The organism is Nostoc paludosum FACHB-159 (genome assembly GCF_014698835.1).
Lineage (GTDB): Bacteria > Cyanobacteriota > Cyanobacteriia > Cyanobacteriales > Nostocaceae > Nostoc > Nostoc paludosum.
The window spans coordinates 1-42,580 of sequence record NZ_JACJTU010000058.1; the positions used below are offsets into that span (position 1 = coordinate 1).

Below are 42,580 nucleotides of genomic sequence, written 5' to 3' on the forward strand. Positions count from 1 at the left end.
CTCATAATTCCTTACTTCTTTAAATAACTCTTTATACTCTGCACAATATTCATCTACGATCGCAACTGTTGGGTGGGCGTCTCTAGCCAAATGTTTCAGGATTTGTACTTCTACATCCATTGTCCTGCTTACCTGAAGAGAGTTTTTTCTTTTAGAGCTGATTCGTAAAGAAAATCTAAAGAGAACAGAGCCTCAGTATATTCAGGTTATAGGCTAAATTAATAACATTAATGTTGTTGTCGATGAGCCGTCTACCAGTAATTGAAAATCCGCAGCGCAAACCCTATCCAAGTGATTTAAGCGATAGCGAATGGTTAATTATCAAGCCTCTTCTGCCAAACCCTAAAGGATTTGGGCATCCTATAGAAGTAGATTTGCGAGAAATTCTCAATGCAATTTTCTACGTGCAACGCACTGGCTGTCAGTGGGAGATGTTACCTCATGACCTTCCTCCTTACACAACAGTGTACGGCTACTTTCAAAAATGGCAACGCAAAGGCATCTGGCAGAAAATCCACGATCAAGTACGTCATCAACTGCGACAAGATTTAGGAAAAGATGAAGATTCTACCGTGGCGATAGCAGATTCTCAGTCAGTGAAGACAACGGAAAAAAAGGGGAGGTCTACGGCTTTGACGGTGGTAAGAAGGTTAAAGGGCGTAAGCGGCATATCGTTGTAGATTCCCAAGGATTGTTAATTGGCGTTTTAGTGACTGAAGCCAATGCGTCGATTGCGAAGATTACACGATATTGCCACCACCTGGAAATTAGCCCAGCAAACGTATTAGAGAAATGAACAAAACTTTCGGATAGGCAAACAGGAGTCCATTCTTTACATACTTTTCTTGATTTGTCAATCCAAGTTAGGCATTATCACCGCGAAATTACTTCTATAAATAGCTTTCAGCTTTGTTAAGAAAGATGTGACTAATGGATAGAGGGGGAAAATTCAAAGTCTCTCTCCTAAAAGGAGAGAGATTTTGAGAGAGGTTTTCCAGATACTCTGAAAAGTCAGAGTGCTATAAGGGACATCCAAGAATTAAATTACTCAATTCCTACATCAAAAACCGTCAACTTCGACGATGGCCTTTGCAAACTCCTGGGGCGCTTCTTGCGGCAGGTTGTGCCCGACCCCGCCCCTAACGATTTGATGTGCGTATTTGCCCGAGAACTTTCTTGCATAGGAATTGGCATCTGGGTGCGGCGCACCGTTGGCGTCACCTTCAAGGGTGATAGTGGGCACGGCGATCGCGGGGGCTGCGGCGAGTCGCTTCTCAATCTCGTCATACTTCGACTCGCCTTCAGCCAGACCGAGCCGCCAGCGGTAGTTATGGATGACGATACCGACGTGATCCGGATTGTTAAAGGATGCGGCGCTACGCTCAAACGTCGCGTCATCGAAGTGCCATTGCGGCGAAGCAAGTTTCCAGATGAGCTTGTTAAAGTCATGCCAGTATTTTTCGTAGCCGGCGCGGCCCCGCTCCGTCGCGAAATAAAATTGATACCACCATTGGAGTTCGGCCTGCGGCGGTAGCGGTGTCTTGTTGGCTTCAGGGCTGCCGATCAAATAACCACTCACGGAGACGAGCGCCTTGCAGCGCTCCGGCCAGAGTGCCGCGATGATGTTGGCTGTTCGCGCGCCCCAATCATAACCAGCGAGAATCGCCTTCTCGATCTTGAGTGTATCCATCAGCGCGATAATATCGACAGCGATTGCCGACTGTTGCCCATTGCGGAACGTCTCGCTCGAAAGAAAGCGCGTCGTGCCATAGCCGCGCAGATATGGAACAATCGCCCTGTACCCTGCCGACGCCAACAAAGGAGCGACATCGACATAGCTGTGAATGTCGTAGGGCCATCCATGCAGGAGGATTACCGGACGACCATTGGCGGGGCCAACCTCAGCGTATCCAACATTTAGAACACCAGCATCGATCTGCCTCAGTGAGCCGAACGAGGTGTTTGTCCCCGACTTCATCATGGATAAAACTGCTGGTTTTGTTTTGCTTGATTGTGCGATCGCAGAACCGAATATGCCTAGTTGTGTAGTAGCAATGGTCATAGCCGCAGCGCCCAAAAAGCGGCGGCGTTGATGATTGATTTTCTCGGACATTTCTCTTTTTCCAATTGGATTTAACTCAACTTGCTTTAATTGAATCGGCTATCTGTTTATTTGAGTTGTAAAGAAGCAGTTACGGCAAGAAATTCTTGTATCATTTTTTCGATCAGTTCACCTGCCGGGAGAGCTTCGGTTAATGCTGCTCCCTGTCCTGCCCACATACTGGCAAAATCTGGACTTGATTGTTGAGCAGAAGTCTGATATAAAACCCGCCCTATAGACATCTGAGCCGGGAATGGCAGCACTTTATCACTGTTATTTTCCATTTCACGTATAAATCGATTTCGTATTGCTCTGGCGGGTTTGCCGGAAAATACTTCAGTAATAACCGTGTCTTCGTCCTTACACTTGAGTACAGCCTGCCTATAGACTTCTGGGATATTGTTCTCAGGACAGGCGAGAAAAGCGGTTCCCATCTGTACCCCGCTCGCCCCAAGTGCAAATGCAGCAACGATTCCACGAGCATCCATGATTCCGCCCGCCGCAACGACCGGAACCGATACTGCATCAGCTATTTGCGGCACTAACGCTGCTGTTCCAATCAATCCATGTTCATAAGGTACCGCAAAGGTTCCGCGATGACCTCCAGCTTCAAAGCCCTGGGCTATGATGACATCGACTCCTCCAACGACTAGAGCTTTTGCTTCACGGACGGTCGTGGCGGTTGCTAATACAATTGAGCCTATAGCGTGTATCTCACGAATTGCCTCAATTGGCGCAGGTCCAAAGTGGAAACTAAATACAGGTATTTTCTCTTCAAGCAGGACAGTAAATTGTTCTAGGAATGGCCCTAGTATCGGTATTGGTTCGGGAACAGGCCCCGCCTCAAGTTCGTTGTGCCATTTTGTTAATAATTCAGACATCGGTGTTTGCTGCTCAGGTGTAAGTTGATACGCTTCAACTGCTGGGGCAAACAAATTAACTCCAAAGGGTTGGTCTGTCAGCTCTCGAATTTGCCTGATAATGGAGCGAAGTTTGGCTGGTGCGGTGGCCGCACCACCATAGGAGCCAAGACCTCCTGCATTAGAAACAGCCGCAACCAACTCAGGTGTGGAAGCGCCAGCCATCGGAGCCTGAATTATTGGATGCGCGATTTTGAGCAAATCTATCAGTTCTGTTTTAGGCCACATAAGTATCTACCACGCTTGCTAAACGATGATTTCGGGGAAGGTAGCGAACTGGACGCCTTGTTTGCCCAGCTCGCGGATCTTCTTCAGGACCTTCTCGACGGTACCCTGCCGACTGTACAGCACGGGACTAATCTGCACGGCGGCGGCTTTAACAATCGTACTGGCAAGGATATTTTTAGTCTTTTTCATTGTTTTATAATTTAATTTACTGTTCATCCCAGGTGATAAAATGATCTCCGGTAACAGCCGATCTCCTCATCTGATACGGGGTAATACGGGGCAAAGGAACGCTGCCGACACATCTGGGCAAGTTTTGAAGTGAGGACGCGGACTCAGCCCAGCGACCTGAACGCCGCCCTGAGTTCCTGAGCAAAAATCATTGGCTTTGTAAGCCTCTGCTGCTACCTAGTCGCCGACGTACTCGGCGGGTGTGGCAACTCTGGCCGTATCATCTGGAAAGAGCATGAAAAACCTCCTCCATGTAACGGTCAGCGGCGGCGGCGGACTCTTCTGGACTGCTGCCATTCTGACGCGCACTCAGGTAGGGCGCGTACCAGTCCCACCAATGATGCTCGGCGTGAGTTTTCTCGTAGCGATCGTGGGACTCTGCCGTCTCGCCAAGAAGGTTTGCAAGGGTTGCAATGTCCATGTCTCGTGCTTGCGTAGAGTTCCAAACGCGACCGGGAAGCCGCGTTTGGATTTCCTGGAGCAGCCAGAGGTTCCCATCTGGGTCCTCGAACGAGGCAAATGAGAAGTAGGAACGACCTTGCGGGTCGCGCCCCAGGATGCGTGGGTTGTCCACGGCGTTGTTGAAGGGGCCGCCGGCGTAGTAGAAGACCTCGCTCACGTTGACACCGCGAGCGATTAAGTCTTCGCGAGCGGCGTCGAGGTCGTCCACGGCGAGGACTAGGCTGTGCGCCGAGCCAGAATTGTTCGGAGTGACTCCCTTGCCGAAGATGATGGAGGCTTCCGAGTTGTGCGGCGTCATCTGCACACCACGGAAGTCGCCCTCCACCACGTCGATGTCGAGCCGCCAGCCGAGATTCTCGTAGAATGTTTTCGCGCGGTCAACGTCGGAAACGCTGAACACTACGACTTCAAGTTTCATGTTTGGACTGTTTACGCGATCGCTACTCATCTTGTTCTCCTTTAGGTTGATGGGTTTGATGTTCAGATTGGTTAGTTTTCATTCTTGGGCGATCGCATGATTGCGGGTTGGGCTGCCTCCAATCGAAGATTGAAGGAACTCACGAAGCGAGTAGAGCGTAATCTGACCATCGCTCAATTTAGACAGCTCAAGTTCTTTGAGTTAACACGCGACTTAGATGTGCGTCCGCCAATGAAAAGTGCGGTGGTTTTATTGCACGCTTGAGTCTGTTTTTACGGTGGTTTGCAGCTGGTGTTCGAGATGTAAAATTTCCGCTGCCCGCTCCCCGACTATTACGCAGGGAGCCATCGTGTTACCGGTCGTTACTCGTGGCAGAATCGATCCATCAGCAATCCGGAGATTGTCGATTCCATAAACTCTCAGGTCGCTATCCACCACTGACATGGCATCCTGTCCCATCTTTGCGGTACAGGTTTCGTGCCAGAAACTCGTCGCAGCATCTCGAATAAAACGTTCGAGTTCGGCCCCTTTCAAATTACCTGGCATTACTTCTCGCTTGACAAACGGACGAAGTGGAGCGGAGTTACCGACTTCGCGGCAGAGTTCTATGCAGGCGATCGCGGTTTTGAGATCATCTGGGTCAGACAGAGTGTTTGCATCAATCACAATCGGGTCGGATGGATTAGCTCCCGTTAGGCGCAGGCGGCCTCGGCTTTTGGGATGGGCGATCGCCCCAAATAACGTCCAGCCTGCATCAGGCAGCCCAAACCAGACGGCATTCTCAGCACTGGATTTTGGCACCTCGGCTTGACAGACAAATAAATCTGGACTGTCAAGCCCGGACTGGCTGGTTGAGAAAAAGATTGCCTCGGACAAGTTGTTTCTTGGTTGGAGAGCGGTTTTATATTCCCAGACACAATCGAATGCAACATGGTCTTGAAAATTTTGCCCCACACCGGGAAGGTGCTGCACGACCGGAATTCCCAAACGCTGCAACTCAGCTTCATCGCCAATGCCAGATTGCATCAGCACCTTCGGCGTATGGATCGCACCGAGCGACAGTACAACTTCGACTGCCGCACCAATGCGATAGAGTGTGCCACGGTAAGAAATTTCCACGCCAGTGGCACGCTTACCCTGGAACGTCAGCCGCGTCACCAGTGCATGAGTGAGAACCGTCAGATTGGGTCGATCCAGATAAGGGAAGACGTAGGAGCGGAAGATAGATTCGCGCTTGCCATTGCGGACTCGCACATCGCTGATAGCGGCGCCCTTCACTGCTTCCATCATGCGACCGTTCGGATTCTCGAAAGTAGGAATACCGACCGATCGCGCTCCTGCGATCGTTGCGGGTGCGATCGGGTTTGGATCTGGCGCGGGCTGCACAAAGACGGGTCCTCCCGTTCCCCGGTACATCGGGTCTGGCGCACCATACCAATCTTCCAGACGGCGATAGAGATTCAAGACCGATTCATAGCCCCAGGCTGGATCATTCACTTCAGCGGCGAAGAGATCCCAATCGTGCTGGTGTCCGCGTGCCCAAACCATGACGTTGATGCTTGATCCACCGCCGAGTACTTTGCCCATCGAGAACGGAATTGAACGATCGTTGACATGGGGATTCGGCTGTCCCTGGAAGCTCCAGTCGCGATCACTTCCAAGATTCATAAACCATTGATTCGCGGTGACAACACTGGGTACATCATCGGTGCCGCCAGCTTCAAGCAGTAAAACGCTAACATCCGGGTTCTCAGCCAGTCTGCGGGCAACTACTGAGCCAGAAGATCCAGATCCGCAAACAATAAAATCGTACTGGTGTCTTAGTTCAGAGGTGAGCTTATGCTGGTTGCTGCGGACGCGATCAGTGAAATTGTCATCATTACTGGTGCTACCCGGATCGTTGTTCCGTTCATGCTCAAAATTCGTTTTCATTGGGTCTACCTTGCTTTCAAAATTGAAATGATTCCGTTATATCTGTCACTCGGCTCAAAATCGCTAGAGATGCTTAAGTTCCGCCACTTTCGGTTAGCTTCAAACTGTGCGATGTCACTCTGCTCCACCGCATGAGCAGCATCACTTCCGAGCAGAAGCCGCAGTTGTTAAAGAGTAGCGACGATTATGATTAATTTCTTGGGACACGTGCCGACCTCTTTGTAGTTACGTTCTTTCTAAAGCAGTCATTTTGACGCGCGCAGCGATCTGAACGCTGCCCTGAGTTCTTGAGTAAAAATCGTTGGCTGCTCCCACGCCGCGAAGTGTCCGCCCTTTTCCACTCGGTTATAGTGGATGAGTTTGGGATACGCCCGCTCTGTCCAACTTCGCGGGGCTGCATAGATCTCATCAGGAAAGACGCTCACGGCAACCGGAATGGCGACGTGTTTAGGGTCGAAAAAGACAAACTTATTCTCCCAATACAGACGAGCCGAAGAGACAGCCGTGTTCGTCAACCAGTAAAGCGTGATGTTGTCGAGGATGTCGTCTCGCGTCAATCCCTCAGACTGTCCGTCAAAGACACGTGCGATGAGCGCATAGCTGCGTGCGTCGTGGTCGAGTATCCAGGCAGCCAGACCGATCGGTGAATCCGCAATGCCGTACAGCGTTTGCGGGCGGTTCGCCATCTCCTGAGCATAGCCAAGTCCGTGCTTATAGAAAAAGTCGAGCTGATCCCACGCGTTCTTCTCTTCGGCTGAGAAACCGGATGGCGGTGGGTCGCCGAACTTGAGTGCTTTTGCAACATCGGCTGGAACAGTGGCAGGCATGTTGGTATGAATGCCGAGTAGTCCCGGAGGTGTCAGCAGGGCCATTTGCTCTGTGACTGCATTCCCCCAATCACCCCCTTGCGCCACAAATCGCGAGTAGCCAAGGCGCTGCATCAGCACAACCCAGGCGCGTGCGATACGGGCAGGGTCCCAGCCGATCGTGGTCGGCTTGCCTGAAAAACCATAGCCTGGAAGCGAAGGAATCACGAGGTCAAAAGCGTCGGCTGCATTGCCGCCATGTGCCGTGGGGTTGACCAGTGGCTCGATAATCTTCAGTTGCTCGATGATCGATCCGGGCCAGCCATGCGTGACGATGAGCGGCAAGGCGTTTTCCTGGTTCGATCGAACGTGAATGAAATGAATATCAAGTCCATCGATCGTGGTGATAAATTGCGGTAGAGTTTTCAGTTTCGCCTCAACCTTGCGCCAGTCGTAATCGGTTGCCCAATAGCGCGCGAGTTTCTGAGTCGTTGCGAGCTGCACACCCTGCGACTGATCGGCGACCGTCTCCTTTTCGGGCCATCGCGTTGCTATGATGCGACGGCGGAGGTCGTCGAGTGCCGCTTGCGGAACGTTGATGTGGAAGGGACGGATTGTAGTTGTGTCGGTGTGCAAGGTTTCAAGTTGAGTCATGGTGGTCACCTTTGGTGTTACTTTGCTGGATTGGGCATTGGCAGAACCGAATCGACCTAGCTGTGTAGTCGCAATAGTCATCGCCGCAATGCCCAAAAAGCGGCGGCGTTGTTGGTTGATTTTTTTAGACATTGATCGTTCTCTGATTGGATTTAGCTCATTGAAACTGACGAAACTTTCGTAACCCCAGACATCATCTAGAACTCACCCCATCGCTCACTTCACCGAGGAGAAGGCGGTCGGTTGAAGCAGTTCGTTGCTGATGTTTTGCACGAGTGGGCCGTCCTTCTCACTCTCTTTACTGATCGCGATCCATTCGGGGTCCGCGAGAAATGCACTCCAACGCTCCTGACGCTCAGCCATGCTGTCCCAAGCGAGCAGGTAGGTGAGTTGCTGGTTGCTCTCGCCAATTAGCGTCGTCCAGAATCCAGCTTGGCGGATGCCATGTTTTTCCCATATCTGTATCGTGTGGTTCTGAAAGCGCGAAATCAGTGCTGGCAGTCGTCCAGGCACGGATTGATAAATGCGTAATTCATAGATCATAGCTGTGTTCTTTTTTGGAAATGTCAGAGTTACAACTGTTTCCATTTCACACCCCACACCCAAATTCGTCAGCCGATGGCTTACTAAACTGAAAACTGCTGCATTTTTCTGATCGCAAGGCGGTATCAGTGACCCGCGCTCTGGCCACCATCGACGTGAAGGATTTCGCCCGTCACAAAGTTGGCTGATTCGAGATAGAGGATTGCATCGACGACATCAGATATCTCGCCCATGTGACCGATCGGGTGCAGAGCATCGAGCTGTGCATGGGTTTCGACAGGATGCATTGGTGTCTTGATAGTACCCAGCGCGATCGCGTTCACCCGAATACCGCGCTTAGCATACTCGATCGCCAGCGATTTGGTCACAGCATTTAGTCCGCCTTTTGTCAGCGACGCGAGTACAGACGGTACGCCAGCGATCGCGTGGTCAACCAGGCTCGTCGATATCTGCACAACATGACCGCTGCTCTGCTTCTCCATTTCGGTGATCGCCAGTTGCGTCATGTGAAAGAAGCCAGTGACGTTAGTGCCCAGGTACGCCTCGTAGTCTACCTCGGTGTATTGGGTAAATGGCTTGGCGATGAAGATACCAGCATTGTTGATGAGCGTGTCAATGCGCCCAAATCGGGTCACGCCTTCGATGATCGCACGCTCGGCAGTTTTTCGATCAGCGATGTCACCTGACACCGCCAGGATTGCATCATCATCCGATGGCTGAATTGAGCGTGAGATAGCGACCACTCGATAGTTGCGATCGCGGTACGCCTTGACAAGGGCTGCGCCAATGCCTTGCGATGCGCCGGTAATCACAGCGACTTTCTGTTCGATGCCCATAATAAAACTCCTTGATGTGTTTGAGGGGTTGATGAAACAAAGAATGTCAAAAGATTTATGCACTGCGGAAAGTCGCTCCACCGATTGGAGAACCAACAATGCCACCATCAACAAAAAGTTCAACCGACTGGACATAGGATGAGTCGTCTGAAGCAAGAAAGAGGACAGCTTTGGCAATCTCGTCTGCTTCTCCCAAACGACCTAGTGGAGTTGCTGCTGCCCATTCCGCTGTCAGTTCGTCCGCCTTCTTAGGTGGAGTAGACCCACGGCTCCAGATGGGAGTTTTGATTGCTCCCGGTGCGACGACATTGACTCGAATGTTGCGGGGAGAAAGTTCAGATGCGATCGCTCTCGCCATGCCGCGAACACCCGCTTTGCTTGCTGCGTAGGCTGCCCTGCCGGGACTACCCAGCGAACCGATAACGGAACTGTTCAAGATAATTGAGGAGCCATCATTAAGCAGTGGCAGTGCGGCTTGGACTGTAAAGAAAACGCTGGTAAGATTGACGCGAATGATGTTCTCAAACACCGCTTCATCAGCGCTGCCTATGGGTGTAGCTCCAGCAATACCAGCGTTAGCGAAGATGATATCTAGACTGCCGAAGCGTTGACCAATTTTGCTGAAAAGGTCGGCACGGGCATTGGAGTCCGTCACGTCTGCACGATAGGCAACGGCTTTTAAACCCAGTTCTTTAACAGCAGCATCGAGCGTTTTCTGATCTCGACCCGTGATTGCGACTTCAGCCCCTTCGTGAATGAAGAGTCTAGCGGTGGCAAAGCCAATGCCACTGTTTCCCCCGGTAATCAGTGCCTTCTTACCTTCAAGTTTCATAACATCTCCTTTGGAAAGTGAATGTGTGAATATTGCAAATTACCGTCTGGGAGTGCGTGTCTTCACCTCTCTGCACTCCACCCCGTCACAATACTTGTCGGGTTTTGGGGAAAAAGGGAAGGGGAAAGGGGAAAGAAAAAACCTTTATACCTTTACCCTTTAACCTTTTCCCCAAACCTAATGCCGAGTTAAAAATGCACAAAGCGAGCAGTATTACACCCCGTCACAACAACTTTTGCACCTTCGTCGTCAAACGCTTGAGCCGTTGCCAGTCCACTTTGCAGTTTATGTTTATCGCATCAATCTGTTGTGGAGATCACGCCACAACTTTATCGTTTACAGCAAGTTGATACGCTTCCAGCAGTTTCACATTGTCGATCGATCCGTGATGATGAATCTGTCGCCACCCACCGTCATTTTCTGAGTACTGAAAACAGCGGCTCGTTCTGAATCTAAGTGGAATAATCCGATCTTTAGTTGTAAATTCACCGCGCTCTTCTCCAGCAAAGATGGCTGTCTTTCCACTGAAGTACTCTACAATATCCTCGAACTCAACCCACACGTTTAACGATCCTGTGAAAAGTTTGGAGTAGAGATCGCGAATCGGTTCATAGCCTCGGAGCATTCCTCCCACCGGATTGTTTAGTTGAACTAGTGGACAGTTGAGCCATATCTGAGTAAGTGTCTCAATCGAGTGCTGATTGAAGGCATAATAGAACGTTTCAAGTGCCGCACGCGCCCCTGCTTCTGATGGCTGAGTCGCTTCATTAAGCAAGTTACGAGCCGTTTTGCCATAGCCCGTGGTGAAATGGTTTACTATAAAAGTCATTGATTTTGCTTTCCTGATAATAAGTTCAGTCAACGCTTCTAATGTTGCAGATCAGGCTATGGTCGAAGCCATTATGCGGTGGTCATGGTCGGTGCTGGTAGCAACTGGCAGCCATGCTTGAATTTCCTGTGCCATTTTTGCGGCGTTGCTCTGGTACATGGCGATCGCGTCCTTGCCGATGGGCAAATGCAACGGCGGACGTTCTGTATTGGCGAGTTGAATAATCACAGCCGCAAACTTTTTCGGATCGCCAGGTTGGTTCCCGTGTAGCGCATCGGCTCCGCTACGCATCGATCCTACCGTTTCCTGGTAATCGTCGATAATGGTTTTAGCGGCGGTATATGATTCAGCGCTCAGAAAGTCAGTACTAAAAAGACCGGGAGCTACTGCCGTGACGTGGATGCCGAGCGGTGCTACTTCGAGGGCTAACCCTTTCGAGAGACCTTCGATCGCAAATTTAGTAGACCCGTACAATCCCCAACCCGGAACTGCATCGTAGCCAAATAAAGATGAGATATTGATGACCCGCCCGGATTTTTGCTGTCGCAGGTACGGCAATATCGCACGAGTCACGTTCAGTAACCCAAACACGTTGGTATCATACTGTTTGCGGACTTCGGCATCCGTGGCTTCTTCGATCGCAGTAATCATGCCAAACCCGGCATTATTTACTAAGACATCAACCTGGCCGAAACGGGCAATGCTCTGCTTGACAGCCTCTTGTACCTGATTTTCCTGGGTGACATCCATCTGCACAACGTACAGATCCGGGTGGTTGTGCTCTTTTGCGGCGAGTTGTGCGGGCTGACTGCGAACCGTCGCTACTACTTGGTCGCCTACTGCCAGGGCTGCTCTGGCAATTTCTAACCCAAAGCCTCTGGAGGCTCCGGTAATGAACCATACTTTCTGCGTTTTCATCGTGTATCCTCGTTTTAGGTGTTGTCTAGTGGTTTGCCGCCTACTAGTTTCTTGGCTTTAGCTCTTTCGGTTAGTGCATAATTGCTGCACTGATCGAGAGTATCAAAAGGAGCAAAAAGCCTGATATTTTTGGCTCCTTTTGATCCTTATCGATTGATGTCCCGTTACCGTCCGGGAGCGCGTTCCTTCACTTCTTGGAGCAACCAACCATTGCCGTCTGGATCGCTGAACGAGGCAAATGAGGCATAGTCACGACGTTGTGGATCGGGGCCAGGTACTCGTCCCTCAGTTCCGGCGTGGTGGAAGACGCCGCCCACGTCGTGGAACACCTCACTCACCTCAACACCCCGCTCAACGAGTTCGGCGCGGGCTGCCTCGATGTCGTAAACGATGAGGTATAGACCCTGAACTGAACCGGGCGCAGCTAATGTAACACCACTGCCGAAAATGATTGAAGCCTCCGAGCCAGGAGGGGTCAACTGCACCACTCGGAAGTCCTCATCGGTGACAAAATCGGCATCCAGCCGCCATCCCAACGTTTTATAGAAGTCCTTGGCTTTATCGACATCGGAGACGGGCAATACCACAACTTCGAGTTTCATGTTTTGACTGTTTAGGGAGTTGCTACTCATTTTGTTCTCCTTTAGGTTGATGGGTTTGATGTTCAGATTGGTTAGTTTTCATTCTTGGGCGATCGCAATGCGACCATCGCTCAATTCAGAACACTCAAGTTCTTTGAGCAAAACTGCAACTTAATTGTTTTGCTTTGAATTATGTGATTGAGGATCAAAGCACTTGATTACTTACAGCGATAATGGCTGCCATTAACTGCTCCATGTTCCAGCGATCGCGATACCGAATTCCATTAATAAACAAAGCTGGTGCAGTCACGACTCCACTTTGTTGACCACTCTCGATATCTTGATTGATGCGGTCAACATGGACTTGTTTGGAGATATCCTGCAAAAATTGGCAGATGTCCAGACCTAAATCATTGGCATACTCAACGAGATAGCCGTTTCCCAATGCTTCTTGGTGGGTGAGCAGCATCTCGTGCATCTGCCAAAACTGACCTTGCGCTGCTGCTGCTTCTGCTGCTTCTGCTGCTTTTTGTGCTTGAGGATAGATTGAATGTTCAATAAAGTGACGAAACACTACACAAATTGAATTTTTCTCAGTCAGCCCAGAATTGAAATCTTGCACAATTGCCTGAATCAACTGATGCATTTCCCGGAACTGAAGACATTGGTAATTCCCATATTCCACAAGTATGATCGGGGCATTGAGCATCCCCTGATAGCGATCGCGTTGGGAAGGTGGAACAAAGAGTTGATTAAGATGACTATTTTGATTCATCACACACTCTACCAAGAAGGTTTTTCATAGCATCGAGGGATTGCCATGACTCCTATCTGTCATTCCTCCCGACTCCGTTTTTTCTATGTATTTAGCTTATGAAACTAATTCAGCTTTGTCGCCAACTCAGAGTTGAGTAATTGAAGGGATGAAACAACAGTTGCTTACTATCTCTAAAACTAACCCTCAACCGAACTTAAGTTCAGTTCTCATTGCTTTCACAACTTGGCAAGTCCCCGCTTCAATGCGGTAATCACCGCTTGAGTGCGATCGCTCACGCCTAATTTGCTCAAAATTTTGTTGATGTGAAATTTGACGGTACTTTCAGTAATATTCAAAGCCACAGCAATATCGTGATTACTCAAGCCAAGCACCATCTGACGAACAACCTCTTGTTCTCGATCGCTCAACTCTGGAATGTTCATCCGTTGCACCAGTTTGGCAGCGACTTCGGAAGGAATATATTGTTGCCCACTATGAACAATATGAATCGCATTCAGGAGTGCATCCGGTTCAGCGTCCTTCAGCAGATAGCCTTTGGCTCCGGCGCGTAATGCTCGATAAATATCTTCGTCCCCGTCATAAGTGGTCAGTACAATCATCCGGGCATGGGCGAATTCAGCACAGATGGCAACGATCGCATCAACGCCGCTTACCTGGGGCATCCGTAAGTCGATCAAGGTGACATCAGGCTGTAGTTGTTTATATTGAGCGATCGCTTCCTGGCCATTGCCCGCTTGACCCACCACCGTCATATCTGGCTCATTCTCAATCATCGCGGCCAGTCCTTGCCGGACGATTGAGTGATCGTCAACAATCAAAATGCGGATTGCTGTAGACTGAATCACGCTGATGCCTCCCGATGTACAGATACGATCGTTTCTGTTCCCTGCCCCAGTCGGCTCTCAATTGAGAGTTGTGCCCCAATTCGTTCCGCTCGTTCGGTAATCCCCAGTAAGCCAAACCCCCGATTTAGGGTTGTATGGTTGGCTTCAAATCCTTGTCCATTGTCTCTAATTCGTAAGAAGAATTGCGTTGGTTCATAAACTAATTCAATCCGAATTTCGTTTGCATTTGCATATCTAATTGAATTCGTAAATGCTTCCTGTGCAATTCTCAGCAGATTATTCTCTGTTTCAGGTGGTAACGTATAGGGCGTGCCGATAATATCACAAATCAGGCTGGTTTCGGTTGAAGATTGCATTGTAGCTACAAATCGTTGCAGTGCCGTCCAGAGATTGCCGTCTTCTAGGGATTGGGGACGCAGTGCTGCAACGGAGCGTCGAGCTTCTGTCAGCCCGGTGCGAGCCAAATCTCGCACGGTATTAATATGTGTTTGAATTGCTTGGGGGTTGGTTGCCACTAATCGAGAAACGGTTCCCATGTGAACCAGAATCCCCGTAAAGGCTTGCGCGAGAGTGTCATGGATTTCCCGTGCCATGCGGTTGCGTTCCTCTAAAATTGAGGCTTCTTCGGCACGTTTGCGATCGCTGATATCTGTAATCAGACCATAGTATCCTTTGACTTGACCATTGTCATCGAAATCAGGGATGAGAGAATTACTGATATATTTCTTGCCCAACACACAGGGAATGTCTGCCTCATAAGTTGTGATTTGCCCTGCCAGTACCTGATTGATGTACGGTTGTACAACTTGATAAGCCGCCTCACCCAAGTTTTCGCAAATATGCTTCCCCAGAATCTCACCTCGACTACGGTGAAACCATTCCTCGTATGTACGATTGGCAAACCGATAACGCTGATCGGCATCTATATATGTGATACAAACAGGTAGAGCGTCCGTGATCACTCGTAATTCCTGTTCTCGCTCGCGCAGTTCTGCTTGGCTTTGCTGTAAAGCTGCCGTCCTTTCAGTTACCTGTTGCTCTAAGGTGCGGTTGTAATTGGCTAATAGTTGCTCTGCTTGTTTGCGCTCTGTGATGTCTTGAAAGGTGACGATCGCATAAACCACATTACCCTGTTCGTCAAATACTGGAGTTCCCCATGCCTCAACTGGAATGGTTGCGTTGTTTTGGTGAATTTCTACGTCGTCAACTCTGATGCGTTCGCCGCTCAACGCCCGGATAATTGGCAGTTGCTCAGTTGGATATATCCGATCCGTTCCCGCCACATAAAGTTGATAAACTTCTGCGATTTGCTCCGGTGCTACCAAAGGATCGATCTCTTTGCCCATTAACTGAATTCCCCGTTGATTGGCATAGTAGGGACGACCAGTCGCATCCACTATTCCAATTCCTACCGGAACCGCTTCTAGAAATTGAGCCATCTGACTTTCGCTAGTGCGTAGCTTTGAATAAAGTTTGGCATTTTCGATCGCAATTGCTGCCTGAGTAGATAGTAAACTTAGAAGTTGCGAGCGTTCTGCTGTGAATGCCCCAGTTACTAATCGATTTTCCAGATACAGCACACCAACAAGTTTACTTTGATTCAACAACGGCAAACAAAGAAGTGATTTCGTTTGGTTCTGCTGAATATATGGCTCATTGATGAAATTACCTTCACGAGTTGCATCATTTAAGATCACAGATTCATGAGTCCGAATCACATAATGAATGATGGATTCGGGTAAGCGATTTAGCATTGAAATCGATTGCAATACTTGTGTAGCACAAAGATTCGCACTACCATTGAGTTCACAAGCAGCCTCGATCGCCCATTCTCCTGCGTTTTCTAAAATCAAGCATCCAGTTTGTGCCCCAGCATTCTCAATTAATATCTGCATCAAAGAATTGAGTAACCGATCCAGTTCAATTTCGCGAGAGATGGCTTGGGATGCTCTGATCGCTGTTGCTAAATCGAAAGCAATAGATGAGGTATTAGAAGTAGTTCCGGCAATGGTGTGAACTGGTGTGGGAGACACATTCAGCGATTGAGGAAAAAACTGGGGATAGCGAGTCTCTAAATCTTTGGCTTTTGCGGTTGCTCCCCACCGCTCATAGCAGTAATGGGCTTCCTTCATATAGAGTTGAGCAAACCTTTCTCGACCACGAGCCAAGTAATGTTTGGCAGCTAACTCATAGCTTAAAGCTTCTTCTTGAAGGTACTCGTTTTCTTTAGCACCAAAAATTGCTTGTTCGTAAAACTCCTCTGCCTCAAAAAACTGACCCAAAACTCGTGCTTTCTCTGCCTCAACTAACTGAAATTTATGCAAAAAATTCATGGGGGCATGGTGTGCCCATTTCTGCATTTTTTCCTGGTTGGCGTTAACGCGATTCAACCAAGCTGCTTTTTCAGAGTTTGAAGCATCGGGTAACAAGCTCAGAAATATTAGGGAGTCATAGAAATGAAATAGAGGTACAGAGATTATTGCTGTGGCTGCGCCTAAATACTGTTCTGCCAAAGTAGCCGTTTTTGCAGCTTGCTTATACTCCCCGAATAGATAGCATAAAATCAGCTTATTTAAGTAAAAGTAGTGAAGGCTAGTTCCATCCTTGACAGCGATCGCCCGTGATAGTGCTTGCTCTTCGTCATAGATACAACCCACTAAGCGGCTTGGATTTTCAGATTGACCTCGCAGGTTAAGGATCGTTTGCTGCAACATTGCCAGCCAAGTGGAAGCAGTCTCTCGTCTAATTTGATTGGTGGCTTTACGATAAATCGCTGTTTGTTGTTCCAGTTCTGTCAGTTCTTGTCCTGCAAAAAAGGGGTAATAACATAGGCTGAATGCACAATAACTGGCAAATTCAAACTCTCCACTTTCTATCCCGCTTTGATAAGCCTCAGTTAAACTAGGGAACGTCTCTTTCAGGTGGTCTTTCCAGTGAATGATATGAAAATTCACCATCAGCAATACTTTGCAGTTACCTTTTTTGTTACTTAATCTTTTCGCTAAATTTAAGGATAGTTTGCCAAATCGATAGCCCAGTTCAATATCTTGTACAACTCCACATAGCATCATGCCATAAGCAGCATAACCAAGAAGCGACCAGATAGCGTTTCCATTGGCGATCGATAAATTCACCATCTTGCACACAATCAGCACCATCAGAGCAGGTGACACATTAAAAGCCGCACCCACTGTGCTGACTAAAATGTAGATTGCTGCCAGTAGCACAGGTTCAGTCATTTCTGGCAGATCGATCAAATCTTCGATTTCCCGCCCAGCAAATTGTGAAGCTGTTTCCTCTAATCCTGCTTGAACGTCTAACTGACTTGGAGCTTCTACTAAACTAATTCCCAAGAGTTGCAGCACTTCCAAGCCAGTTTTAAGGGCTTCTTTAGGATCGCCCCGCGACAGCCATGCTTGAATTCTGCTATCGTAAGCTTTCACTTTATCGAGCGCTGTCTTCGCACGGTTAAGGACTTCTTCTACAAGCTGCTCCATTTCGTCAAAGTGACCACTGAGGTATGCTGCCTCTGCTGCCTCTGAATGCAACACCAAAGTTAGGTCATACTCACGCTGCCAACTTTCCACATCAAGGAGTTTAAGCCCTGTATTGAAATACTTGAAAGCTGCTTCATAAGCCATCGCTGCCAACGCTTTTTGACCTGCTTGCAAATTCAGTTTGGCAATCTCATTCCGTTGGGATTGCTCACTAATTAACTCGGTTCCATAATTAAGTTGGTCAACAATTTCAAACAACCGCTCTGCTAGATGCTCCGGCGAAGTCTTTTGGAGTAAATTGCGACCGATTTGCAGATGTACCCCAAGTTTTTGCGACTCATCGATTAAGGTGTATGCTGCTTGTTGTACGCGATCGTGCAAAAACTTATATTTTTGAACTAAGAGATTTTCGTCTAATTCAGATATAGGTTGAATTAATCCAGCTTGAATGGCTACTAGTAAATTTAGAGAAATTGCTTTAGGAGATTGTTCGCAAACGATCGCTAGCGTATTTAAATTAAATTCAGCACCGATACAAGCTGCTAACTGGAGAATTTGCTGTGTGTTTTCTGGTAATTTATTTAACTGGATCAGTAGCAAATCCACCACATTATTAGTAATATCCTGGGCTTGAATATCAGCAATGTTCCATTCCCAGCATAAGTGTTGTACATCAAAAGTCAGTAGATTTTCGCTATGCAGCATTCTTAAAAATTCTCCCACAAAGAAAGGATTGCCCTCGGTTTTACGCAGTACTAACTTGGCTAAGGAACAAACGGTGTCTGCATTCTGATGTAGCATCTCGGCAATCAACTGACTCAGTGGGCCCAGCGTTAATGGTGCCAGGATTATCTCCTGAAGCACTGCCCCTTGTTTTCGCAGTCTTTCTAGCGTTAACATCAACGGATGAGTTGGATTTACCTCATTATCTCGATAGGCTCCAATTAAAAATAGGAATTGGGTTTGTTCATCAAGCAATATCAGCTCGATTAACTTCAGCGTTGCTGAGTCTATCCATTGCAAATCATCTAAAAAGATCACAAGCGGGTGTGACTCTGAACAAAACACCCGCACAAATTTCTGAAAAATTAGATTGAAGCGATTTTGAGCTTCAGTTGCTCCAACTTCTGATACAGGCGGCTGCTTGCCGATAATTAATTCAACTTCCGGGATGATATCAATGATAATTTGTCCGTTGGTTCCCAAAGCCGTTAACAAGCGCGATCGCCATTGTTGAAGTTGCTCGTCTGGTTCACCGAGCAATTGTTGTACTAATTTTTGCAGGGCATTTGCGATCGCACTGTAAGGAATATTGCGCCCAAATTGGTCAAACTTACCAGAGACAAAATAGCCGCGTTTTGCAGTGATGGGCTTGTAGAGTTCTTGTACTAACGCTGATTTACCAACCCCAGCGTAGCCAGATACCAGCATCATCTCAACTTGGAATTGAGAATTTTCTTGATTCTTCACTCTCAATTCTTCATTCCCCATTTCTGCTACTCTGTCAAACGCTGCTAATAATGCTTCAATCTCTGCTTCGCGTCCATACAATTTTTGGGGAATTTGAAACCGATCCGAAACGTCTTGAAGACCCAGTTGAATGCCATCGATTTTATCGGTTTGTGCGAACTGGTGAAGACCGATTTCTAAATCTGCTTTGATACCCCAAGCACTCTGATAGCGATCCTCCGCATTCTTTGCCATTAGTTTCAAAACGATATCTGAAACTGCTTTGGGAATCGTTGCCTTCAGTTCATGCGGCGGAACAGGTGATTTGGCAAGATGACAATGGACAAGTTCAAGAATGTCTGTTGTGGCAAACGGTAACTGTCCAGTGAGCAGTTCATAGAACGTTACGCCAAGGGAGTAAAAATCAGTACGATAATCAAGCAAACGGTTCATACGTCCGGTTTGCTCTGGAGATAAGTATGCAAGAGTGCCTTCTAGAACATGAGGGTTTTTGAAGGTTGGATTGGTGCGGTTAAATCGAGTAGCAATTCCGAAATCAATAAATTTAACGACCCCAGTATCTAGATTGAGGACAATATTGCTAGGGTTGATATCTTTATGAATGACACCAGCAGCATGAATTCTGCCCAGAATACCTGTGAGTTTAATGGCAAGGGATAGAAAAGCTGATAAGGGCATAGGGCAGAAATCTGGACGCTGCTGTATCCATCTCTCCAGAGACTCTCCACCAAAATCTTCTAAAAAAATAACGAGTGTGCGCTGATATTCCTGCTGACTATATGCCTTGATCGCGCCTTCTAAGTTAAGTGATCGCGTAATTTCATATTCCTGCCTGTAGCGGGTGAGTTCCGATGCCGTAGGATAGTCCTGTTTGAGAATTTTGAGAATAACAGGCGTGCGATCTGACAGCTTGATGCCACGATACACCACAGAATTCTTGCTGGAATATATCTGAGCATCAACCGCAACGTCAGGTAGCGTAATCATTCTTATCACCTTGTCAAAGCATAGAAAGAACCGCAAACCCAAATAGAATTAATACTTATTATTCAAGTTCTACTTTGAGAAGTCAATCTACCTATTATCGCCAAAGTAATCAGGTCGAGAGATGTTTCAACCGTTTAAATCAATTTCGTCGCATTGCTACACGGTATGACAAAAAAGCTGATAACTATCTTGCAATGCTAACACCCGCTTCTATCATCCTGCGGCTCTAGTTTTAAAACAGGCCCTAATAATCCCCTCACTCCAGACGAAATCCTGCATCAACTTCTATTTCTGCCTTAGCAATTGGGTCATCCTCATCATCATTAAAGAAACCATCATCTTCAGAATCTTCTGCTTATGGAGTAAAAGCTATTTTTTTAGGACAGCAGGTAATGTTAGTGCTGAAACTATCCAGAAGTACATTGAAGACCCGCACCACTACTAGGCGACTAAAGTTGCACGAGTCACTTTTCCGCCTCGCTCTAAAGAGACGAGGCTACCAAGTTTCCCGGATTTATCGGGTGTAATTTCGCTCAAACTCATACCCACATTGCGGACACTTGCCAGTAAATAAAGGATGCCAGTCTAGTAAGTCTAACTGTTGTTCTTGTGTCCAACGTTGACGAGGCTGTAGAATCTGACTTTTCCCGTTAAGTCTCTTTTGCAAGCTGCCAACCTTCACAAAGGTCATGCAATTTTAACCAGCCTCGCCACAGTACCTGGATACCAATTGGTGTTTTGCTTCGATGTTCTAGGTAGCCGCCAAGACGAGCGATCGCTTCGATAGCCCAATTAACTGTGAGGAGTTTAGGTGGTTTGGGAGACTTAGCTTTTAAAATCTTGAGTTCTAAAGGATTCAGAATTTCAATGGCGGGGGCTGAAGGCTGGGTGCGGTGTAGATAAGTCAACTGCAACAGTTCTACCGCAATCACACTCAAAAAACCAATTAGGGTTTTCATACCCTCAGCAGCAAGCCTGTATTTTTCTACCTGACATCCCGACTTAAAAATTTTATGGTATTCTTCTACACGCCAACGATACGTATACCACCGTAAAATTGTAGAAGCTGTCTGGATATCTGCAACAACTTCTGTGGTGAGCAACATCCATTCTACAGGTGTTTCATCTTCTGGACAATCAACTTCTGTGGCATAAACAGCATACACAAGTAGAGGGTCACGGTTATCAAAACGATAGGGGATGCGGAGATTCACAGGACAAAATCGTACAGATAGCTTGGCTTTCCGGGCAGAACGCTTGCTCGTCTTGGGTAATTCGATTTCCTGTTCCAGACTGACAGGTTGTGCTTCTAGCTTTGACCAAAGACGCTCGCTGTTCAGTTTCTAGGCTGCGGTTATGAGCTGCACGTACCAAAACTCCTGTGTGCTGAAGTTGACGAATTTTATCGAAAACTTCTGTGATATCACCTTCTCGGTCGAAAGTATGAACCACTCGTGTGTGCTTACTTACAAGGTTTTCTACAGTGGTAAGTGCCTCTATCCACCTGTAAGATTCTTTCTCTTCAAAGGGGCGTTTTCGGGCTTCTTTTCGAGCTGCTGCTTGCCGTTTTTTCTTCTGTGTCGGCGTTTCATCTTTCGGTGGTTTCTGTTTTAGCTCACGATTCCAAAGTTTTTGCCACAACAGACCTATGGATTGACCTTTCTCAGGCTCTATCGCTAAGGCACTGTGTAATATTAAACCATTACCTGCCTTGCCAATTGGGCCATAACCTTCTCTTTTAGCCTCAATACTGCCATAATCAAGAAAAGTTGTGTCTCCAACACATAGCACTACATCGTATTCTGTAACCGTTTCTGCCGTCATTTGACAGTGCGGTTCAATCAGCCTTGAAAATTCCACTTTTGGGTTCGCAAAAACTCATAAGCTCTCTTGAGTACTGTTCCACTACTGAAGATTTCCGACAGTGCTTTGCCAAATCCAAGACTGAGAGCATAGCCTATCGACATTGCACGCTCATTTAATCGGCGATCGCCTAACTCACAGGTCGCAAAATTTTTTTCCCACCAGTCCAGCATTGCTTGTCACCTTTAGCACCGAATTTTAATCACTGTACCGTATATGCTGCGCTGTTTCTTGAATCCTTTGCCAGTAAGCATTTCAAGACTTAACGGGAAAAGTCAGAGCGAAGAACACGCCATAGCCAATGCACTAGAGCAGTTAGCCAGCCAATACCGCCAGATTGCCGAGGAGCTTCAAAATACTGATTGGGAAGCAGTAGAGTATTCGGCTGCTGGCGAACCAATTCAAAAGCGTTATCATGTGATTTTGCATTACGAACGTATTAGAAAAGCCGAGTCTAAATTTGATGCTTTACAGGACACGCTGCTAGGGAATACGGTGGTTGAAAACGCCAAAGTTAACTTAATTGAGATTGACGACAATTTACCAATCCAGCCAATAACGTGATAACTCGATCGCTTTCTAGTTAGCTAGGAGAAGCAGCATTAGTACTTACTTAAACGGCTGTCCCCACAAATCCCAGTTCTCCTTATTGAACGGACTACGCCATTTCAATATCAACTCCAACTCCAACTGCTGCCGTGCGCGTCGGTCAACCGGAGCATCCCACCAAAACGCTGCATTCACAGCCGTCGTCAACCCATACCGAGAATGCAAATCCTGGTAACTGGCGATGTAATCTTTGCAATCGTGAATCCCCTTCCATCGCTTATTACTACGGCAAGTTTCCCCAACATAAAGTACTAATTCAACTGCCGAATCGAGGATGAAATACAAACAAGCTTCACCAGAGCCATCAACAGGTCTTCTGTAGAATGACATTGGTACAAGCTGTAGCGTTAGTGGATCGATTGTATCAGGATCGCAGTGCTTGGGTGTGAGGTCAAATAAGCTTGTTTGCTGTAGTGGTTGAGCTTGCCTGAGTTGTTGCTGATGAGCGAGTATTCGGGATTTCCACTTCAGCAGCGCCGCCTCGCTCATCACCAGTTGTTTTGCTCTGGGTGCTAGTGTAGACTTTACATCTGAAAATAGGTTTAGTTGATTGGGTTCGGTGGTCATTTAGTAGAAACATGAGATTTCAGTTTGGCAAGAATATCTCTAGCTCGTGTCCAGAGAATAGATCCCCCTTGTGTTGTGTCTATGATGTGTGTTGCATTTGGTAGACGTAAAGCCAACGTTGCACCAAAATCTGGGGAGTGAACTGTACTAGTATCTAAAGCACCATACCATAGATCTACAGGAACGGTAATTTCCTCCAATTTTACAGTCCATGAGCTGAGTGCATTCACCAGATCTCGTGCGTAAGGATGTCCGCCCTGAGAGAAACCTTCTTTCAAAGCTTGTTGGTATGCTTTTCTCCATGTATCATTCTCATATAAAACTCGGTCGCATTCGGCACTCATCCCAATAATTAACTGCCACATTCCATCTGGGGTAGCCATCTGTGCAAAGTGTTGCTCGAATTTCGCTGGGTCTTGTTGGACGGCAGTAATCATCCTTTCAACATCTGGATGCAACAGCGGCTTCAAACGCTCATGAGCAAGTTCGTCTTGCCCGGATACAATTGCGATCGCTTTGACAAGATTGCATCCAGCAAGAGCAAATGCAAACGGTGCGCCTTGAGAAAATCCAACGCACACAACATTATTCAGATGATTAGCTTGAATGAATTGTTGTGTATCGTCTACCCAAGAAGATAGCGTTTTATTAGGGTGTGGGTCGGATAACCCTATACCAGGGCGATCGATAGCAATCAGTTTCAAGCCGAGATCTGGAAGTTCGTCGATCCCAAAACCAAGTCGTCCACTCACACCTGCTCCAGTACAAAACAAAACTGGCAGCCCATCAATCGGCCCCCATTCAGACCATGCCAGACGACGACCATCTTGCAGTCGCATCTTTGCTTGTCTTTCGGGTGGTTTCACAAGATTATTTATGCTACTCATGAGAACTATTTTAAAATTATATATGCTAGTAAAACGCTGAATTTTAAGGCGATCGCGTCAAAAATCTTATACCTATGACAGCCAAGAATATCAAGCAGCAAATTTTAGAGCATCTTGAGGCGTTACCAGGAGAGCAGGTGAAAAGTCTGCTTAAAACATGGTTGACTGTTTCGGAAGGAAACTTAGAAGATTTTGAGCAGTTACTGAGTCATGAACCTACTCAAAGTACAGAAGAAATCTTTGAGTATGGCGAAATAGATACAGCATTACATTTTCAACCACAAACCCAAGCCCAAATGGTTGAGCAAAGTCGCAAAGCCCTGGAAGCCTATCGTAGTAAAGGCTCAGGAGTGGCACATGAGCATGTGCGTGAATGGGCAGACTCTTTAGGAACAGATGAAGAACGTCCATGCCCCAGATAGTTTGGACGCAAACGGCGATTGATGACTTAAATCGTCATTATGATTTCCTCAAAGTTAATGATACTGAAGCAGCAGCACGGGCAGTACAAGCAATTGTCTCTTCGGGTGAGAGTTTACAGGAGAATGCCCGTCGAGGTGCAATTGTAGATGAAATAGCAGGATTACGAAAGCTTGTAGTTCCTTTTGGAAAATACGGCTTCATAATTCACTACGTTATTCTTGAGGATGATGTTGTGATACTACGCATCTATCATGGGCGAGAAAATCGACCTCGCTAGTAAGCTTTTCCTAAACTCAGGTTTCACCCCATCCACTCAACCCAATCAGGAGCCACAGCTACCAACTCCCCAAACATCACAGGCTCTAGCTCATCAAACGCCAAGATCGCGCCCCAACGCTCGTCAGGAGTAAGAGTAGAGAGAAACTCTTTGACCGCATTTACCCCATCCTTCACCCGTTCCATGACCACCGCAGCATAATATTTAACCTGCTGCCACCATGAATCAGCCGGATTTTCCTGTCCGTCCACACCCTCGCAATTATTACTGCCATCTTCAATAATGGGGGGTGTGGACGGAGTGTTAACACCATACATAGTCTGCATTCTGGCTGCATACGCCGCATTCTGCGCTTGCTTCTCTTGCCGTCTTCGTTCTCTTTGCGCCCTCTGTGCTTGCCGATACATCAACACTTGACACGCAAAAGCAACATCATCAGGGTCAAGCCGGTAGTACCGGACCCGTTGACCATTCTCAGTAGGCCGTCTTGATTGGGTAGTTAATCCCAACTGCAAAAGATACTGACTCAAAATCCACACAGGGGATTCATCCAGTGGAATAGTTAGGTTAAGAATGCCCTTAATATGTGGTGCATTGCGCTTGGAGAAATCAGACAATGCCTTAATCATGGGTTCATCGCCCTTAATTTCTACGCCATCCATCAAATCAGTTAATATTGCCCGTAACCCTAATCGATGACGCATTAACCAGGATGTAGAATGATTACCCCAGTCGGTGCAAATGGGCAAGCGATCTCGTTCAATCCTATCTCGTTCTGCCACAACAAAAGGCGGCGTCACAAACTCCCGTCCGTGTTCGTCGGCGATCGCTTCCCCTGGCGCAGCTAGAATTGCTTCCAACGCCACCAACTTTTTGATTAACCTTCCACCGTCGTCTTTCTCCACCAACTCAGGCGTAACGGTCATACCGTAGGTATCATGGATGCGGAACTTCTCGCACTCTAGAACTTCTTCAGGTTTAAGATAATCTTGGTGTTGCCTAGCATTGTAAGTTTTTCTATCGATGTCCTTGGCATTAGCTACTTTTCGATAATGCTCAGAGTCAATAGTATTTCCCGCCGCTTTCATCAAATGCAGCGCTGCTTCATCCGTGCCATCCCCGGCACATACAATGGTATTCCCCATTTCCACCAATAGCGATCGCAAATCAGCACGCAAATTATTGATAGACCAGTTCCTTTGTGCTTCAATCTGACAATACGTATCCAACGCCCAGTCTTTTTCTGCACCACGCTTACCCGTTTCCTTGTCGATGCGGATGAGAAACGCGGTCATTTCATTTTTCTGAAGAATTTTCTGTTTGATGTGACGGGGATTGGTTTGGGCGTAACCAAAGGGAGGACGAGGAGCCACCCAAACGTGCATCGGCACATTCGGACGATACCGCCACAACTGTTGAGCGCATTCGGTAGCGGATTGGGAAACAGCATGAAACACCCCAAATATCACATCAAAATGATAGGTGGAGATGTCAACCCCAGTGCCAAGACTGGGAGTGGTTAACAGTGCATCAACCGATTGAATGGCAGTGTTAATCTCCCTGATGAAAATAATATTCTCTTCACTACCACTATTCTCCGAGTGAATAGCCCAGACGCGCAACTTCCGGTCATCTTCTGATTCTGGTGCATCTTCTAGCAATTCGCAATTGTCAGTTCGCTGCTTTTCGCAATTTTTCAAACTGCGACTTGCGACTTGTGTTAGCGAAGCGGGGCGAAGCCCATTGCGAATTGATCTCTGCTGTACTACTTCATTCAAGGCACGTTCTAACTTTTTAATAAATCGCTTAGAGTCAGAAACGACTATCGGCCTTTTGCCCAGCATTAGTTGAAGATGGATTTGAGCGACGATGGCACTGCTGTCTTCACCCTCGTACCAGTGGACTTGACGACCACCTGAGCGATACTCGTTTTTGATAATGTATGGTTTTTCGCCGAATGGTCGCATTGCTCTAAAGAAATCGATGGTCAAATCGTCCAGGTGAGCATCAGCCAAAACCACCAGCTTGGCGTTGTAGACCAGATATTCCAACACTTCGAGGATCAGCCCCCGATGTTCCTTACAGGTTTTGGACTGAAGCAAATGCGCGAGATACTGACAGGCTTCATCTATAAATATGATGTCATAAGCCTGTAAATCATTCACCATCTTGTATAAAGAATCTACGGTGATGCTTAAAGCCTTGGCCTTTGACCAATCGCTGCAAGCGATTGCCGAATACATCACGCTGATAAGGCGATCGCTGAGGTTCTTGAGCAGGTTTACCCGATGCCCGTTGTTCAAAAAGCTTAATTCTGGGTTATCCCGTCTGACAATAGCCATGATTTCGGTCTTGCCAGTCCCCATATCTGAGGCAAGACCTACTAACCCGGATTGAGGTAAGGAACCAATTGCTTCGGAGAGGTAACGAGTATTAACGGTCACATCCGGTTTATACTTGTGTAAGTCTCTGGATTTTTTAAGGAAGAACCGCTTTTGATATTCTTGCACAGTCAAAGCGTCGGCAATCATCGCAGCTACAGCTTTAAGGGCTTTATTGCCCAGTGCTACCACCCAGTCGTCAATCCCTTTCTCTGGCCCAGGTAATAATGCCACCTCACATTGAGAACCAGCATCTAGGATGACATTGGCGGTGCGGCGTATGGCTTGGAAAACTTGCCATTTCGTCTTGGTTTTGATTTCGTAGTCAAAGAGAATGATGAATTTACGTCCATCCCGTGCCATTGGTACTAAGTCAGGATGTAATCGCTCAAAACCTTCCTTACCAACTCGACCATTCCAGATGCCGGGAAGTGCGATCGCCACATATCCCAACGACAGCAGACAACCTGCTTTCTTTTCACCTTCTGTGAGGAATACTGGAATCTCTAGATGTGACAAGACCCAAGCCCAAAAGCCTAATGCTTCCCCTTCTTGAGTAATAACAATATCATCCGGCATTGGCACGTCATAGCGTATAGATATCTTTTGCCAGATGTGCAGGGGAACCCTAAAATACGTGACGCGGTTGGGAGTTTTTGGGGGAGACTCGTATTTGATGGGCTTGGGAGAAGAGGCAGGGGAGGCAATATTAGTAAATTCTCTTCCTGCTCCTCTACTCCTTTCCCCCTCCCACGGTAGGCGCGGGGAGTCCGGCTTCGCCCGTCCCCACATCATCGGTAGCCAATTGTTGTGAGGGTCTAGCCCACTTGACCACCACGAACCATCTCTCAAGTGAACATAGCGGATCAAATAACCATCGCGTAACCGTCCATCATTGCGTCGGGCGGTTTGGGGTAGGGCATACAATAAGTATTCGTATATTTCGTCTCCCTGTAAAGAACGGACATTTAACGCCACAATAGTAGGGTCAACAGCTGAACCAATCACCCATTCTTGCCAATGATGCGGTGCTAAGTGATGAATATGATTATCCATATTTTCCTCCGATAGACGCACGGAAAAGTCAGCGGTATGACATCAACCGCTTTGAAATGCTGAAAAACAGTTACTAGCTAGAAAACTAAATCAGATTATTAGTACGCATGAACTAAGTACGAATACGTCAAAAGCGTAGCATTCCAAGATGATGGCGATCGCTATAAATGCTTAAGTAACTGCTATCAGTGAGCGATTAAACAGATTGCCATCTGTAAGATGACGTACATAGCTAAAACTTTTGATTTTACCTTTAAGTTCAAATGGTTCTAGACCAGATGGCTGTTTTCTTGTCCTGCCCACTAGAGAAATCCAATTGCCTGCTTTCGTTGATGAGTATGATTGTGTATCTGTCTGGCTCTGGATATCAGTATCTAAGTTGTTAGGCTGAGTCTGATTTATGGGAATTTTCTGAACCTTGAAAGATTGAGCAATTTTAGACAGGCTGTGGCATAATTTTTGCTCCAAAACAGGTGCAAATCGTTTGCAGCGATGAAACAGATAGAGCGTGATTTCTAAAATCAAAGTTGGTCATTAGGTCAAGATAAAACAAGATTCAAAATAGAATCATCATTGAGTGGCGCTCGGTTGCGCTTTGCCCTGATACTTATAGTTGCATATAACTATTGATTTTGTCAACAAAATATTGCATAATATGGCAATGCAAGAAAAAATAGAAGAGGTTGTAATGTTACCACTAACTGAGGTGGGGTCGATAAAGTGGACAAAGGAGCGTGGAGAGAAAATGCGCTCGTTACGCGGTGAAATGGCATTGTTAGCTTTGTCTAAAAAGCTTGCTGAGATTGATGTAGAGATATCTCGCCAGTATTTGCACAGAATGGAGACTTTTTCAGATGTTAAAGGAGCTTCCCCTGAGCTTGTCACAGGGCTTTGCAAAGTATTTAACTGTACGTTAGCTGAATTGTTGTGTTTGAAAGCAACCAAAATTGTCCAATTAGGGGTTGACAATTGCAACTTTTAGTTGCACTATAGTAATTAGGACAGAGGAAAGCAAGCCGCCTGCACCAGAACGCAATCAAGAGTTTGCAGCAGAATTACAGAACCATGAAAAGAGAATCCAGAAGTACCGATTGAGAGATAGCTGAGGCACTGGTACAACCAGAGAAGGGGAAGGGTACACATCGGGAAAACGGATTCGATCATCAAAAATTGCCACAGTAGTACGACAGTCGCTTTGAAACTCCTCTCATCCGACTGTCGCCCGATCAAAAGATATGCTGCTGTTGCAAGCCTCGGTCACTGACACGGGGCATTTTTTTAGAAAGGCTGCGCCAAATTTGAGTGAATGCGTTGTGGATTCCCACAACGTTCGTTCGTAAAAAACAAAGGCGATCGCTATGGTCTGGAAAACTCAGCGATCGCCTTTCCCTTTCTTCAAGGAGTTATATTATGGCTTACGGAACACTGATAGAGCAAGCCCTTCCTGTAGACGAACAATCCGTAGCACAGCAAGAACTCAACGACCTTCTTGCAACCCAGTGCGAGACAGTAGCCCCAGCCAAAGACCCGCTAACCCACCGCGATCGCCAAATCATCGCAACCATCATCAATAGCACCCCCGACCAAATCAAAACTATCTGGATCGAAGGCGGTATCACTGTATGGGTGCAACTGAAGGGTGGCGGAAGATTACCTTTTGATCGCACTTGGTTCGCCGCACGAGTAGCCCAAGTTAAACCAACCATCGCTGAACCAGAAACCCCACGCCAGCGCAACGAGCGATTATCTGACGAACTCGAACAAGCCTGTCGTAAGTATGGGTTGTCGCATGGTGAGATTGATTGGTTGTTATTCAGCACCAAAATCTTTCAGGAAGGGCGTTTGGTGGGCTTCGTCGGGTGCAATGGAGAAGGCTGGTATTCTCGACCACGACTGTATGGAAGGAATCAGATGGCCCAGACTGCGGATAGTGCGATTGGCTATCTGGGAGTGCGACCACTAGCAGCAGCGTAATACCAGTTCGCAATTCGCAATTCACAATCCGCAGTTAGAGTCTGTCAAGAAACAACTTTGATAATTCATTATCTAGAAAGCTTACCGAGACAGCATTTCTAACTCAAACAAAGACAAGGTTGTTACATGATAAGCCCTCGTTCAATTGCGAATTGCGAATTGTTTTGGCGATTGCCTAACATCAAAAAGGCAAAGGAAGAGCATTTGGGGGCTGTTTATCGATGTCTTGACGAACCAGGAGCAAATAACGTGAAACTGTACTTGACTAACGTATCTCCAAATCTTCCCTATTGGGCAGCAATCACATCAAAAACCCCAAACTTGATAGAGCTAGAAATTAACGACAACCACCCCGACTTTCAATCGCTCATCAATGGATTGGCTAGTGAGATTCAGCCGGGGGTTGTTGGGGTGAAGTCGGCTGATTTGTGTGAGGCTTTAGTCAACTCCAATTCGCAATTCGCAATGGGCTACGCCCCGCTTCGCTAACGCAATTCGCAATTAAGACAATTTAGTGGAGGCTTGTACCTCCCACTAATTGAAGACCACCAACCTACGGTATGGTGGGGGCTTTGACTCCAAGGTTAGCCAATTAATCAATTAGTCCATAATTCGCATTTTCAATTGCGAATTGCGTTAGCGCAGCGTTAGCGACGAAGGAGCGTCACTGCGAATTGCGAATTGTTTGGTCGATAGATGTGAGGCTACTAATTTCATTTTTGTGTGAAAAAGGCAAGGATTGAAAGAACAAACACTTGCCCGGAACACGAGATTACCGATTAGTTGATAATGCCATACTTTGTGCTGCCTGCTTTTTCTCTTGAGGGGACAGGACGGGATTTTAGTCTAACTGCGGGTTTTGGCTTTTGTTCAGCAGCAGTCGTCTGTTGTGCCAAATATTCAACAAGTTCATCCCCAGTTAGCTTTTTAACTGATGTGTGGCGGCGAATCGGCTGCAAAGTATTGTTTAAGGTGCAATAGTCATCGCTGGTTTTTCTGTAGACGTAATGGGTGCTGATGCCTAGAATACGGAAATAATCGCCTGTTTGAAGTTCTTCAAATGTCATAAACACAACTTCAATTACTGAATTAGTACAGATTACCTTACACCGGGATTTGCAGCAATCAGTATGAGTTACAGAATCGAAACGAGAAATAGCACGAGTTTGTAGCGACGTTATGAAACATTCAATGCTAGAAAATGCTTTTAACCTTAGAAATTATTGAGGTATTAACCTGTTACCTTTAACTATACTTACGCAATAAAAAAAGTAGTGCGGAATTTAGTTAATAGTAATCTGTTTCAAAACTTTCAAGTTCAGATTGCTGTTGCACTATGTACTCTTTGATTTCAGCCACATTCAACCGTTTTACTAGAGATTGAGAATGAATTGGTTGCAAAAAACCATTCAAGCGGCAGGATGAATTATTTACCTTTTTATACACATAACGACTAGTCATCCCAGGAATTCGGAAATACTCTCCTGTGCGTAATTGGTGGAAAGTCATAACTGTGAGCAGAGTAACAACGCTCATTTATAACATATCTGAAATCTCAACCATGTCCAAATCGTACAAAGAGTAAAACCAGAGCAATTACTCTATGCGAATAGAAAGCGATCCCGTCTAATTTCGCTCTACAACTAGATTCTTTGAGCGGCTAGTTATGAATTACTGCTGAGGAATTCTACTTTCTAAATACACTTGAACCTCCGATGAAGTTAAGCGTTTAATCCTTGTATGTGAACGAATCCTTTGTAAAAAACCATTCTGGCTGCAATAAGAGGCATTTACCTTTCGATAAACTTTGGCTTTTGTCATTCCAGAAAAACAGAAAAACTCTCCTGTACGTAACTGATAAAATGTCATAGTTATAGATGATTGTTAGAGAAAATTTTGTCTTGTGCGTCATATTTATGGCAGGCTTTTCAGGTTGAAATTGTATAACAACTTCAACTTCAATTAAGAATCACTCTGCTTTTAAATTGCCTAAGTAGCTACTGTAGAAAGTTCACGTCTCTCGACTTATCGATGCCAACTACTAATAGATAAAATCTATGATTGCTATCAGCAACCATTCTCCTTAATAGTGCATATAGTTTTTCTCGTCCTAGATACTGATTATAGCTATGGTTTTTTTATATGGGGCTGCTCAACTAACATCTTTCCAAAAGTTTTTTACAAACTTATTAAACTCAACAATCAGGAAATATTATACAATTGCTCTTTAGTATTTCTTAAGAATCTATTCCTCGATTCACTTTGGGATAGGCAATATTTAAGGTCTAGTTATTAGGCTTGAATCTTTGCTAAAAAACACAACATTTAGCTCAAACTGTTGGTAATGGTTAGCTATATCCGATATTACTTACTTACTTACGATGCTGGTTTCGCTAAATATTTATTAAATGGAGATTTACATCTGTGCTAAAACAAACAACCCAGTTTATTTAACCTAATCAATCATGCTCAATCATTACTAGATTCCGATTTTTGATATGACTACCAAACCGCACGATCAATTTGCAAAGGATTTTTTGGAGGAATTGCTGTCTCCATTGGGAAGAGTGAAAATTAACACTCAAGTAAGGGATGAAGCAAGGTTTGTAGATGTACTCTTTACCCCAGAAATTCCTTCCCAAGACCCAAATTTAGGATTACTGGGTAAGATTGCTTTAACCAATACCACTTTGTTTGAGCCATTTAGCACCCAACCGACTCGAACAGATATCCGCAATTGTTTTCTCAAGTTATTTGCTGTCATCGCCGCATCGCAACGCCAAGCGAAAAGACAGAGACGGAAATTGGCAGAAGAAAGCTTGCCGCAGTTGTGGATTATATCACCTAGTGCTAATCAGGCTCTATGGGCAGAGTTAGAGGTTAAACTAGATTTAGAAAATTGGCCAAGTGGGGTTTACTTCTTCCAAAAGTGCTTTAGAGGAGCGTTGATAGCAGTTAATCAGCTACCAGTAACATCAGAAACGTTATGGCTGAGGATTCTAGGTAGGGGAGAAACACAACGTCAAGCTGTCACTGAATTACTGGAACTGCCAGAAAGTAATTTGTTAAGACAGAACATTCTCAAACTAATTACTAACTGGCGCATTGTTGTAATTCAACAGCAAGACGAATTAACAGAGGATGATCGGGAGCTAATTATGAATTTGTCGCAAGCTTATCAACAATGGGAAGAAACTACTAAACAGCAAGCAAAGCTAGAAGAACGCCGCCAAGTTGTAGAGAACTTGTTGAGATTCCGGTTTGGACAAGTTGATGAAGAACTATCAAGAGTTATAGAAGGGTTACTACAGTTGCCACCAGAAGAATTTACTCCTTTGTGTCTGCAATTGTCCCGTGAAGAACTATTAACAAGATTTACGCAATAAGAAAAATTCCCAGTTTTCGAGACAACTTATCAAGTTCCAAGGCGGTTTGTTAACAGCAGACCGCTTTTTGTCTGTCAAAGAATTAAGCTTCGGCAGCGGTCAACTATAAAGTTGTTCTAAAAACTCAAGCGATCGCAGTTTTATTCAACTAGCAATCGCTTAAGAAAATAAAATCGATTCAACTCTAAGATTTTTGCATAAATAGTATTGCTACGCCAAGTCTCAATTGAAAGTTGGTGTTCAGTAATCAAAGATTGAACCGCTTTGATGATTAAACCAGAAATAATCCAAAAGGAGCGATTGTATGCAAGCCACAATCACAATTCCACGCGGCTGGGGATACCCAAGATTTACGTTTGGTCAGCGTACAAAACAGGGATTAGTAGTAGGGATTGAATTTGTTCCCAGTGACAGTTTGATAGCCAAAAAAAGTGGTGGAGGGTGGCAGTATGGTTTGCTGCCGGACAAGAATAGCAAAGATATAGTTTACATGAGCGAGAACGAAATTCAACAACTTTCAGCAGAAGAAACAGAAGAAGAAATTTTGACTGGAATTGACGAGCATCTCAATCAGGTTGCAATGCTTCAAGCACAGTTAGAAACTCCTTTGGATATCAAAACTCCGTTTGGAGATGTTAAACCAATACTTACCTCATCAAAATCAAAAGGCATCTCCAGACGTTCTGCTGCTTGATATAGCTTCGCCAAATTCATTTGAAATTATCAATTCAAACTATGAATAAGCAGCAAGAAAAACAACTTGCCTGGGATGCTCTAATGGGTGTCGATAAACGGCATTATGTTGCGACTGGTTTCTATGCTTTAGGCGATGCATTCACCATCAGCAGCAAAGATCCCAAGCATAGAAACCAAATTGTGCTGGTAGAGCATAGGCTCAAACAACAAATTAATCATTGGGATTTCATTTGCAATCAATCGGAATGCAAATGTCCTACTATCACTACCAATGGTGATGATGGCCAGGGGAACCTCAAGAGAAAAGCCCCATCACTGAAAGTTTACAGCTAATAGAACAAATCATAAGAATTCAGGAGTTTCCAGTCTCGCAATTTCTGAATTCTTACTTCAAACAAATTCAATCATCAAAAATATGCCAACCCAAACCAGTAGTAAACAGTCTGCTCCTAATTCCAATGCCTGTGTTCTGTTTCTCAAGAATAAAGGCGGACGAGCTAGATTGTCCGAATTAACTTTTAGCCAGAATGTGATTCAAGATTTGATAACCAAGGATATAGCCAAGGTGAAGAATACAGGTGCAGGTTTTTATTTGGAATTGGAGAATAAATCGTGAAACTAAATCCTGTTTTTGAACCAAAAACTCTCAACTATTCCAAAGTTTATCTGATTGATGGTACTCAATACAGATATGTACGAACAGAGGGTAGTGGTAAGCATATCAAGTATGTGTTTTCACCACTGCCGAACCATCGAAAGACATCTGAAGTATCGTTAAATTCCACAAAATTGGGGATTAGATGTCAAGAGATAGAAGGAATAGTTTATCAACCTCCAAAAGAGCAAACTGTTGTGCAGATGGGGTTGCTGTGATGTCAATACATAAGCCACCAGTTGTCAAATACCCGATTAAGGTGCAGAGAGGGAATTCTAGCCAAATAGTTTACAGGGCTATTAGGGATATACAGTACATCAAAAACAACCAAGAAGTAGGAAGAATCCGAGTCAATAAACAGACTCAGATGGTTCGCAAACAAGGTACTTATTGGGTTGTTATTTAGGTTTTGCTTGAGATTGTGTAAGCGAAGTTTAGTGATATGGAATGCTTCGCTAATAATTTTTGAAAACATTAGTATAGGTACTGAACAATGGTACAAGCAATCGCACCTAACGAAACATTTCTCACTGATGCAACTGTTGAAAGAATCAATTTCTCCAAATTAAACAAAACCCGGATTCGCTTTAGTATCCGAATTAAAAACAGCACCATAAGCGCAGCCCCTAAATGGGCAGATGTGCTGAAAACTGAAGATACTGGCACAGAATCCGACCTCATCAAAGTAACGAGTTCTGAGGTCGGATTAAGAGGAATCAAAGTATTCAAAGCTTTAAATGAAGCTGCAAGCCAACTCCGACAAGAAATCGCTTCTGTTCAGGAATGGATGACATCTGACAACGGTGATTGGATTTGTCCGATTGACCTTGCACCCCTGGTGTGGAGCCAATTGCTCAACATTAGAGATGTGATCGCTCCCCTTTTTCGAGCAAAACTAAAAGATGATTACACCCAAGGCTTAGAGGATTATCAACAGCGAATCGAAAACTTCATCTCTCTGAATACTTGGGAACTGCCACTCTCTAGGCAAGAGGAAGTCAAAGCTAACTTGCTCAAGGCATTCCCCACTTTAGCTGAGTTGGAAGATTGTTTGCAGGTGATTATCGGTCGTCCAGTCATCATTCCGGCATTGTCGGAACAGTTAAATGAACAACAAGCCGAATGCTTGAACCAAATCACCCAGTTTATTCAGCAGTACGACCAAAACCTGGAGCAACGTTTAAAGGAAGCCGCGATCGCTGGTGGCGAACAACTCGCCGCGCAGTTGTTAGAAGAATTAGCTGACTGGGAGCCGGGACGTAAACCAGTCTTGTTCAAAAAGAAAATGCAAAAACATCTAATGAAGGTACAAGTGCTGTTGGCGAATGCCTCACCGGAAGCTGGCGATAGTCTTCAGTCAATGATGGAGTATTTGAATTCAATTGTGGATGATCCAGCAATTGTTGATAAGAACTTGGGTGCAGATGGGCGATCGCAACTTCAACAGAAGATGGACTCCATCACAGCCAAACTTCTGGACGAGCAGCGCAATCTGCAACAACTTGCAAGCTCTGACGTTGGACTGACGGTTGCAACTGTTAGCGCGTTTAAGTTCCGCTAAAAAAATGCAATGCAGTGAGAATAATTCATTGCATTGCACTTACTTGAAAAATCTTGGTGTTTTAAATATGTCACACTTTTCCACAGTTAGAACTCGCTTGGTATCCCTTGAATGTTTGGTGCAAGCCTTAGAGGATCTGAAGCTTCAACCCAAGGTCTACTCCTCGCCACAGCCATTAACGGGCTACTACGGTAATGATGAAGGGCAAAGCGCAGAAATTGTAGTTGCTGGTTACACCATAAAAGCTCGTGCAGATATTGGTTTCCGTTGGAGTAAAGCTGACGAAGCATACCAAGTTATCCATGACGAGTACGAAACGGCTGTGCGGCTTGGTGAGAACTTCTTCAGCCATCAGTTGATGCAGGCATACGCTAAACGTATGGTGATGGCGAAAGCCCAAGAACTTCAAGAGCGATTTGGTGAATGCAACATAACTGAATCAGGGACAGGGCAAGTGCAGACCCTACGTTTAACCTTTGCCGGACATCAGGAAATATCGCAGTACGCACGGAGATAATTCATGGAACGCGCAATTTTGATACATTTTGACCAACTCACGGGTGAAGTGCGAGTGGAAGCAGAAGGCTTTGAAGGGTTGAGTTGTCTAGAAGCCACCCAGCCGTTTGAGAAAGCTTTGGGAATTGTGAGCGATCGCACTTTTAAAGACGAAGCTCAAACCCAACAAATCACAACCACGAACAACCATCAAACTCGTTTGAGACAATAAACCATTTAAGGGGGTGAAAATCCCCCTAAAACAATGAGTCAATTACCTAAAGAATATCCCTTTATTCATATCTACGCACAGCACAAAGCAAGACAACCCGCGATTATCAAAGCTAATACTGAAGGCTTGTGTTTGCTTTTAAATGCAATAGTAACAGCACTCGCCTATCCACAAAACAACAGTACAGCAGAGATTTTCTGCGGCGATGCCGAATGTTATCAAGTGCTTGTTCAACACATAAGCACTCATGAAGAACTCGCTCCATTACCGTATCAAAAAAAACATGAACCTGAATAACTTATTCGCAACACTCGACTCACAAATCCCCATTGCTGCCCTTGAGGTACTTGCCCCAGAAGAAGCCACAATCATTCAGTGGCTCACCTCCCAGGCACAAGAAAAACTTGAATGCCCCACATACTTCTGGAACTTGGGAGTATCAACGTTAGAACAATGCCAGATTGCCTCGGATGGTGGATTGGTCTTTAAGCCCGTGCCGGAATACAAACGACCCCTGCAAGTAGACCCGTTAATCTTCATCTTCCAGTACATCGAAAGCTTTACAGGCAATGGGGTATTCATACTGGGTGATGTGCATCCATTCGTTGGTAAGAACTCGCAGCAGTTATCCTGGGAAATCCTCACCAGAGTCAAAAACCTCTACCATCGGCTCAAGCCCACCGACAAACGGATTATCTTCCTGGGTCAAAATATTCAATTGCACGAATCTTTGGTGAGGCTGATTCCGTTTGCAGAAGTGCCACTGCCTACCGTTGAACAGATTCAAGAACATCTTGATTCATATTTACAGTATTTAGGAGAGTCGGCAACCCAGCAGCAAGTCAAATTTACAGTCTCCTTAACGGCTGCTGAAAGAGAATTTTTAGCACGGGCGGCACTAGGCTTAACATTAGAAGAAATCAGTGATTTCTTACGGCTAACAGTTAAAGAGCGTTTGAGCCGCAATAGTATTACTATTGATGCCACTGTGACACAAGAAGCTGTTGCGTACAAAACTCGGCTGCTCTCACAAATGGGCATCGAGTTGGGTAAACCAGCTACAATTCCCTTTGGCGGTTTGGATTTATTGCGTGAGTGGCTTAATCGTCGGCGGCGGTTGTTCACGCAAGAAGCAAGGCTGCTGCACCTACCTCAGCCCAAAGGTGTGCTGCTGGCTGGCCCACCCGGAACAGGAAAATCTCACTCGGCAAAGAATATTGCCAACATTCTCAATCTACCACTACTTCAGCTTGATATTGCATCACTTCTTGGTTCTCTGGTAGGTGAGTCTGAAAGCAATGTCAGACGTGCTTTGAAAACAGCCCAAGCGATCGCACCGTGTGTCTTATTTATTGATGAGGTCGAAAAGGCACTTTCAGGACAGGGCGATACGAGTGGCGTTTCTCAACGCATCCTCGGAACTTTGCTGACGTTCATGAGTGAGTGCGAGAGTGGTGTGTTTATCGTCGCTACTTGCAATGACCCATCAGCACTGCCAACTGAGTTCAAGAGGAAGGGACGTTTTGATGAGGCTTTCTTTGTCGATCTACCAACTGTTCCTGAACGAGCACAAATCCTCAGCATTCATTTACAACGCTTTGGGATTGCTGTTGAGGACGAGTATTTAGAGGCGATCGCTGCTAACACCGCCAAATTCTCCGGTGCGGAACTCGAAACGCTGGCTGCTGAAGCTGCTTTGTTGGCGTTTGATGAAGGCAGACCTCAGCAGGTAACTTTGGGCGATCTGGAAAGTTGCCGAAAAACCATCACACCACTGGCTGTGCAGGATGCGGCGGCAGTCGAAAGAATGAGGGACTGGGCGAAGACTGCACGGGCGGCTTCTAGTGCGATCGCGGACAAACCCACTCAGTCGCTGAAGACTGCAAAGTTTCGGAATTTGAACTGACATTATCAAAGCAGAATTCGGAAGTAAAAACTTTAATTTTATGCTGAGGACTTCCGAATTTTGCTTGAGTAAATGCTTCGCAAATAGCTGTCGATTTCATTGATTGAATCGCTAAAAATCATGGAAACATATTTAGTTTATGCTGACGCTGTAAACAACAGCAACAAATTCTGGTCAGCGAAAGTTGAGGGCAACAACTTAATAGTCCAGTGGGGACGAGTGGGTTACAAATTCCAAACCAAAACCCACAATTTCAACAATCCCCAACAAGCCATCAGCAAGTATAATAATTTGGTTTTTGAGAAGAAATCTAAGGGATATCAAGAGACTCGACCTCAAGTTGATTCTTGCAGCATTGGAGATATCAGAAGGGCGCTGCAAATCTTAAATACTCTGCGTCTTTATGTAGCCACCAAAAACTTTAATCCTGGCTACATTGAATCACTGAATAATTATTTGAAACTCGTGCCAACGCCACTGGGAATGCAGATTGATCCGCGCACTGTTTACCGAACAGTTAAAGATGTAGACCACCAGATTCAACTGCTAAACTCACTGCTGCCTACTGAACAATTGCAGCAGTCAAAAGATGATTCTAGCGAGAAAGTTGTTAGTATGAAGTCAATCAGCAAGAATTTCTGGCGAGTGGTTTAGCGTAATTTGCAGTATAGAAGGAGTAAAACTATGGCAAAAATAATTGTTAGTTCTTGGGAATCAGAGGGGTATGGACATAATTCTCATAATGATGAACAAATACATCCTCAATACCTAAAAATTCGAGAAATATGTGAACAATTAGGAATTGATATCCCAGAAATTGACACACAAATCACATCTCTTTATACAAAAACAGAGATTATTGCGGATGAGGTGGTATTAGATTATGTAGAAGCAATTTACCGTAGTGATGCGGATGGATTTTCTCCATATCAATTAGATACAAGCGATTATATCAATGCAGAATAAATAATCATATTCCTCAGTTATTTATTTGGCTGGGGAGTATAGTTAAAAGTTTTCAAGTAAGAATTCAGCACCCAGGATTCAGAAGTCAGAATTGATAATGAATTTATTCTGACTTCTGAATGCTGAATTCACCAATCCTGAATTCTTACGTTTTCAATAACAGCTACGCTGAATCTCTAGAACTTTTAAAATAGTAGTTTTATGGAAATCAAAACAATCTCTGTCACCTATCAAAGAAAATTCAATTTAGGCGATTATGAGTCGGTAGAGATACGTTGTTCACTCTGGAGACAAATTGACCCATAAGAAGATGCACAAGGGGCTAGAGAATTTTTGTTTAAACAAGCCAAAGTTTCTGCCCTTGATTAAAACTTCGGCTTATCAAATGGGTAAGTATAAGCAACAACACTCAAGTATTAACAATCAAGATAATTTGGGAACTGAAGAATGAAAACGTATTTGGGCGATGTGCTGCATTACTTGAGTGAGGCGGTGGGTTGTCTTGAGCCGTTTGTGGAAGTTAGGATAACGAGGGAGGAAGTATCTTAAGTTACTCTTGAGTTTGCTGCTGTTGTAATTGTTGCACTTGTTCCACTGATAAGTCAGTTAACTTAGCAATTAAGTCAACACTCATACCCTCAATCAACATATTGATAGTAATTTGACGGGCTTTTTCATCGCCGCCTTCGGTCTTGATTGATTGATAAACTACTGACTCACGTATGGTATTCCTTTGATTGAAACAAAAGTGTATTGCTTATTCGGATTGCTCAACGTCTGTCATAACCAAACTTTGCACCTGTTCGATTGTCAATCCAGTGACTTTAGCCACCATTTCGACGGGCATATTTTCTTTTAGAAGGTTAACAGCAACACGGCGAACACCTAATTCAATCCCTTCTTCTTTACCTTCGCTCAGAATTGATTGATAAATGACTGACTCTCGCATAATGTCTTTCCTGAATAAACGCCCAATCACTTCTTGATCTAATACTAACCCAGCTAAGATTGCAGCAGCAGCAGAAATATTGCTCTGTGTCCGTCTTTCACTAATTTTATCAACAGCCGCCGCCACAAGTTGTAGTGTACTAGCCTTATTCTCAGTCGCACTTAATACAGCAAAGGGCAACAGCCCTGGAGTCAAGAGAAATATTTCTGGTGGTTGTTCCCACAAACGAATTACATCAAACTCATGCCTCATTTTTCCTGTTGTAAATGTGAGTTGATACACTTTCTCCGACGTGGTTTTATCCAAGTAAATCACAAATTGATATATTTGTTTATTGGGAAAACGACGATATATCCGCAAGTAGTAATCAGCCATACGAAATGGCATATTTTCATCAGGTTCGGTTTGAAACTCTATGTGGAGAACAACTTCATCTGATTGCAACATGATTAAAGCATCGGCCCGAATTGGTTCTATTGATAGTTCTGTCGGGCTTAACTTAGTTAAAGTGATGGGTTTACCTAACAACCAAGTTGCAAAATCAGGAGAATACAATTCAGCAATTAATTTACAAGTATTATCGAACATCATTCATTATTTAGTTAAGTTTTATGGCAGACTTTCATTACTTGGAATCAGTTATAATAATCAATTATAAACGATCATCCTTGATAATTTTAAGAATTCATTTAGTAGAGAATAGCTTCGCTGAAAACCATTAAAAAATTGAATATATTTGTATGGAAATCAAAACAATCTCCGTAACTTACCACAGAAAATTTAATCTTGGTGACTTTGAATCGGTAGAATTAGGCTGCTCATTATGGGGTCAAATCGAGCCAGAAGAAGATGCAGAAGGCGCAACACAGTTTCTTTTTGAGCAAGCGAAAGCGTCTGTAAAAGAAGCAGCAATGCCGTTAATTAAGGCATCTAGTCATCAAATGAATAAAGCTCGAATGTACAAACAATATGCACAAAACAATACTACTGATAAAGGAGAGAATTTCTAATGAACACTGAAATTAAACTAGGCTTAGGTAATCCACCACTACCCGTTTACTTGTACGTTAAGAAGCTAGAAATCAACGGTCAAGTTTATGGTTGGTATAACTTTGATGTTGCTCTCGATAAACAAACTCCTATACCCCAGAGAGCATTAACCGGTTATATTAGCGAAATACAACTGACAGATAAAGATTACAAAGGCAAAGACAACCTCAAACTAGATATATTCATCTTGGCAGATGAACTTTATGTCGTCAGAAGCGGGATAGAGACTAACTTTACTAAGTCTTTCTTACTCGCCGCATCAGTTGTCGAGGATTTCTCTAGACCTGTGACAATTGTTGCTAATCCTGGAGAGGAAAATGTTGTGTTCTGCGCCTTGTATGATGCTTTAGCCAAAACTAAAATTCGTAGAGATTGGGATGCCAACGCTGACTGGGCAGGACTAATACAGCAGATTCAGTCAAAATTATCCACCAGTCCTAAATATAATTTGGATGAGGATGAAAATGATAATGCTGTTCTACAACCACCCTCTCCTAGTAAACCAAAACCTGCTGCGATTCATCCACAAGATTTAAGGATAAAACAAGTCCGCACATTGACGAATTATCCAGTGGACTTAATTAAAGAGTGGCTGCAATTTCAGAATGTGTCATTCCCTAGTGAACTTCCTGTATCTGTGGTCGATAAACTAGTGAGAGACATTTGCCTAGCTTGCAGGGCTATTTCATTCTAAATGTAGGCAGTATATGGTAAGATGCAGCGCAAATTCTATATTAATGCATCTGTCCCATGTCTCAAATCGCAATTATAGAAGCCTTCGC

46 protein-coding genes and 3 pseudogenes are annotated in these 42,580 nt (G+C 45.2%); 24 read left to right on the forward strand and 25 right to left on the reverse strand.

Going from position 1 to position 42,580, the window contains the following annotated elements; translation table 11 throughout:
* Nucleotides 1-242 precede the first annotated feature (242 nt).
* Nucleotides 243-724 (forward strand): annotated as a pseudogene (locus H6H03_RS33150) (IS5 family transposase); the annotation flags it as partial.
* Nucleotides 725-1,060: 336 nt separating this feature from the next.
* Here H6H03_RS33150 and H6H03_RS33155 read toward each other — a convergent pair.
* The 4 genes from H6H03_RS33155 to H6H03_RS33170 all read right to left on the reverse strand — a co-directional run bounded on the left by H6H03_RS33155 (nt 1,061) and on the right by H6H03_RS33170 (nt 4,387).
* On the reverse strand, nt 1,061-2,113 hold the full coding sequence (locus tag H6H03_RS33155) for an alpha/beta fold hydrolase (protein WP_190959276.1): 1,053 nt from the start codon (nt 2,111-2,113) through the stop codon (nt 1,061-1,063).
* A gap of 56 nt (nt 2,114-2,169) precedes the next feature.
* Nucleotides 2,170-3,249, reverse strand: coding sequence for an NAD(P)H-dependent flavin oxidoreductase (locus tag H6H03_RS33160; RefSeq protein ID WP_190959277.1), 1,080 nt, complete (start codon nt 3,247-3,249; stop codon nt 2,170-2,172).
* 18 nt (nt 3,250-3,267) lie between these two features.
* Nucleotides 3,268-3,438 (reverse strand): hypothetical protein, encoded by a 171-nt coding sequence (locus tag H6H03_RS33165; RefSeq protein ID WP_199339174.1) that lies wholly within the window; start codon nt 3,436-3,438, stop codon nt 3,268-3,270.
* 259 nt (nt 3,439-3,697) lie between these two features.
* A complete protein-coding gene (locus H6H03_RS33170; RefSeq protein ID WP_190959278.1) occupies nt 3,698-4,387 on the reverse strand; it encodes a VOC family protein in 690 nt (229 codons plus the stop codon).
* A 66-nt stretch (nt 4,388-4,453) separates the two neighbouring features.
* Between H6H03_RS33170 and H6H03_RS33175 the strand changes: the two genes are divergently transcribed.
* Nucleotides 4,454-4,621: a hypothetical protein gene (locus H6H03_RS33175; RefSeq protein ID WP_190959279.1), complete on the forward strand. Its 168-nt coding sequence runs from the start codon at nt 4,454-4,456 to the stop codon at nt 4,619-4,621.
* On the opposite strand, the gene H6H03_RS33180 is transcribed toward H6H03_RS33175, so the two are convergent.
* The 11 genes from H6H03_RS33180 to H6H03_RS33230 form a co-directional block, all read right to left on the reverse strand.
* Nucleotides 4,607-6,289 carry a GMC family oxidoreductase gene (locus tag H6H03_RS33180; RefSeq protein WP_190959280.1) on the reverse strand — a complete coding sequence of 561 codons (1,683 nt, stop codon included), beginning with the start codon at nt 6,287-6,289 and terminating at the stop codon, nt 4,607-4,609. The genes H6H03_RS33175 and H6H03_RS33180 overlap by 15 nt on opposite strands.
* Before the next feature lie 245 nt (nt 6,290-6,534).
* Entirely contained in the window at nt 6,535-7,881 is a 1,347-nt protein-coding gene (locus tag H6H03_RS33185) for an epoxide hydrolase family protein (RefSeq protein ID WP_199339175.1), read from the reverse strand.
* 84 nt (nt 7,882-7,965) lie between these two features.
* A complete protein-coding gene (locus tag H6H03_RS33190) occupies nt 7,966-8,337 on the reverse strand; it encodes an NIPSNAP family protein (RefSeq protein WP_199339176.1) in 372 nt (123 codons plus the stop codon).
* A gap of 80 nt (nt 8,338-8,417) precedes the next feature.
* Nucleotides 8,418-9,128, reverse strand: a complete 711-nt coding sequence (locus tag H6H03_RS33195; protein WP_190959281.1) for an SDR family NAD(P)-dependent oxidoreductase — start codon at nt 9,126-9,128, stop codon at nt 8,418-8,420.
* A gap of 55 nt (nt 9,129-9,183) precedes the next feature.
* Nucleotides 9,184-9,960, reverse strand: a complete 777-nt coding sequence (locus tag H6H03_RS33200) for an SDR family NAD(P)-dependent oxidoreductase (RefSeq protein ID WP_190959282.1) — start codon at nt 9,958-9,960, stop codon at nt 9,184-9,186.
* 316 nt (nt 9,961-10,276) lie between these two features.
* Entirely contained in the window at nt 10,277-10,789 is a 513-nt protein-coding gene (locus tag H6H03_RS33205) for a YybH family protein (protein ID WP_190959283.1), read from the reverse strand.
* Between the two features lie 51 nt (nt 10,790-10,840).
* On the reverse strand, nt 10,841-11,707 hold the full coding sequence (locus tag H6H03_RS33210) for an oxidoreductase (RefSeq protein WP_190959284.1): 867 nt from the start codon (nt 11,705-11,707) through the stop codon (nt 10,841-10,843).
* A gap of 164 nt (nt 11,708-11,871) precedes the next feature.
* On the reverse strand, nt 11,872-12,339 hold the full coding sequence (locus H6H03_RS33215; protein ID WP_190959285.1) for a VOC family protein: 468 nt from the start codon (nt 12,337-12,339) through the stop codon (nt 11,872-11,874).
* Nucleotides 12,340-12,493: 154 nt separating this feature from the next.
* The gene (locus H6H03_RS33220) at nt 12,494-13,063 is read right to left on the reverse strand and encodes a DsbA family protein (protein WP_190959286.1); all 570 of its coding nucleotides are present in this window, start codon (nt 13,061-13,063) and stop codon (nt 12,494-12,496) included.
* A 218-nt stretch (nt 13,064-13,281) separates the two neighbouring features.
* On the reverse strand, nt 13,282-13,911 hold the full coding sequence (locus H6H03_RS33225) for a response regulator (RefSeq protein WP_190959287.1): 630 nt from the start codon (nt 13,909-13,911) through the stop codon (nt 13,282-13,284).
* Nucleotides 13,908-19,865, reverse strand: a complete 5,958-nt coding sequence (locus H6H03_RS33230) for an AAA family ATPase (RefSeq protein ID WP_190959288.1) — start codon at nt 19,863-19,865, stop codon at nt 13,908-13,910. Before H6H03_RS33230 ends, H6H03_RS33225 begins: the two co-directional genes overlap by 4 nt.
* 95 nt (nt 19,866-19,960) lie before the next feature.
* On the opposite strand from H6H03_RS33230, the pseudogene H6H03_RS33235 reads away from it, so the two are divergent.
* A pseudogene (locus H6H03_RS33235) lies at nt 19,961-20,095 on the forward strand (IS5-like element ISMra2 family transposase); the annotation flags it as partial.
* 125 nt (nt 20,096-20,220) lie between these two features.
* A pseudogene (locus H6H03_RS33240) lies at nt 20,221-20,310 on the forward strand (transposase); the annotation flags it as partial.
* A gap of 205 nt (nt 20,311-20,515) precedes the next feature.
* Here the strand turns inward: H6H03_RS33240 and H6H03_RS42285 are convergent.
* From H6H03_RS42285 to H6H03_RS33250, 3 genes are read right to left on the reverse strand one after another with little or no spacing between them, the layout of a single operon-like run.
* Nucleotides 20,516-21,157, reverse strand: coding sequence for an IS4 family transposase (locus tag H6H03_RS42285; RefSeq protein WP_449289997.1), 642 nt, complete (start codon nt 21,155-21,157; stop codon nt 20,516-20,518).
* Nucleotides 21,051-21,689, reverse strand: coding sequence for a hypothetical protein (locus H6H03_RS42290; RefSeq protein WP_449289996.1), 639 nt, complete (start codon nt 21,687-21,689; stop codon nt 21,051-21,053). The genes H6H03_RS42285 and H6H03_RS42290 overlap by 107 nt, the downstream gene beginning before the upstream one ends.
* A 17-nt stretch (nt 21,690-21,706) precedes the next feature.
* A complete protein-coding gene (locus tag H6H03_RS33250) occupies nt 21,707-21,901 on the reverse strand; it encodes an IS4/Tn5 family transposase DNA-binding protein (protein ID WP_190938375.1) in 195 nt (64 codons plus the stop codon).
* 43 nt (nt 21,902-21,944) lie between these two features.
* Here H6H03_RS33250 and H6H03_RS33255 point away from each other — a divergent pair, with 43 nt between their 5' ends.
* Nucleotides 21,945-22,292, forward strand: a complete 348-nt coding sequence (locus tag H6H03_RS33255; protein WP_199339179.1) for a hypothetical protein — start codon at nt 21,945-21,947, stop codon at nt 22,290-22,292.
* Between the two features lie 45 nt (nt 22,293-22,337).
* Here H6H03_RS33255 and H6H03_RS33260 read toward each other — a convergent pair whose 3' ends face one another.
* Both H6H03_RS33260 and H6H03_RS33265 read right to left on the reverse strand, forming a co-directional pair.
* Nucleotides 22,338-22,904 (reverse strand): GIY-YIG nuclease family protein, encoded by a 567-nt coding sequence (locus tag H6H03_RS33260; RefSeq protein WP_190959289.1) that lies wholly within the window; start codon nt 22,902-22,904, stop codon nt 22,338-22,340.
* Nucleotides 22,901-23,791, reverse strand: coding sequence for an alpha/beta fold hydrolase (locus H6H03_RS33265; RefSeq protein WP_242058104.1), 891 nt, complete (start codon nt 23,789-23,791; stop codon nt 22,901-22,903). The genes H6H03_RS33260 and H6H03_RS33265 overlap by 4 nt, the downstream gene beginning before the upstream one ends.
* Before the next feature lie 74 nt (nt 23,792-23,865).
* On the opposite strand from H6H03_RS33265, the gene H6H03_RS33270 reads away from it, so the two are divergent.
* Both H6H03_RS33270 and H6H03_RS33275 read left to right on the forward strand, forming a co-directional pair.
* The gene (locus tag H6H03_RS33270) at nt 23,866-24,213 is read left to right on the forward strand and encodes a hypothetical protein (RefSeq protein ID WP_190959290.1); all 348 of its coding nucleotides are present in this window, start codon (nt 23,866-23,868) and stop codon (nt 24,211-24,213) included.
* On the forward strand, nt 24,201-24,491 hold the full coding sequence (locus H6H03_RS33275; RefSeq protein ID WP_190959291.1) for a type II toxin-antitoxin system RelE/ParE family toxin: 291 nt from the start codon (nt 24,201-24,203) through the stop codon (nt 24,489-24,491). The genes H6H03_RS33270 and H6H03_RS33275 overlap by 13 nt, the downstream gene beginning before the upstream one ends.
* A 23-nt stretch (nt 24,492-24,514) precedes the next feature.
* Here H6H03_RS33275 and H6H03_RS33280 read toward each other — a convergent pair whose 3' ends face one another.
* Complete coding sequence (locus H6H03_RS33280; RefSeq protein ID WP_190959292.1) at nt 24,515-27,928, reverse strand: plasmid replication protein, CyRepA1 family; 3,414 nt, start codon at nt 27,926-27,928, stop codon at nt 24,515-24,517.
* Nucleotides 27,929-28,099: 171 nt separating this feature from the next.
* Nucleotides 28,100-28,453: a hypothetical protein gene (locus H6H03_RS33285; protein WP_190959293.1), complete on the reverse strand. Its 354-nt coding sequence runs from the start codon at nt 28,451-28,453 to the stop codon at nt 28,100-28,102.
* A gap of 130 nt (nt 28,454-28,583) precedes the next feature.
* Here H6H03_RS33285 and H6H03_RS33290 point away from each other — a divergent pair, with 130 nt between their 5' ends.
* From H6H03_RS33290 to H6H03_RS33300, 3 genes are all read left to right on the forward strand, one after another.
* Nucleotides 28,584-28,910, forward strand: a complete 327-nt coding sequence (locus H6H03_RS33290; RefSeq protein ID WP_242058103.1) for an XRE family transcriptional regulator — start codon at nt 28,584-28,586, stop codon at nt 28,908-28,910.
* A gap of 320 nt (nt 28,911-29,230) precedes the next feature.
* Nucleotides 29,231-29,902: a hypothetical protein gene (locus H6H03_RS33295; protein WP_313931988.1), complete on the forward strand. Its 672-nt coding sequence runs from the start codon at nt 29,231-29,233 to the stop codon at nt 29,900-29,902.
* 171 nt (nt 29,903-30,073) lie between these two features.
* Nucleotides 30,074-30,391: a hypothetical protein gene (locus tag H6H03_RS33300; protein ID WP_199339177.1), complete on the forward strand. Its 318-nt coding sequence runs from the start codon at nt 30,074-30,076 to the stop codon at nt 30,389-30,391.
* Nucleotides 30,392-30,681: 290 nt separating this feature from the next.
* On the opposite strand, the gene H6H03_RS33305 is transcribed toward H6H03_RS33300, so the two are convergent.
* Nucleotides 30,682-30,969: a hypothetical protein gene (locus H6H03_RS33305; RefSeq protein ID WP_190959294.1), complete on the reverse strand. Its 288-nt coding sequence runs from the start codon at nt 30,967-30,969 to the stop codon at nt 30,682-30,684.
* A gap of 220 nt (nt 30,970-31,189) precedes the next feature.
* Nucleotides 31,190-31,438, reverse strand: a complete 249-nt coding sequence (locus H6H03_RS33310) for a hypothetical protein (RefSeq protein ID WP_242058102.1) — start codon at nt 31,436-31,438, stop codon at nt 31,190-31,192.
* A 962-nt stretch (nt 31,439-32,400) separates the two neighbouring features.
* Here H6H03_RS33310 and H6H03_RS33315 point away from each other — a divergent pair.
* The 12 genes from H6H03_RS33315 (at nt 32,401) to H6H03_RS33370 (ending at nt 39,799) form a co-directional block, all read left to right on the forward strand.
* Complete coding sequence (locus tag H6H03_RS33315) at nt 32,401-33,288, forward strand: hypothetical protein (RefSeq protein ID WP_190959295.1); 888 nt, start codon at nt 32,401-32,403, stop codon at nt 33,286-33,288.
* Nucleotides 33,289-33,592: 304 nt separating this feature from the next.
* Nucleotides 33,593-33,982 (forward strand): hypothetical protein, encoded by a 390-nt coding sequence (locus H6H03_RS33320; protein ID WP_190959296.1) that lies wholly within the window; start codon nt 33,593-33,595, stop codon nt 33,980-33,982.
* Between the two features lie 41 nt (nt 33,983-34,023).
* Entirely contained in the window at nt 34,024-34,317 is a 294-nt protein-coding gene (locus H6H03_RS33325; protein ID WP_190959297.1) for a hypothetical protein, read from the forward strand.
* Nucleotides 34,318-34,399: 82 nt separating this feature from the next.
* A complete protein-coding gene (locus tag H6H03_RS33330; RefSeq protein ID WP_190959298.1) occupies nt 34,400-34,600 on the forward strand; it encodes a hypothetical protein in 201 nt (66 codons plus the stop codon).
* Nucleotides 34,597-34,857, forward strand: a complete 261-nt coding sequence (locus tag H6H03_RS33335) for a hypothetical protein (RefSeq protein ID WP_313931989.1) — start codon at nt 34,597-34,599, stop codon at nt 34,855-34,857. Before H6H03_RS33330 ends, H6H03_RS33335 begins: the two co-directional genes overlap by 4 nt.
* Before the next feature lie 275 nt (nt 34,858-35,132).
* Nucleotides 35,133-36,200, forward strand: a complete 1,068-nt coding sequence (locus H6H03_RS33340; RefSeq protein WP_190959299.1) for a hypothetical protein — start codon at nt 35,133-35,135, stop codon at nt 36,198-36,200.
* 67 nt (nt 36,201-36,267) lie between these two features.
* Nucleotides 36,268-36,717, forward strand: coding sequence for a DUF1257 domain-containing protein (locus tag H6H03_RS33345; protein WP_190959300.1), 450 nt, complete (start codon nt 36,268-36,270; stop codon nt 36,715-36,717).
* 3 nt (nt 36,718-36,720) lie between these two features.
* Nucleotides 36,721-36,927, forward strand: a complete 207-nt coding sequence (locus H6H03_RS33350) for a DUF2997 domain-containing protein (RefSeq protein ID WP_190959301.1) — start codon at nt 36,721-36,723, stop codon at nt 36,925-36,927.
* Between the two features lie 33 nt (nt 36,928-36,960).
* Nucleotides 36,961-37,224 carry a hypothetical protein gene (locus H6H03_RS33355; protein WP_190959302.1) on the forward strand — a complete coding sequence of 88 codons (264 nt, stop codon included), beginning with the start codon at nt 36,961-36,963 and terminating at the stop codon, nt 37,222-37,224.
* On the forward strand, nt 37,211-38,833 hold the full coding sequence (locus H6H03_RS33360; RefSeq protein ID WP_190959303.1) for an AAA family ATPase: 1,623 nt from the start codon (nt 37,211-37,213) through the stop codon (nt 38,831-38,833). The genes H6H03_RS33355 and H6H03_RS33360 overlap by 14 nt, the downstream gene beginning before the upstream one ends.
* 120 nt (nt 38,834-38,953) lie before the next feature.
* The gene (locus tag H6H03_RS33365) at nt 38,954-39,487 is read left to right on the forward strand and encodes a WGR domain-containing protein (RefSeq protein WP_190959304.1); all 534 of its coding nucleotides are present in this window, start codon (nt 38,954-38,956) and stop codon (nt 39,485-39,487) included.
* A gap of 30 nt (nt 39,488-39,517) precedes the next feature.
* The gene (locus tag H6H03_RS33370) at nt 39,518-39,799 is read left to right on the forward strand and encodes a hypothetical protein (protein ID WP_190959305.1); all 282 of its coding nucleotides are present in this window, start codon (nt 39,518-39,520) and stop codon (nt 39,797-39,799) included.
* Between the two features lie 757 nt (nt 39,800-40,556).
* Here H6H03_RS33370 and H6H03_RS33375 read toward each other — a convergent pair.
* On the reverse strand, nt 40,557-41,336 hold the full coding sequence (locus tag H6H03_RS33375; RefSeq protein ID WP_190959317.1) for an Rpn family recombination-promoting nuclease/putative transposase: 780 nt from the start codon (nt 41,334-41,336) through the stop codon (nt 40,557-40,559).
* 152 nt (nt 41,337-41,488) lie between these two features.
* On the opposite strand from H6H03_RS33375, the gene H6H03_RS33380 reads away from it, so the two are divergent.
* Together H6H03_RS33380 and H6H03_RS33385 are read left to right on the forward strand one after the other, a co-directional pair.
* Nucleotides 41,489-41,758 (forward strand): hypothetical protein, encoded by a 270-nt coding sequence (locus H6H03_RS33380; RefSeq protein ID WP_190959306.1) that lies wholly within the window; start codon nt 41,489-41,491, stop codon nt 41,756-41,758.
* Entirely contained in the window at nt 41,758-42,492 is a 735-nt protein-coding gene (locus H6H03_RS33385) for a hypothetical protein (protein WP_190959307.1), read from the forward strand. Before H6H03_RS33380 ends, H6H03_RS33385 begins: the two co-directional genes overlap by 1 nt.
* Nucleotides 42,493-42,580 lie beyond the last annotated feature (88 nt).

Excerpts from the sequence above, each read along its gene's own strand:
- H6H03_RS33155 (WP_190959276.1), bottom strand. The coding sequence starts at position 2,113 with ATGTCCGAGAAAATCAATCATCAACGCCGCCGCTTTTTGGGCGCTGCG.
- H6H03_RS33250 (WP_190938375.1), bottom strand. The coding sequence starts at position 21,901 with ATGCTGGACTGGTGGGAAAAAAATTTTGCGACCTGTGAGTTAGGCGAT.
- H6H03_RS33230 (WP_190959288.1), bottom strand. The coding sequence starts at position 19,865 with ATGATTACGCTACCTGACGTTGCGGTTGATGCTCAGATATATTCCAGC.
- H6H03_RS33315 (WP_190959295.1), top strand. The coding sequence starts at position 32,401 with ATGACTACCAAACCGCACGATCAATTTGCAAAGGATTTTTTGGAGGAA.
- H6H03_RS33325 (WP_190959297.1), top strand. The coding sequence starts at position 34,024 with ATGAATAAGCAGCAAGAAAAACAACTTGCCTGGGATGCTCTAATGGGT.
- H6H03_RS33345 (WP_190959300.1), top strand. The coding sequence starts at position 36,268 with ATGTCACACTTTTCCACAGTTAGAACTCGCTTGGTATCCCTTGAATGT.
- H6H03_RS33290 (WP_242058103.1), top strand. The coding sequence starts at position 28,584 with ATGGCAATGCAAGAAAAAATAGAAGAGGTTGTAATGTTACCACTAACT.
- H6H03_RS33195 (WP_190959281.1), bottom strand. The coding sequence starts at position 9,128 with ATGGGCATCGAACAGAAAGTCGCTGTGATTACCGGCGCATCGCAAGGC.
- H6H03_RS33380 (WP_190959306.1), top strand. The coding sequence starts at position 41,489 with ATGGAAATCAAAACAATCTCCGTAACTTACCACAGAAAATTTAATCTT.
- H6H03_RS33215 (WP_190959285.1), bottom strand. The coding sequence starts at position 12,339 with ATGAGTAGCAACTCCCTAAACAGTCAAAACATGAAACTCGAAGTTGTG.
- H6H03_RS33210 (WP_190959284.1), bottom strand. The coding sequence starts at position 11,707 with ATGAAAACGCAGAAAGTATGGTTCATTACCGGAGCCTCCAGAGGCTTT.
- H6H03_RS33260 (WP_190959289.1), bottom strand. The coding sequence starts at position 22,904 with ATGACCACCGAACCCAATCAACTAAACCTATTTTCAGATGTAAAGTCT.
- H6H03_RS33170 (WP_190959278.1), bottom strand. The coding sequence starts at position 4,387 with ATGAGTAGCGATCGCGTAAACAGTCCAAACATGAAACTTGAAGTCGTA.
- H6H03_RS33310 (WP_242058102.1), bottom strand. The coding sequence starts at position 31,438 with ATGAGCGTTGTTACTCTGCTCACAGTTATGACTTTCCACCAATTACGC.
- H6H03_RS33385 (WP_190959307.1), top strand. The coding sequence starts at position 41,758 with ATGAACACTGAAATTAAACTAGGCTTAGGTAATCCACCACTACCCGTT.
- H6H03_RS33280 (WP_190959292.1), bottom strand. The coding sequence starts at position 27,928 with ATGGATAATCATATTCATCACTTAGCACCGCATCATTGGCAAGAATGG.
- H6H03_RS33160 (WP_190959277.1), bottom strand. The coding sequence starts at position 3,249 with ATGTGGCCTAAAACAGAACTGATAGATTTGCTCAAAATCGCGCATCCA.
- H6H03_RS33255 (WP_199339179.1), top strand. The coding sequence starts at position 21,945 with ATGCTGCGCTGTTTCTTGAATCCTTTGCCAGTAAGCATTTCAAGACTT.
- H6H03_RS33265 (WP_242058104.1), bottom strand. The coding sequence starts at position 23,791 with ATGAGTAGCATAAATAATCTTGTGAAACCACCCGAAAGACAAGCAAAG.
- H6H03_RS33355 (WP_190959302.1), top strand. The coding sequence starts at position 36,961 with ATGAGTCAATTACCTAAAGAATATCCCTTTATTCATATCTACGCACAG.
- H6H03_RS33270 (WP_190959290.1), top strand. The coding sequence starts at position 23,866 with ATGACAGCCAAGAATATCAAGCAGCAAATTTTAGAGCATCTTGAGGCG.
- H6H03_RS33305 (WP_190959294.1), bottom strand. The coding sequence starts at position 30,969 with ATGACATTTGAAGAACTTCAAACAGGCGATTATTTCCGTATTCTAGGC.
- H6H03_RS33205 (WP_190959283.1), bottom strand. The coding sequence starts at position 10,789 with ATGACTTTTATAGTAAACCATTTCACCACGGGCTATGGCAAAACGGCT.
- H6H03_RS33185 (WP_199339175.1), bottom strand. The coding sequence starts at position 7,881 with ATGTCTAAAAAAATCAACCAACAACGCCGCCGCTTTTTGGGCATTGCG.
- H6H03_RS33360 (WP_190959303.1), top strand. The coding sequence starts at position 37,211 with ATGAACCTGAATAACTTATTCGCAACACTCGACTCACAAATCCCCATT.
- H6H03_RS33200 (WP_190959282.1), bottom strand. The coding sequence starts at position 9,960 with ATGAAACTTGAAGGTAAGAAGGCACTGATTACCGGGGGAAACAGTGGC.
- H6H03_RS33180 (WP_190959280.1), bottom strand. The coding sequence starts at position 6,289 with ATGAAAACGAATTTTGAGCATGAACGGAACAACGATCCGGGTAGCACC.
- H6H03_RS33275 (WP_190959291.1), top strand. The coding sequence starts at position 24,201 with ATGCCCCAGATAGTTTGGACGCAAACGGCGATTGATGACTTAAATCGT.
- H6H03_RS33340 (WP_190959299.1), top strand. The coding sequence starts at position 35,133 with ATGGTACAAGCAATCGCACCTAACGAAACATTTCTCACTGATGCAACT.
- H6H03_RS33350 (WP_190959301.1), top strand. The coding sequence starts at position 36,721 with ATGGAACGCGCAATTTTGATACATTTTGACCAACTCACGGGTGAAGTG.
- H6H03_RS33175 (WP_190959279.1), top strand. The coding sequence starts at position 4,454 with ATGATTGCGGGTTGGGCTGCCTCCAATCGAAGATTGAAGGAACTCACG.
- H6H03_RS33220 (WP_190959286.1), bottom strand. The coding sequence starts at position 13,063 with ATGAATCAAAATAGTCATCTTAATCAACTCTTTGTTCCACCTTCCCAA.
- H6H03_RS33320 (WP_190959296.1), top strand. The coding sequence starts at position 33,593 with ATGCAAGCCACAATCACAATTCCACGCGGCTGGGGATACCCAAGATTT.
- H6H03_RS33375 (WP_190959317.1), bottom strand. The coding sequence starts at position 41,336 with ATGTTCGATAATACTTGTAAATTAATTGCTGAATTGTATTCTCCTGAT.
- H6H03_RS33165 (WP_199339174.1), bottom strand. The coding sequence starts at position 3,438 with ATGAAAAAGACTAAAAATATCCTTGCCAGTACGATTGTTAAAGCCGCC.
- H6H03_RS33190 (WP_199339176.1), bottom strand. The coding sequence starts at position 8,337 with ATGGAAACAGTTGTAACTCTGACATTTCCAAAAAAGAACACAGCTATG.
- H6H03_RS33365 (WP_190959304.1), top strand. The coding sequence starts at position 38,954 with ATGGAAACATATTTAGTTTATGCTGACGCTGTAAACAACAGCAACAAA.
- H6H03_RS42290 (WP_449289996.1), bottom strand. The coding sequence starts at position 21,689 with ATGACGGCAGAAACGGTTACAGAATACGATGTAGTGCTATGTGTTGGA.
- H6H03_RS33370 (WP_190959305.1), top strand. The coding sequence starts at position 39,518 with ATGGCAAAAATAATTGTTAGTTCTTGGGAATCAGAGGGGTATGGACAT.
- H6H03_RS33330 (WP_190959298.1), top strand. The coding sequence starts at position 34,400 with ATGCCAACCCAAACCAGTAGTAAACAGTCTGCTCCTAATTCCAATGCC.